This is a genomic window from Methanorbis furvi, assembly GCF_032714615.1.
Lineage (GTDB): Archaea > Halobacteriota > Methanomicrobia > Methanomicrobiales > Methanocorpusculaceae > Methanocorpusculum > Methanocorpusculum furvi.
The window spans coordinates 1-54,563 of sequence record NZ_JAWDKA010000009.1 but is presented as its reverse complement, the minus strand read 5'-3'; the positions used below and the strand labels follow the sequence as shown (position 1 = coordinate 54,563).

The following is a 54,563-nucleotide window of genomic DNA, read 5'->3' as shown; positions in this document are numbered from 1 at the left end:
ATTCCCTGCTTCGGGTGCAGATTGCAGATCTTCTGAAGTCTGATGTCCTGCAACCGCTTGAACTGATTCGCGAGCGGGCAGGCAATGCACTTGAACTGGATATGATGAATGACATTGCAACCGTCATTTCTGCGGCAAAGACCGCGGAGAGCAGGGTCCGCCATGCAGAGCAGGGCTACTCAGGAATCTCTCCTGCATACCGGGTCACAGACGTTGAGCTGAATACGCTCTACGAGTTTGATCTGGCTCTCGTTGAAGGGATCAACGGTCTCGGCGAGCTTTGCAAAACTGCTCTTGCGTCAAGTGATGCCGGAGACTTCGGTCTGGTGAAAGCAGATCTCCGCGATATCCGCTCAGGGCTTTCTGAGTTATCGTCAGTGTTTGAGAAACGGATTACGACAATGGCAGGGCTTGGTGCATTGTAATGGCATTATTTTCGAAAGTTAACAAAAAAATCGGGTCCGGCTCCGATATCGAGGGTGCCGACTCCCGGAAAGGTTTCTACTGGGTTGAGGACCAGAAAGGCGACAATGTAATGTGGCGCCTCCCCAGAAACGTGATGTGGAACGACAACGTTCTTGTCCGTGAGGATGAGTACGGTATCTTCTTCCGCGACGGAAAGGCTCTTGCAGTCTTTGACCGGCCTGACCGGTATGCGCTGACGACCCAGAACATTCCGGTGCTGAAGGATATCGCAGGAACGGTTCTTGGTAATGTGCAGATCGGCGAGTTCTTCTGGGTGCAGAAGCGGGAGTTCCGGGACAAGTTCGGGACGAGTCAGCCGCTGGCATTCCGTGACGTGGACTTCGGTGTTGTGCAGCTGAGAATTTTTGGTCAGTTTTCGTACAAAATTGTCGCACCGCTCCTGCTGATCACCGAGTTTGTCGGAACAAAGGGTCTGACAAAGTCTGAGGAGATTGTGGACTGGTTAAAGGCGCAGATTGTGGTCGTCCTCAATGATACGCTGGGCGAACTGAAGGCAAAGAAGCAGATGGGCGTTCTTGATATGCCTGCATACCTGCAGGAGATTGAGCAGCTCTGCCTCGCAAAGCTTGGTCGCGAGACCGAGATTTACGGTGTAAAGATCATGAAGTTTGCCGGTCTGAACATCAATATGCCTGAGGAGGTTCAGGAGGCGATCAACAAGCGCGGCGCAATGTCGGCTCTTGGCGTGAACTATATCCAGTACCAGTCCGGTAAGGCGATTGAGGGGATTGGTGCAGGTGCTGCGCAGGGCGGCGGCGAAGGCGCAGGTTTTGCGATGATGGGCGCAGGTATGGGGGCCGGTGTTGGTATGGGTAATATGATGGCTCAGGGGATGGCAGGAATGGCGGCAGGTCAGCCTGCTCCGTTCGGTGGTCAGCCGGGCGCATCGCAGATTCAGTGTCCGAAATGCGGGACTGCGGCTCCGGCAGGTACAAAGTTCTGTCCTGAGTGCGGAACAGCTATGGCACCACCCGCAGCAGCAGGCAAATGCGCAAAGTGCGGTGCAGCACTCACCGCAGGTGCAAAGTTCTGCCCGGAGTGCGGAACACCGACCGGGTCACCAAAGTGTCCTGCCTGCGGTGCCGAACTCCCGGCAGGAACAAAATTCTGTTCTGAGTGCGGGCAGAAGATCTGAGAGCAGAGTTCAAAACTTTTTTTTTATTTTTTCAGGCTTTGCCCATAAAATCGTTTATTGCAAACACAGTTTGGGATTGATCGGCTCCGCCCACGGAAAAACGGAACACACGGAAATTTCACTGAAAAAAACATCACGGAGCAGACGTGAACAACACTGAAGGCGAATAATAATTTCAAAAACGATTCATTTCCGTGTTGTTCATGTCTGCTCCGTGATGTTTTTTTCAGTGAAATTTCCGTGTGTTCCGTTTTTCCGTGGGCGGAGCTACAGCGATTACATTAGTTACCAATAAACGAATTTATGATCAAACCCGATTTTTCAATAGGAGTCATCGCATAAATTTTGTCAGAAAAAAATACCCGATGAAATTTTTTCGCGGCACAGAGCCGACAGATCATTCAGGCGACGACTTCTTCATCGCCGCAGACAGCGCGTTCTTTATAATTCCGCGAAGAATCGCATTACCGCTCTGGGATGAAGCAGACAACGCCGCAATTACCTCATCGCCGCCGATCTCGCCTAACGCCGTCGCAGCAGCTGCCTGCACGCCGGGCTTTGGATCAGACAGACATCGAATCAGCGCGGGAACAACATCCGGCCTTTTGGAAAAAGCAAGCCCGGTCACCGCAGCGCGGCGGACGCCCGGCACCTCATCAGAAAGCAGAGGCAGCAGAACATCCTCCATTGCATACTTTCGTTTGCCGACAGCCTCAGCTGCTGCCATCCTGACCGAAGGATCAGCATCGCAGCACAGCTTTCCAAGGATCTCGGGAGACGCAATAACCGCCGCAGTCGTCCGCCGAACAGACGAACTCTCATCATCAGCACAGGATTTTGGAACATGCTTGCCAAGGACTGCGACCGCAGCTGTCCGGATCGCAGGATCAGCATCAGATACACAGACTGACACCTTCTCTGCATCGGCAGGAGAAAGCGGGCGGGTCTTGAGTCCCTCAAGCGCTGCAAGACGAATCTGAGGCTCATCGTCAAGTGCTGCGACAAGCGTTGGAACAACGCATGCATCCGCATACACGCCAAGAGACAGAATCGCAACCTCGCGGATATCAGGATTATCCGAAATTGCCGCATTCATCAGAGGATTAACCGCCTCCGGTGTCCGGAACTGACCAAGTGCCTCGACAGCGGAAAACCGCAGCGCATCATCTGTTGAAGACACGGCATCAACAAGCGCACCGGTTGACGAACTGCCGCCTTCCATGAACAGCAGAAGGGCAGCCTCGCGCACTGCCATGTCAGGATCACGCAGACAGGAAAGCAGGGGTGAGTACTCAATCTGCGAAGAATAATTCCTGAGCGTCCAGAGCATCACCCGACGGACCAGCGGACTGTCATCAGATACATGATGCCAAATCTGCGGCAGCATGGACGGGTCACTCAGACCCGCAATCTGATTTGCCGCATCCTCCTGACCAGCAGCATCACTGCTCTTTATCGCCTCAACGCAGCACAAAAAGGTAGCAGGATCCATTCACAACACCAGAAGATCTTTTAGTTTTTCACATCGGTAACCTTGATCAGATGCCAGCCGAACTGTGTCTTTACCGGACCCACAACCTCGCCGGCCTTTGCCTTAAACGCTGCATCCTCGAACGGTTTTACCATCTGTCCTTTACCAAAGTATCCAAGGTCGCCGCCGGACTTTCCGGAAGGGCACTGCGAGTGAAGCTTTGCGAGTTTTGCAAAATCATCTCCGTCAGAGATCTGTTTCATTAACTGTTTGGCTTCAGACTCGGTCTTCACCAGAATATGCGATGCTTTCACCCTCACCATAGTACAATAGTGTATCGCATTCCGAAGAAATAAATTATGATATGATGACTGTTTGACAGTGGCAAGTCAGATGAAACACATGCGGCGAAATATTTGAAAAAAGAATGTCGTGGTCAGTTGAAATAATAAGACCATCACCACCTGCCAGTGCAAAAGGCAGGACCGGCCGTCAGGCGCGGGTGTGACGAACGGTTCCGATAATTTTTGCGGCAGCGTCGATACCGCCGTCCATATATGCCGCACCGACAAGTGCCTCGAAGCATTCCGCAGAAACACGACCGCTCGTCCAGATCTGCATGCGGATCTCACCCTTGCCCCACCGCATGTAGGAGGGGAGGTCCAGTTCTTCGGCGATTTTTCGGACAACAGTCATGTTGACCGAGTCGATTTTTTTACGGGTGATCTCGCCTTTGTCATACTCACCGTCAGCAATAATTTCTCTAATCACCACAAGATCCAGCACTGCATCCCCAAGTACCGCAAACGAGTCCATCGTTTCACTCATTGGAATCTCATGCTCGCGGGCATACGCTGTCCGTGTCATTGCATGATTGAGATACTCTTCATTTTTGAACGTGTATCCTATTTTATCATATAATTTTGTATACGTCATGTAGAGTTCCCATACTGATTTATCAGCCGGATAAGAGCGGAAAATCCTTCCATCTCCATGGTAAGGACGTCGGTTTCGCTCATACCCATACTTGTCTCCCCGTCGGCAGAGAGCATCTCAGGTCCCCGGACGACGGTCCGGTAAACACCGTCGCTTGAAAGGATCTTCTCAGCCTCCGCATCATGCAGAAATGCGCGGCCGGGAATGATTACCGTACTCTCAACGGCAGACAAGTCAAGCTGTTTGAGATCATCAATGGTTATCAGGCATGCGATTTCTTTTGCTACGCCGACAACCGAAGAAGGATCGCCGCCGCATGCTGATACGACTGACTTGATATAAGGAGTTGCAACCGCTCCGGTTATAAGTGTTGCCTTTTTATGAATTTTTGGGAGATGTTCCAAAAGATCCGGCATATTCCGCAGCGCAAACGGGGAGTCAAACGCAGGGTCATACAACGGGGTTCCTGATATCCGCAGAGAAGGATATGCAGCCGCGCTTTTGCAGACGATTTCTCTGAACTCTTCAACGGTGTGCGTCCGCTGTCCGGGAAGAATTGGTGCGTTCTCAAGAATCAGACCCTGTTCGGGAGTGTTTGCAAACCGCATGAGAATAACGCCCTTAACCCCGATCTCACGCAGCCATGTGAGTGTCTGGGTGAGAACGTCGCCGTCGTTTATGCCAGGCAGAATTACAACCGCTGCATAGACTTCGATTTTTGCTGCAAGGCGGCGGATGATCTCAAGCGAGGATTCGGGTGTTGGATCATGCATCCATTCGCGGCGGAGAGCAGGATCTGCGGCAAACACGGTGAATGACACTTCCCGGAGGTTGTGTGCGATCAGAAACTCTGCAATACCCGGGTCGTCAAATCCTTTGCCGCTGGTGTATCCGATATGCAGCGGTACTTCGAGTGTTCCAAGCAGTTCGATGAGATCGGTGAACTCAGGGTAACAGCTTGGGTCGCCGCCGCCGGAAATGGTGATGCGGGTGACGTCACCGGTTACTGACTGGAGGTCTGCAAGGAATGCAGCGGCGACATCCTGAAGAGGGATGAATCCGGCATACTCTTCTTTTACGCCGCGGGTGCAGTAGTCACAGCCTTTCAGAAACGGGAGACAGTACCGGCAGCCGAATGCAGGTACATCCTTTGCGTGCTTGAAATAACAGTAGGCACAAAATCCCCGGCAGTCAGCTCCGGGACGCCCGCCAATGTCAACTGTGAGATGCACCATATTTGTTACTCATGTATTTGGCGCTGCAGGGTTATGAAGGGTTGAGATGTCAAAAAAGTCACAAAAACAAAAACAAACCAAAAAAATTGGAATGGGGGAATAATACCCGCCATTATTAATGATGAGATTATTGTTAAGACAATATCAGCGCTTTGCCTTTGCCTTTGCGCCCATCATGGACTTCTTGGATCTGCGGATCCGGCGGCGAATGCGCTGGTCGGCGATCTTCGGGCCGCGGCGTCCCTGTTGCTGGGTGTTTGCCATGCGGCTTTCGATCTTAGTAACAATGCTTGATCTCTTAAATCTCTGATTCGGTCCCGGTTTCTTAACCTCTCCCTCTTTCTGGGGAACGAGTCTGATCTGACCGTTAACACCTTTTATCTGGTGCCAGTTAACGCTGCCTGTCTTTCCCATATTGAACTCCTTATCTTGTTCGTGCCTAATTCACTTAAATATATCTCAATGACATTCCCGATTCGCCAAACCCAGAAACATCAGACAATCCGCCCGAGCTCCTCATCCAGCACCTCGGAAACCACCTTTCCATCGATCCTTCCACGTACTTCCTTCATCACAACACCCATCACCGGGCCAAGAGCCGCCTTCCCGCGTGACTTGATGAACTCAGCACGCTCAGTCACAATACCGCGGACAAGCGTCTGCAGCTCCTCGCGGGAAAACGCCGGGGCAACCGTTGAAACTGCCTCATCAAGCGTCATGCCGCGGGCGCATGCAGACAAAATATCTGAAACCGCCTCCTTTGCTGCATGACCCGCCTCAACAGCCTTCATCACCGCAATCACCGAATCATCAGGCACTGCGTCAGCAGTCACACCTGCGCGGGAGAGCTCCTTAAGAGACGCAAGAATTGTACGCGCGGCAAACACCGGACGAATACCCTCAGCAACCGCACGCTCAAACAGCGGCAGCTTCTCAGAGAACGCCATCTGGCGCGCCATACCGGCGTCAAGACCATACTCGGCAACAAACCGTTCCGCCTTGTCGGTCAGAAGCTCAGGTATCGCAATGCTCTCCCAGTATGAGGAAGACACCGGTACTGGAAGGATATCGGTCTCAGGATACATTCGTGCCGCGCCCGGAAGGGGACGCATGTAGGCAGTGGACCCGCCTTCAAGCATCTTGCGCGTCTCCTCAGGAACACCCTCCATCGCCATCTTCGCACGGCGGATAACCATCTGAATCGCGCATCTGCACTTCTGTTCCGTTGCCGCAACAATGACCACAGCATCAGACTCGCCTGCGCCAAGAGTCTCCTTCAGGACAGAAACCTCCTCCTTCGTCACACCGTACGCCGGAAGCTCGTCGGTATGAAACAGTCCGCCGACCCCGCACTTCTTTGCATAATCCGACATCTCAGACCCAAGCCGACGGTTCGGCTGAATCTCCATACCGACAAGACCCGCAAAGCCGTGAAGCACCGTTCCCAAAATCACCTTCGCCTTCTTCAGCACCTGCGACTGCGTGCCGGCAAAGACAGAGGTCACATCATACACCTCGCCGTTCACCAGAGCATTGCGTGCCGCAAGCTCGTCTTTGATTGCAAGAAGCGACAGCTGGCGCTGTACCTCGCGACGGACGACCTCGGCAATCAGATCAAGTTCCTGCACGCCCTTGATCTCAACACGTGCGCCGTCACGGATGGACACATTCACATCCTGACGAATCGTGCCGAGACCGCGCTTCACGCGACCGGTCGAACGAAGCGTCATACCGATGTACTGGGCAACATCATGCACCTGCTCAGGTGTTTTCATGCACGGGGCGGTTGTGATCTCAATTAAGGGAATGCCAAGACGGTCAACCGAAAACACTTCGTCGGTCACGCGCTGACAGGCATCCTCTTCAACAGCGACGGTCTCAATCCGGCAGGTGTTGTCAATCGCACCGTTCAGCGCAACAAGCGCAGTCCGCTGAAAACCGCTTGTGGCAGAGCCGTCCACAATCATCTTGCGCATCGTGTGAATCTGCGGCAGAGGCGTCATGCCAAACATCTTGGCAATCGTCAGCACAAGATCCAGCGCATCAGGATTCATCGGAGCAGGCGGCTGCTCGTCGATCTCTACAAGGCCGGTCGTGTCGTACGTGTAATACGTAAACAACCGCGCCTGCATCATCTCCTCCTTTGCCGCACGGTCCACATCGCCCATCTCTGATGTTGCGACGCGCAGATACCGGCGAACTTCGCCGGTGTGATCCGCTGAGTCGCGGATGAGTGTCGGCGTGTGCGAAAACAGCTTCTCTTTGGTGTTCAGCTGCTGGTGAATCTCAATTCCCGCCTTCAGGCCAAGGGACGCGTAATCGAAGTCGGTCATTTACATCTCCCTCCACAGATCATAATCAAGCTCCCCTTTCAGGTTCGTCTGCATCATCCGAACCGCATCCTCAGGGCGCGAAGTGTTACCAAGGACCCACATCAGCTTCACGAGCGCAACCTCAGGCAGCATACTACCGCCCTCGACAACACCTGCCGCAAGAAGGTCGCGGCCGGTCTCATACACGCGGTCGCATACCTCGCCTGCCTGACACTGGGACGTCATCACAACAAAGGTCCCGGAAGCGCTCAACGCAGCTATCTTTTCGATGCAGTCGGTACCCACATGGCCAAGACCGGTTCCTGAGATCACAAGCCCGCGGCAGCCGGAAAATGCATCAAAGAGATTTGGATTCATTCCCGGATAGTACTGGAGAAGGCCGCAGTTCGGCTCAAGTCGGTCAAACAGCCGCAGCTCGTGCGTGCCGCGAAGCACTGCATCACCATTCAGATTGACATTTCCGTCTGGATAGGAAACCACACCGACCGGCCCTCTGCCAACGCTCTGGAACGCATCGCGGCGGGAGGTGTGATTTTTCCGGACGCGTGTTCCGCGGTGAAGGGCGCACGCAACATCATCTGACGTTGCATGCATGCAGACAACAACCTCGCCGAGATCAGAGATGCCTGCCTTCACCGAACAGATGGCATTCATCGCATTGTCACTGCTCGGTCGGTCGGCAGACCGCTGGGCTCCGACAAAAATTACCGGCACCGGCGTCTCAAGCATGAAGGACAGCGCCGCAGCGCTGTACAGCATCGTGTCGGTTCCATGGGTTACGATGACACCCTTTGCACCTGCTGCAATCTCATCATGGACCGCACGGGCAAGCTCCTGCCACATCGCAGGATTCATGTTCTCCGAAAGAACATTGAACGGCTGGAGTGTGTGGTAGCGGGCAATGTCTGCGAGCTCCGGGATTGAGCGGACGATATCTTCAGCGGTGAACTTGGAAGAGACAGCGCCCGTCCGGTAGTCAACCGTGCTCGCAATCGTTCCACCGGTGGAGACAATTGCAAGCAGCGGCAGTTTTGCATCCTGTTTCAATGGCTCAACCGCAGCTTTTGCGGGAGCGGCGGCCGAACGTTCCGGGGCGGGTGTGCAGACGGACTCAGGCACACAGATGTTGTAGCCGCTCGAAAGTTTCACGACAGCGTTGCCGTTTGCGCCGGAGATGTACATCCCGTGGAGTTCAAGACCTGCAAACGCCACGTTCACAGGATCGCTATTGGAAAATGTCATGCAGTTAACCTCATGTAATCAGATTCTATTTTGTCATCGGCCGCAGACAGCGCGGCACGAAGAGCGGCAGCAGCCGACTCGTCGCGGTCGAGAGCCGCAGCCGCGTGTGCAACAGCAGTTCTCATCATCGCAGGACTTGGAGCGCCGGCACTCTGTTTTGCTTCAACCATTTCAAGTGGAGAGAGTGCACGGTCGATGTGCTCCTTGGTCAGTCCTTTCTCTATCAGTGACCAGCCGCATATCTCTTTTCCGGCAGTCTCAACAATCTCAAGCGACAGACCGCCGAGCTTGACCGCACGGCCGACGATGTTGTGAGCAGTTCTAAACGGCATGCCAAACTCCCGGACCATAAGATCAGCAAGTTCAGTCGCAGTTGAGTTGCCGCGGTCAGACTCTTCTGCCATCCGCGCAGTATTGAACGACGCGGTCTGAATCATATCCGCAAGAATCGGCAGTGAGGACTCTGCCGCATCAAGACTCCGCCACAGATGCGGCGTTAAATCCTGCATGTCGCGGTTGTAGCTCATCGGCAGACCCTTCATCAGCGTGATGCCTGCCATCAGTTCTCCTGACGCAACACCCGATTTGCCGCGCATAATCTCCGCGGTGTCAGGATTTTTCTTCTGCGGCATGATCGAGCTCGTCGAGCAGTAGGCATCATCCAGGTCCACAAACCTGATGAACGCACTGCTCCAGAGCACCAGCTCCTCACACAGGCGGCTGACATTTGTCATCAGAATCGAGAGAGCAGAGAGGACTTCAAGAATAAAGTCCCGGGACGCAACACCGTCCATGGAGTTTGTCATGGGAGCAGAGAATCCAAGATACGCTGCGGTCAGCGCACGATCAATTGCAAAACCGGTTCCCGCAAACGCTGCCGAGCCGAGCGGCGACTCGTTGAGGCGGCGGTATGCATCGGTCAGCCGGCTAAAATCCCGCGCAAACACCGCTTCATACGCAAGCAGATAATGCGCAAGCGTTGTCGGCTGCGCATGCTGGAAGTGCGTGAAGCCGGGCATGATGCTTGTTGCATGATGCGCAGCCTGATCAATCAGAGCGCGGCGAAGGGCTGCAAGGCCCGCAAGAATCTCCAGAATGTCCTCGCGGGTCTGCATGCGAAGGCAGGTCGCAACCTCATCGTTTCTGCTGCGGCCAAGATGCATTCTTCCGCCGGCATCAGCGCCGGCATCAGCGATCAGCTGCGCTTCGATTCCTGCATGAATATCCTCATGGTTTGGATCAAACACCGACTCAGGAAGACCCTCAGTCCGGTACCGGTGAAGATGTGATAAAAGCAGCTGCGCAGATTTTTTGTCGATGAGATTTTCTCGGAGAAGCATCAGAATGTGTGCCATGTCCACACGGATGTCGCAGTACGCCATCCGTCGGTCAGCATCCATCGATGCAAGAAACTCTGCAACAGCAGAACTCCGGTCGCCGCCGAGACGGCCTTTACGGATCTGATCACTGCTCTGCATGACCGCTCTCCCCGCATCCCTCTTCTTTTTCCTCTTCCTCGATCTCTTCCTCTTCGCAGCACTTCAGCCGCTCGGCTATCCACTCCTGATCCACAGCCATGCAGTCAACGGTCGGCACATCCCAGATAGGACCGCCGGTCACAACGCAAGTCTGATACAGCGAGTACGGCAGTTCGAGAACGCCAAGATATTTGTTTTCCTTAAACGCCGCAAGAACAATCTGCCTGCCCTCCTCATTCTCCTGAATTTTCGTGAAAAGCAGATGGTCAGGCACCTGATCAGGGTTATCGGAGCTCAGTTTGGTTAAGGTCAGCATCTTGAAAAGCTCCATCACGCGGTCATCGAGATCTGCTTCGAAGATGAAGATCTTCTCCTTCAGTGCATTCAGATCTGCAACCAGCCGCATCGGTTTTTCGCGGTAAATCACCTGATCAGCAATATCGCCGTCAATGCCGACAACACGGTCTGGGCAGTCTGGTTCAAGATAAATCAGAAACCCGCCTGCTGTTTCTTTGTCCTCGTAGACAAACGGATGTCCGGCAAAACCGGTGCAGCCGCACTCATCACACGTGAAAAGAAAAATCTCGCCGGAGAGAACCTTCTCCCGCAGTTCCGGATCGGTAGTCACATTCACCGAAGGACAGATGGTGATCTGCTGCTCATGACCGCAGTCAGGACAGATGATGGAATCTTCTTCGGTGATCATGATCGCTCCTTCGGTGCTGCGGACTGCACCCAGATGCTGTCAACTACCGAGTAGCCCAAGACCGGACGGTCCCAGATGCCGTGCATCAGCATCTTGATCTTTTCATAGGTATCGAACGGGACCTTGATCGGTTCAAGAAACTCATCGCCCTTTCGCGGAACAAAAATCAGCGACCTGCCGGCGCACTCAAACAGATCCTCTGCATAGTAGAGCTTGTCCGGCAGCATCTCCTCATGCCGCGCAGCCATCTCGCGAAGGATGGAGTCCTTCATGGTTTCAACAATCCGGTCGTCAAGATGATCGCGGAAGATGAATGTTTTTTCACGCAGATCGTCTGAGCTGTGGGTCAGCCGCAGCTGCATCTCAGGCAGCAGATGGGCAGGCAGAACATTCGGGAGTTTTACCTCGCGGTCCTCAGTATCCGGAGCAAAGAACACCGAGTACTTCCGGTCAAGATCATGGTAGAGCATAGGATACTCAACTTTGCCGGAAAAGCCGCACTCATTGCAGGAGAGCATAGTGAGGCTGCCTTCGGTATATTTTTCTGCAAGACCGGGATCAGAGGAGGCGTTGATGCTTGGATACATCGTGAAGTCCTGCTTTGATCCGCATTTTGGGCAGGTAATGGTTTTTACTACTGGTTTCATGACTTTACTCCTTTCTTCCGCTCGGTCCTCTGTGATGGTGGGCAAACTCACTGTCTTTGATGACGTCACCGGTAAAAACCGGGCCGTCGCGGCAGACGCGAAGGCCTTCATGGTCCATGCAGCAGGAGCCGCAGACACCAACTCCGCATTTCATGTACCGGTGCATGGAGAACTGACCGCGTGATTCGATTCCTTTGGCAACAAGCCGGTCGAGAATTCCTTTCATCATCATCTCAGGACCGCAGACGCAGATAGTGTCATACCCGGTGACGTCAAGCTGGTCGAGAATGCCGGTGACAAAACCATGATAGCCGCGGGTTCCATCATCAGTCGCAATCTTCAGGTCGGTAACGCCTGCAAGTTCGTCAGGGAAAACAAGCTCGGCAGCAGTTCGTGCACCAAGGATAAAGGTGTCAACCTCGCCGGTCGCGGCAAGGGTGAAGAGCGGTGTGACCCCGATGCCTCCGCCAATAGCGAGCACGCGGCCGGTCGGATAAAATCCGTTGCCGAACGGTCCCCGGATACCAATCTTGTCGCCTGCTTTGCAGTTGAAGAGGGCAGACGTTGCGTCGCCCACTTTCATCACGGTGATTGCGTTTGCCGCAGAGAACGCCATCGGTATTTCATCAACGCCCGGTATCCAGACCATGCAGAACTGGCCAGGTCTGAAGTTGAAGAGTTCATCGAAGACGAAAGTCTTCACCGTCGGTGTTTCATCGATTATCGCGGTGATGGTGGTTACTGTCGGCATGTGTTCTTCAGTCATGAGCGCACCCCACAATTTCCTCGGCAGGTATTCCGTCTGCCGCGTAAAGATCCTCGGCAATGTCAGAGAAGACATTGACGTTGTCGTAAACCGCGCTGCCGATCTCAACTGCGGACGCTCCTGCCATCATCATCTCAAGCACATTGTCTGCGGTGGAGATGCCGCCGCAGCCGATGATGGGAATGTCGCATGCTTCGTAGAGATCGTAGACGCACCTGACCGCGATCGGAAAGACCGCAGTCCCGGAAAGGCCGCCGAACTTGTTGCCGAGAACCGGACGGCGCATGCCTGTTGAGATGCGCATTGCTTTGACGGTGTTGATGGCAACAATTGCGTCAGCACCTCCTTCTTCAGCGGCACGGCCGATGACACCGATGTCTGCAACGTTCGGCGTGAGTTTGACCCAGACCGGTCTGCCGAATGCCTTCACGGCTTCGGTGCACTCGCGCACGACACGCGGGTTTGCGCCAATCGCAGCGCCGTATCCTTCGGCGTGCGGGCAGGAGAGGTTGAGTTCAAATGCCTGAGCGGTCGGGAGCCACTCGGCAACTTTGGCGAACTCTGCAGGAGTTCCGCCGAAGATGCTGACAACGACCGGTTTTTGTGCGGCAAGCAGGGGGGAGATCTCTTCTGCGAACTCTTTTGACGGGTTGGGGAGACCCATGGCGTTGAGGATGCCGCCGGCGACCGGAATTAAGGAAGGGCCGTGATGACCATCCTTTGGTTCAGGCCCGATGGACTTGGTAACAACTCCGCCTGCTCCGAGGCGAAGCATTCGTGACAGCGATGCGGCGGTGGTCCCGAGAACTCCTGCGGCGAGGAGCATATGATTTGTGAGGGAAACGCCTCCGATCTTTGCTGCCGGTGTCTGCAGTTTGATCATATCTATGAGGTATGTATTGGACGCCGGGGATTATCTTGTCTTCGAAGATGTTGGTGAATAGGGGGATGAGATTTTAAAACGCGAATAACGCGAAGCGGTGAGCAGGCCGAAGGCATGCGATTCGCGTTATTCGCGTTTCAATTTCGCACGAATGCTCTTCTCCACAAAATCGAGAATCGTCTCCGGACTCTGAGCTGCATCCACCAGCAAAAATCGCGAAGGATCCTCAGCAGCACGCGCCAGATAATTTTTCTGTACAGCCTCCAAAAACTCCTGCCGCTCGAAATGCTCCTGCTCAGGCCTGCCGGCAAGTCGCGACATCGCAACAGAAACAGGCACCACAAGAAGAATCGTCATATCAGGCCGGACCGACCATCCCTCATGCACTGCAGTTAGCCATTGCCTTGGATTGGGATGAACGTTCTGAAGCGAAACCTCCTGATATGCAAACCTGCTGTCAGAGTACCGGTCCGAGATAACAACCCTGCCGCTCGAGAGTGCCGGACGGACAACATCAGCAAGATGCACCGCATGATCAGCCACAAACAGCGCAGCCTCAACAAGCGGATCATCATTTTTCGCAATCGCACGCCGCACTGCATCACCCAGATACGGACTTCCCGGCTCCCTGGTAAACAGCGGATCCAGATCAAGAAGTCTGCTCTTCAGTCCGGCATACAGCGTTGACTTTCCGGCACCGTCAATACCCTCAAGCGTAATTAACAAAACGAACCCTCCTGAATAATTTTCAGCGGCACCGTTCCCTTATGAACAGCAGTCGAAACAATCGCCCCGTCAAATCCGGCGTCCGCAAGAGTTGCCAGATCCTCAGTAGACCGCACACCCCCGCCATAAAACAGCGTCTTCTCACAACAGCTGCGAAGATTCTCAGCAACGGCTGGATCAATACCTGAAGACGTCCCGACCGATGAAATATTCAACAGAATACACCCCGCAAAGTTCGTATCATTTGCCAGACGAAGAACATCCTCCGGACAAAAACCTGACGGATCAGAAATCTCTGAAGGAAGAAGCTGGGAAAAATTCTGCCTCGCAACAACGCTTCCGTCTTTTACATCCACGCTCAGAAAACCCCCCATAAACTCATCCATAGGCGCATCAATCGTTTCCGTACCCACAATATTGTGAATGTTGCACCCGTGAAGATACTCCTCAGGAATACTGCACCCGCGATCCACCCACAGACCATCAACAAAATCCGCAAGACGAAGAATCATCTTCGTATGATCCCCGGAAAATCCGATCCGATCAAGGTCTGCCGCATACAGATATCTCGGTCTCATCACCGAAATATATGCAGACGGCTCAGCCGACGGCGACAGACCCCAGTTCAGCGGCAGATAATTTGCGCGGTCGCCGCAGCTGCCGTGCACCACATAACCCCCTTTCAGATCTACTGCGAGTACAACATCCATTCTTCTCACCACATATATGCCATAGGAATCGATAAATTGAATGCCCTTATTAGGGGTAAAGACCATATAATATCCATGAAACTCTTAGTCAGCCCAAGTTCAATAGAAGAGGCAAAGTTCTGCCTCGATGCTGACATTATCGATGTAAAGCGTCCCGCTGAAGGGTCGCTTGGTGCTAATTTTCCGTGGGTCATCCGCGAAATTAAGAAACTTGCCGGAAACAAACCGGTCTCTGCCGCAATCGGAGACTATGGTCCGACCCCGGGCAATGCAGCTCTTGCCGCATACGGTGCTGCATGTGCCGGCGCAGACTTTGTAAAAATCGGACTCATGTTCAACGACAAAACCGCTGCACATGAAGTGATCGAAAGCGTCGTTCGCGCAGTCAAAGAACCGTTCCCGGAAAAAACCGTGGTGATTGCTGCATACTCTGACTACGTCAGACTCGGCAGCATTGCCCCGCACATCATGTCCCCCATCGCAGCAAAATGCGGTGCAGACTTTGCCATGATTGACACCGGTGCAAAAGACGGAAAAAGCACGTTTGAATTTATGAACAAGGAAGCCCTCAAAGCATTCACCGAACAGAACAGATCTCTGGGCCTTGGAACAGCACTTGCAGGCTCCCTCAAGTTTGAAGACATTCCAGTCCTCAAAGAGATCAATCCTGAGATCATCGGTGTCCGCGGCATGGTTTGCGGCGGAGACCGGACAACAATGGTCAAAGCAGAGTTGGTGACAAAAGCAATTCAGATGGTCAGGTAAACAACATGTACAGTGAAAAACTCAATATCCCAACGGCATTAACATTCGACGACGTGCTGATTGAACCGGCTGAGTCATGGACCGAGCCGAACGACGTGAATGTGCAGTCACGATTCTCCAAAAACATTCCGCTCTCAATCCCGCTCGTGAGTTCTGCAATGGACACGGTCACAGAGTCGGCGATGGCAATCGCCATGGCACGCGCCGGCGGTATCGGAGTTTTGCACAGAAACTGTACGCCGGATCATGAGGTTGCCTCTCTCACCCGCGTGAAAAATGCGGAGAAGGTCATTGAACGTGATGTCCGCTACGTCACGCCGGAAACAACAATCGCCTTTGTTGCAAACCTGATGGACATGCACGGCATCGGCGGTGTTCCGGTTGTCGGTCTGAAAGGAAAACTGGTTGGTATTGTCTCCCGCCGCGACGTGCGCGGAGTTATCCACAAAATGGGTTCTGAGACCGTGCAGACGATCATGACCAAGCGGCCGATCACGGTGAAGGACAACATCACTGCAGACGAAGCCATCAACATGATGTATGCAAAAAAGGTCGAGCGGCTGCCGGTCGTGGATGACAAAGGAAAGCTGACCGGTATCATCACCATGCAGGACCTGCTGGAAAAACAACAGTACCCAAATGCAAACCGCGACAAGTCAGGCAACCTCCGTGTTGCAGCAGCGGTCGGGCCGTTTGATATGAACCGCGCTTTGATGCTTGCTGAAGCTGGAGCTGACGCAATTGTTGTGGACTGTGCCCACGGCCACAATATGCATGTGGTCAAAGGCGTAAAAGACATCAAAGGATCTGTCTCCTGTGATGTGGTTGCAGGAAACATTGCAACTGCCGAGGCGGCAAAGGAACTTATTGACTTTGTGGACGGTATCAAAGTCGGTATTGGTCCTGGCTCCATCTGCACAACCCGTATTGTTGCAGGCGTTGGTGTTCCGCAGGTGACGGCAATTGCAAACGTCTGTGATATTGCAGACCCGGCAGGTGTGCCGGTCATTGCGGACGGCGGCGTGAAGTACAGCGGTGATGTGGCAAAGGCAATTGTTGCAGGAGCCTCGTCTGTCATGATGGGCAGCATGTTTGCAGGAACCGATGAGGCGCCCGGTAAGATCATTGTGGTGAAGGGACGCCGCTACAAGCAGTACCGCGGTATGGGCTCTCTTGGCGTGATGACCTCCGGCCAGTCGAGCGACCGGTACTTCCAGAAGAAAGGCATTGGCGCAACAAAGTATGTGCCCGAAGGAGTGGAGGGAGCGACTCCGTACGTCGGCTCGGTGAATGATGTGATTTACCAGACGATCGGAGGCCTGAAATCTGCGATGGGATACACGGGCTGCAAGGATATTGAGACGATGAGAAAAAATGCACGTTTCGTGCGCATCACTGCGGCTGGTCTCAAAGAGAGCCACCCACATGATATTTTAATTACGGACGAGGCCCCGAACTACCGTGCGGGACTCTGATTTTTTCTTTTTTTCAATTATTTTTACCAAACAAACTACCGAAGATCGATTTGAAAAAAGTAAGATTATATCTTATAGTTTGCCGGGATGATCATCACGCGGATGAGTTTGATGTACTCGTCAATCAGATCCAGCGGGTTTGGAATGGTGATGCCGCCGAAGGAGAGCGCAGGCATGCTGAAACCACCTGATGAACCGCCCGAGGAACTTCCGCTGGAAGAGGAGGAGCCGCTGTTATCCTCGGTTACCCCGCTACGGGTGACCTTGATAAATTTCATCGCTGTGTTCTCATTGCCGTAGTTTGCATCAGATGCGACAAGAGCCACCCGGAAATCACCTTCACCACTGAAGGTGTGGGTCGGATTTCGTTCATTGGAGATAGCACCGCCATCGTTGAACGTCCAGAACCAGTTGCCCGGATTGCCGGTTGATTTGTCGGTAAAGTGGATGGTCATCGGGTTGGACGAGTCAACGCTGAACTCAAAGTGAGCGGTTATGGCAGCAGACGCAGGGATTACAAACACTGCTGTCGTAAGCAGGATTGCACAAAGAATTACATATTTTTTCATGTTATATCACCTCATATCTCTAAGTTATACTTCTCCGGATTCATCATTGCCAGAAGAAGGCGGATAAATTCGTCTATGACATCCATGGGGTTGGGGATGAGTTCATCATCAGCGGAAAGAGAAGCCGCCAGTACTGCCGGGGATGTTGTCGCTACGGTTGTTGTCGGGGCAGTTGTTGCTGCGGTTGTTCGAACAGTGGTCGGAGCAGTTGTTGCTTTGGCACTGACAGTAATCGTTTTGTAGGTGGTTACTGATTTTGAACCTTTAATGGCCGCAAGTTCAACCTCATATTTTCCTTCTCGATCAAATGTGTACGTGATATTTTGGCTTATCAGTTCCTTTTGAACGGTCCTGGAACCATCATCAGTCTTGTAGATAGTCCATCTCCAAGAGGTGGGACCACTGGATTTGTCGGTAAATTTCACCTCAAGGGGAGCTGCACCGGATGTTTTAGAGGCATCAAAGGAAGCAACGAGATCAGAAACAGTAATCTTAGTTTCCGCATTATAATGCTCATTATTGGCTGTGACCACAAGCGTTACTGTATATGTCCCATCCTCAGTATACGTCCAAGAGGGGGCTTTGTAGGTCGCATTATTTTTTGAAATCCACGAATTAGAATCCACACCAAATTCCCAATTCACATCTGAGATATCCGTCTCAGGGATAGTAGTATTCAGTTTGAACTTGACCGTAAGAGGCACGGCACCTTTAACCGGCGTTGCATCAATGGCAACCTTATATGTGGATGTATTTCCCTTTACCGTGATGGTCTCTGATTTCTTTACAGAAGTTCCATTCGTGTTGGTTGCGGTGAAGTTTGCAGTATATGTTCCTGGTTTCTCATAAGTATGCGTTGTTTCTGCAGTTGTGGCAGATTTTTCGTCTCCAAATTCCCATCTGACAGAGTCTGAGTTGGTAGCTGTTGCTTTGAAAGTTACTTTTAACGGAGCAGTTCCTGTTTTTGGACTAACTTCATTGATTTTGGTTTCCGGAACAATTTTTGTTTTTTCAGTTGCAGTAATCTCCTTCGTATAAGCATCAGATGTAATTCCATTTTGAGTCACAACAAGTGATACATAATATTTTTTGGCAGTCGTAAAACTATATGTTGGATTTGCTTTATCACTGGTTTTACCGCTTTCGAATGTCCACAAATAAGTCACATCACTCGCAGGACTACCCGTAAAAGTAACATTAAGTGGAGTTTCACCGGACTCTTTAGAGGCTGTAAATGATGCAACAGGTTTGATGGTAATTTCTTTAGAACCCTCAGATGATACATTCGTTCCCGATGCAGTCACCTTAACGGTATATTTCCCGGCAGAATCAAACGTTTTTTCGAAAGAGGCACCATTTTTACCATTAGCACCATCAATTGTCCAGGAATAAGTGACGTTATCACCTTGCGTAACAGAGAAGATCACTTTTTCTCCGACTTTTGCCGTGGTGGGACCGGTAATTGTCAATTCCGCTGCACTCACCACCCCCACAGCCACCAGCCCCAGGACCAGAAGCAGCATGAGAATTTTTCTCATCCCGCTCACCTCAGATCATCCCAATCGCAACAAGAATCGCCGCAACCACAACAAGACCGAGAATCGCGCATCCTGCAGCTGCTCCTCCGCGCATGTCAAGTGCTGCACCAAATCCTTTCATCGTTGCAATCAGTGACCACACTGCGGCAATGATAATACCAAATCCGGGAATCCATCCAACAACAGCATAAGGAAGCGAGCTTCGCATCACAACAGCAATGGTCTCGCCAATGCTTGCATCCTCGCCGAACACTTTTGCAAACACGCCGGACAGCACTCCCTGAATCATCACAAAGACCATCCAGAGAACAAACATCACCAGAATCAGCATCACCATCGCCATCATATTCGACGACAGTGCCCCAAAAATCGGGAACTCTGATGCAGTGACCGGCAAGAATTTCGGCAGCACAAATGCGAGCATCACAACTGAGATGACCGCCCAGACGATACCTGAAATCAGGAACAGACCGATTGCATCCTTTGGACCCTCGCGTCCGTAATACTCAAACGCATCAGCAGGTCGTGTCAGGAAACCAACAATGCTTCCCTCGTACGGCTTTTTGACCTTCGGCTCTTTGGGTGCACGCGCACGTTTTGGCGGGCGCTCGCGTCTGGTGCGCGGCTCATCATACTCGCCCTCATCACGTCTGGATTTTTTCTCGCGCTTGGATGGTTTTTCTTTACGTTTTCTGGACGGCTCATTTCTGCCGCTGCCGTCAAACATGTCCGGAACCGACGGCTCGCTCATTGACACGGCTGCCGCAGCAGCAGCTCCGGTCTCGGCCAGAGGCTTACCGCACATCGCACAGAACCGGTCATCAGGATGATTGCGTGCTCCGCAGACCGTACAGTACTTGACCGGTGCATTACCGCGTGCAGGGGGTGCAACCGTCGTAACCGAGTACTGCGCAGCAGATGCCGCAGCACCGCCGTACATTGGCGGCATCTCTGGCGGAATAACCTCCTCGAACTTCGAGATCCACATCTCCCGCAGATCCATTGACGGGAAAAGCAGATGCATATCCTTCACACCATCGCGGGACGCAATGGTTAACCCGATCCCGGGCTCACCCATCTCGCCGGCAATGCGGATCGCTTTTTTCAGCGTGTTCACTGAAAACTCTCCGGCGATCGCAAGCATACCGTTTGAGTTACCCATCAGCACAAATCGCGTGTTCGTCAGATACGCAGTAAACACATCACGCTTTACCCGGATGCCGGGAGAAGACATGTAGGTTTTTTCTCCGGGTTGTAAGGTAAGCATCTGCGGAACGCTTTGGGGAGCAGCATACCCCATTCCTCCCATAGCGCCGCCCATCGCGGGAGCTGCCATCTGAGGAACATGAGGCATCGCATGAACCGGCAGTTTTGCGGAAAGTTGCACCATCCATGCCTCGCGGGAACCAGGCGACGGAAACGTCAGAATCATCTGCTTGACACCGGTCTGTGAACCAATGGTCAGAGCAATCGACGGTTCGCCGGACTCGCCCTCCATCCGGGACGCGTCCATCAACTCCGCAATGGAAAACTCACGACCGATTTGACCCGAGATGTTCTGAAGAATCAGGCGAAGGTTCGTCATATACAGCGTGTAGTATGTCCGCTTGATCCTGACTCCTGCGGTTTTCAGGATCTCCATCTCGCCGGCAGCATATACCGGTGAAGGAGGCATCGCACCTGCGGGTGCTGCGACAGGGGCTGCGCGCGCAACCGCGGGTTGGGCTCCCGGAACAGCAAACGGCTTTTCACCGACCGCTTTACGGATCTGATTCACCCATGCCTGCTGCTCGCCCGCCTTGAAGATATCACCTACCGGAAACGACCAGACCATTTCTTTCTGGCCGGTCGGGGTGGATAAAACAAGTTTCAGACCAGGCTCGCCACTGGGAAGAGTGATCGGATCCGCAGCGGAAATATTCGTGATTTTAAACTCGCGGGGGGCCGATCCACCATCGATAATCAACCGTTCGCTGGTTAACGTTCCAGTGTACTGCTGATTTTTCACCATGACCGGGGAGGAGTAGTATCGCACTTCACCGGCATGCATCTCTACAGGCGACATAGTATCTTTATTACTCTTGATTTCCTTTTATAAATATTTGTCAAACATGACTTTTTCCCTTGATACAAGGATTTAATAGCATTTGCACTCTACTTTCATGTGTATGACTGAAACCTCAGCCCCAATTGGGGGAGACATCTTCAAGTCTCTTCTCCTGAAGGGTATCCTGATGATAATACTTGGTATTATCATGCTGATCTTTACCTTCGGTTCGATCCTTGCTATTGAACTGTTGTTTGGCATTGTGCTCATCATTCTTGGAATTCAGCTTCTGACCTCAGGATCCACATTCCTTGGAGAGTATAAACGTACATGGTGGGTAATTCTCTTAGGAATTCTCGCAATCATCGCAGGAATTCTTGCATTCGTCTTCCCGGCAATGATGACTCTCTATATCGTGTACCTGATTGCAATTACTGTTCTTATCAGCGGATTTACAGATATTGCAATTGCAATTGCTAACAAGACCGGTGAGGCAAACCGTATTCTTGTCGCAATCTCCGGTGTTCTTGGAGTGATTCTTGGTATCCTGTTCATATTTATGCCGTTCACGGGCGCAATTGTTCTTGTACAGGTAACTGCTATCTTCCTGCTGGTCTTTGGAATTCTCGCAATTGTCGAGGGATTCATGGCAAAGAAACCAGCAAAAACCACCTAATCTTTTTTTTGTCTCTACCTGAACCTTATATAGGTTGGAACGACAAGATTTGAGTATGACAAACATTGTAGTGATTGAGGAGACACTTCTTCCGGGAGCCTGGAAGACGCTGCTCCTGAAAGGCATTGTTCTTCTGGTTCTTGGAATATTCTGTCTTGTATTCCCGTTCGCGGCATTGAATGTGAGTGCATATATTATCGCAATTCTCCTGCTCTTTATCTCAATTGCAGCCCTGTTCTCAGGATTTTCTGCATTCGGTGAGCCAAAAGCCACATGGTGGATGATTCTTCTCGGTATCATTGGTATTGTGATTGCACTGATATCCTTTGTCTCGCCTGACACGATGATCTGGATTGCAACGGTATTCATTGGAATTATTGCGTTGATCTCCGGAGTTACGGATGTGATCTTTGCATTCAGCCGCGGACTTTCCTGGGGACAGAGAATTCTGATGCTGATCCTTGGTATTATTGGTATCATCATCGGTCTGTTCTTCCTGCTGTTCCCGACCGAGGGGGCTCCTGTCCTTGCACTGGTCTTAGGAATTCTTCTTGTTATTGCAGGTATTGTCTCGTTTGTTCAGGCATACCTCTACAAGAAGGAGTATGCAGAACTGACTGCATAACCAAAAATTCATTTTTTCTTTTTTTTGAGATGCAGGATGTTATGCCTGCTCCCTACGGAGTTTTACACATTAAGCGATGAGCCGCCCACGGAAAAACGGAACACACGGAAATATAACAGAAAAAAAACATCACGGAGCAGACGTGAACATCACAGAATTTATTGCATTCAAATAGACATTTCCGTGATGTTCACGTCTGCTCCGTGATGTTTTTCCGTGAAATATCTGTGTGTTCCGTTTTTCCGTGGGTGGCTCATGATCTAACAACCAACATCCCAAACCTTTTATCACTCACCCTCCCAAGAGAAAAGTAGATACTGCTATGACCGAGAGTACACGAAAAATTGCCGACATTGCAGAAGTACTGGGAATTCCTGAAGAAGAGTGCAGACTCATTGCCGATCGATATGAACAGATCCTCCCCTGCAAAAAAATCGGCAGAGTACGGGTGTATGATGAGAACATGGTCGACAGATTCAGAAAAGTCGCAGACCTCCAGAGTCAGGGACTCCCTGAACCAGTGATCATTGCTGCCATCAAAGGAGGAAAATCCTTAGAAGAACGGGCACGCGAGGACATGAAGCGGATGGGAATAGAGTCCGTGCCCGCAACACCAAAGGAGATGCCAAAACCGGTCCCGCGTACCGAAACTGAAGAGGAACTTATCCTTGCCGTCAGATCAGCACAGACTGCCGTTCAGACCATGGATCACCGGATGGCAGCAGTTCGGGAAAAAATGGCTGAGGACAACACCGCAGTACTTGACGCAGTTGCCAAAGTCTCTGAAGAAGTCGCAGCACTCAGAAACGAGGTCCGCACACTCTGGGACCAAATTGCATCACTCGAACAGTACTTCCGCGAACAGGACGCACAAAAAAAGTCAGGATTCTGGAAACGGTAAAATTATTTAACCGTCTTCCAGCGTATCCTGATACCGGAGGAAAACACCTTCATCAGCAGATCTGCTTTTTTCAGGGCAGTCCTCTGCTCAGGAGATCCTCTCCCCAAGCCCTCGCAGGAAATAACAACAGTATTTTGCAAAATCTGTGCAGAAACAGATCGGACAACACTACCATGCGACCGGTCAAGACCGTCTGCAACACGAAGAATACCTGAGAGAAGATCAACGATTTTTTTATCGCGGCGACTGAGATCACCATAGAGAAAGTGGCGTTTCTTCGGAAGAGCCCCGCGATGATACCTGACAGCAAGAGCAACCAGAATTCGTTCGCGGGGAGTGAACGGCATGGTCTGATCATGCAGAACAAACATCATGCCAGTTTTATTATGAGTATCACCGGTAATTCCCCAGCCCACATCATGCAGAAGTGCTGCGGCGGTAAGAAGCCGCCGGGTCTGTTTGCCGTACCGTTTCGCAGAAACGAGATCATCGTAGAGAGCAAGAGCCAGACGGGTCACCTGATCCGCATGGCAAAAATCCTCGTTCAGAATTTTTGCCGAGTCACCCACCAGCATGAGATCTTTTTTCTTCAGACTACCACCAGATGTTTCTCATTTCAATGAACTGCTGCTGCGACCCGATATGTGAAACAGAATGTTTGGGAGGCAGGTACACGCCGTTCGGCTCAAGCACATACCCCTGCACTGTATCACGGATGAAGGTCGGCAGAACTTTGTTGATCAGGGCATTCTTGATTCGCCGGTCGTGAACCGGACAGATGATCTCAACGCGGCGCTTTAAGTTTCTTGACATCATGTCAGGGCTTCCGATGAACACCAGTTCATCGCCGTCATTTCTGAAGTAAAATATTCTGCTGTGTTCAAGGAACCTGCCGACAACCGAAGTCACCCTGATATTTTCCGAAAGACCCGGAACGCCGGGCCTGAGCATACAGATACCGCGAACAATCAGATCAATTTTCACGCCGGCATCCGACGCCTCATACAAAGCATTGATGATAGGACGGTGTGTCAGCGAGTTGGTCTTCAGCACAATGTATCCGCGACTGCCGGATTTGTGATGAGCGGTCTCCTGCCTGATGAGGGAGAGCAGTTCATCCTCCATAAAGTCGGGGCTGACGATCAGCTGCTTGTACTCAGGCTTCTTCTCATCACCTGCAAGGTAGGAGAAAAGCGTAGACAGATCCCGGCAGATTCTCGAATCAGCAGTGAAGAGCGAGATGTCAGAGTAGATCTTTGCGGTCTTTGCATTGTAGTTGCCGGTCGAAACAGTAGCATACCGAACCGGTTTGTCATCTTCAAGACGGGTAACCAGGCAGCACTTGGCATGAACCTTCAGATCAGGGAGTCCGTGAATCACCGAGACTCCGTTGTCTGTAAGCGTGGTTGCCCACTGGAAATTTTCCTCTTCATCAAAACTTGCTTTGAGTTCAATAACAGCGGTCACATCCTTGCCGTTCCTCGCAGCAGCTATCAGAGCATCAACAACCGGAGACTCAGAGCCGAGCCGGTAAAGAGTCATCTGAATTTTCTGAACCGTGGAATCATTTGCCGCAGCATTCAGGAAGTTTGTCAGCCCTTCAAAGCTGTCGTACGGAGTGAACAGCATGATGTCGCGGTCCGCAAGCTGGGAAAAGATCTTCTTTGTGTCAGCCAGACCGGCCGGCAGCGAGGGTTCGTATACCGGAAACTTCAGTTCAGGTCGCGTGACCGGGAACGCTTTCAGGTCTGCAAGACCGATGGGAGACGGAACATCATACACCAGTTCAGGAATGAGTGACAGAGCGTCCACGAGATGGGTGGTGTATCCGAAAGGCAGCCACTGTTCGGTTTCAAGACGCGACGGCAGTTTTTTCGCAAGAGTTTCGGGAGCAGATTTGATTGCTGAGATCAGATCATCTGCGTCATCGCCTTTCAGGTTCAGATCAGAGTCGCGGGTAATGCGGATGGGAACAACAGCACTCGTCGACTCTCCGGGCAGGAAGAGATCAGAGTTTTTGCGCAGAACATCCTCGCGGAAGAGATAGGAGACTTTTCGTTTTCCAACGGTTGCAAACCGCCCGTGTTTGTCTAAAATATCCTGAACCGGAATTACTGCAAGACCTTTGTCAGACTTTGCGAGAAGTCCCATGCCTTTGAGGTAATCGTTCTGCTCAATGTCCTGAAACCGGTCGCCACGAATAATATTAACCGGCGTTTCGGCAAGGATTGCAGAGAGTTCTTTTCTGAGCTGATGCTTTTCTGACTCGCTGCACTTGGCATATTTTTGAAAGACAATTCCCTCTTTTTCCAGCTCAGGCTTCAGCTCCTTTGCCCAGACCCAGGAGGCGATTCTCATCATGAAGATGGTTCGGTCATAGATCATCTCAAGCTGGGTGCGGCTGCCGACCACCTCTTCGTACTCATCACTCTGCCGGGTTGCGCCGCGCTGGTATGCAGGAACACGCACCATGAAGAACTCGTCAAGGTTGCCTGCAACGATACCGAGGAATCCCACCCGTTCGAGCAGAGGGTTACGGATACTGCGGGCTTCTTCAAGGATGCGCTCGTTGAACTTCAGCCAGGACAGCTCGCGGTTAAAGTATCTGCCGCAGTCATCGCAGAGAGCCGTTTTTTCAACGAGGGACTTGGAATTTTTTTCTTCCTTCTGTTTTTTCTTGTGTTTCTTGCCCATGGTGGTTTCCGGCCTGAATAAAGAAACTATGGTATTCTGAGATACTTAGTTATTTAGTTCGCTACAGATTAGTATGCAGAATGGATTCAACGGCTCTGACAGCTGCAGCGCTTGACCGGCTGAGAAATGTCCGGCTGTATGCCGAGACCTACGGCTGTACTTACAATGCCGGCGATACGGAAAAGATCATTGAGATAGCCAAGGCTCAGGGCTGCACGGTTGTGGATACTGCGGAGGACGCGGACGCAGTTTTGATCAACACCTGCATTGTGGTGGATAAAACAGAGAAGCATATGTATGAACGCATGAGTCTGTTTGCCGGAAAAATTCTGATTGTTACCGGATGTCTGCCGGGAATTTCCATTGAACGGGTGCTTGCAGCATGTCCTGATGCAGGAATTATTGATCCAGATCTGATTCATTCCTGTTACCGTGAAGTTGGAACCGTGAGCTCGGGCGATCATGCAGTTCTTCAGATTGCCAGAGGCTGTAACGGCCACTGCACCTACTGTATCACGAGACTTGCACGAGGGAAACTGGTAAGTTTTTCTGAAGAAGATATTGTGGCTCAGGCTGAGCGGTTTGTGGAAGCAGGGGTTGCAGAGATTCAGCTGACCGCTCAGGATGTGAGCTCCTGGGGAATGGATATGACCTCAGGACGACGGCTGCCTGATCTGCTGCGGTCGCTCTGCAACATCCCGGGAGATTTTCATATCAGAGTAGGTATGGCAAATCCTGATACGCTTCTGCTAATTCTGGATGATTTTCTGGATGCATTAACTGACCCAAAGATCTTTTTGTTTCTGCATGTACCGGTGCAGTCAGGGTCTGACGCGATTTTGAAAACGATGGGGCGCCGCTACACGTCAGCTGCGTATGAGGAGATCTGCAGAAGGGCACGGGAGCGGTTCCCCGACATACGCATCTCAACTGATTACATTGCAGGATTTTCCGGAGAGACTGATGCGGACGGCAAGGCGTCGGTGGATCAGATTCTCAGCACAAAACCCGGCAAGGTGAACATTACGCGGTTCTCGGTGAGACCCGGAACGCCGGCGGCAAAGATGAAAAAACTGCCTGAGCCGATAAAAAAGGAGCGGTCACGGGCACTGACGAACGCGGCAAATCAGGTGTATGATGCAAACAACGAGGCCTGGATTGGTAGAACGGTCGAGGCGGTAGTAACTGAAGTTGTGCGGGCGGGAAGTGTTACGGCCCGCGACAGGACGTATCAGAATATTGTGGTGATGCAGGAAATTCCGATTGGAACAAAAATACGGGTGGAGATCACCGGACATCGCCGGCATTATTTGCTTGGAAGGCTCGCATCTGAATAGTGCATGTCCTCCATCTCGTCAAGATAGGGAAGCAGGGCTTTGAGGTACGTCCTCGGGCCGACAGCGGTCTGAATGGAACCGGTGCCGAGTATTTCTGCATGCAGCGGTTCTTCAGCAAACATCTCTTCTATTTTTGCATTGGGTCCTGCGATCTGACGCATCTGTTTCTGCATGACTTTGAACCATTCTTCAATCTCCATTACCGGCCGGAAATCAGGATCAACCAGCCGGTACTTCTGCAGGTCAGCGGCAAGGTCTGAAGTTTTGGCAATCTCTTCATCCATATAGAGATAGACGTTGATGTGTTCTGTCTGCCGCAGATCACGAAGCACAAGGACATCAATGCGTTCTCCGACATTGGGAAGCTGTGTCATCTGCTGTATTAGTATTGAGGCAAATGACTTTATTGTTGCGGGTCAATGAATCACTATGCGAATCAAATTTACAGATATTCACGAGGGCAGCGATACCGGAGCCGGTGTCGAAGGCCGTAAATCCAAAATCAAGTCCGCGAAGGTGGGCGAGACAGAAGAGTCGAAGAAAAAAACCCTCGGTGGCCAGATCAAAGTGATTGAGGGTGAAGGCATTCCGGGCAAAGCTAACCGGAACTAAATTATCGCAATATCTGAAGGATTATCCACAATAATTTCTTTTTTTCCTGAATACGTTTCGGTAATGCCGCGCAGTGTTATATTGTCACCGACAAGCAGGGTGAGCTTTGATCCGCCGCCGGGAACAAACACATCAGTTCCTGATACATTGAGAATCATATGACCGCCGGTCTTCGTAAAAGTGATATCCAGAACAACACCAGTGTGCGTTACCAGCATGCCGTCCGGCATGTCAGCTGAGTACGCTACTGCCCCGCCGTCCGGTACAAGAAGAACTGTTCCAAAATGAAACGCCGAAAGAAGAAGTGCCACTACGGTAAGAAGAAAAATTGCCTGACGTTCCGGCTGAGTCAGCATGTCTATTTTCAATATATGGATGCTGACATACTTGTATGTTGCTGCACTTGACACCATGGATAACTATATATCTGCAGAAGTCGATTGTTCGTTATGACTAAAACAGAACTCCCCAAGTCATCGATCAAAGTACTCACAGTGCTTGATCCGTACAACTCTCTGACACACAAGGAAATAGCCCAATTAACGGGATTATCTCCGAGAACAATCCGCTACGCACTGAAAAAGCTGAAGGATCACGACATGCTCGTCGAGAAGTTCAACTTCCGTGATGCACGGCAGATTCTCTACTCAACCAAGATTCCGGCTGCTCCCACGCAGGCAACGGTATAATCAGCGGATTGAGAGAAAAACACCAGAAATTTTCTTTTTTTCAAAAATTCCAAAATATAAAAATTAACCTGCGCATTCCACTCAGATTCATCATTCACCGCCCTTAGTATCATAAAAGAACAATCAGCGCTGAAATTTTGGCACAATTTTTCATTGTTCGTATTGATACGAACGAAATAGGAAATTTATTTATACTTAGAAGACAATTGTTCTGTATGCAAAGAACAAATTTGCCCCAATCGTGTATCACGATTTACCATCTCCTGGAAAGGACTGGATCCCAGACCCACAAGGATATCGTTGCGGGCACCGGACTTGCTCCGCGTACCGTTCGATATGCTTTAAAGCGCCTGAAGGAACAAGGCCTTATCATCGAGAAGTTCAACTTCCGTGATGCCAGACAGGCAATTTATCAGCCAAAGCTTGCCACCGGCACCATGCCGGCATCAGCATAAGTTGCCTGTGAAAAGATCACAGAATACAAAATCAACTTTTTTTTTCACTTTCGTTTCAGTCGCCAAATAACAAACAGTAACACAATGATAAGGACAACTACGGCGTAACGTAAATCAACACCCCCGGGAGCGTTGATCTGGAATTCACCGGAAACACCACCCCAGTCAAACTCAAAAACATCTGAAAAATATCTGGCTGCATCTTCATTTTCGATGATAATTCCAGATTCCCTGTTATTATTTGGTGAGTTATAGTTCCAGTTAACAGAACTCACCAATACGTATTTCATATCAACTATCATCCCCTTATTGTGAAGCTTGGTGATGGACTTCCCGGGAAACATCAGACGTGCCTCCGCAGAAATCGCATCGTTTTGGGAAAGACGATTGATTTGTGCAACAATCTCATCATTGTCGGACTCTGCGTCCGTATTATAGTACATGCCGTCAAGCATCACCTGCACCACAATGCCGCGACCCCCCGCATCAAGCACCAAATCAAGCCAAATATTGCGCGCGCCATTTGGGTACGGAGAGATATAGGCCTGCTGAAGAACAATTTTTTCCCGGGAATCATGGATAAGATCAGGAATAAGATGGCTGGTATCAGGAGAAATGACCGGTGTCACCAGAACGTTTTCAATGGTGCGCGCAGGAAAATGAACCACAATCTCCTCATCAGACCATGAAGCAGGGAACGGATCAGAGGTTGGAACATACGGATAGATATCATATCCGCCAAGATCCGCAGAAAACACACTGCCAAAATATTTCGCCACATCCGCACTGTAGACAGCAGCGCCCCACCCCCGGTTGCCGCGGGTTCCGGGCAAAGGGATGCCGGTCGGTTTGAAGTTTTCAGAGAGAACAATCGTAACAAAATCATCTGAAACAAAATATTTTGTGTGCAGATACCGGTATCTGGCAGGTTTTGCATCAGTGCTCTCAATCGTGTAGACCGACACCCCGGAGTTCACCAGATAATTCAGCACTCCTTTTTCCTCGGAACTCATCCCTCCAACAGGCCCTCCTTCGACAAGCAGGGTCACATTCACCCCGCGAAAAGCAGCGTCAGCAACAGACTCGGCAAGTTCAGGATGCGTAAACTCGTACATGGAGATGAACATCTCAGACTGCGTGTCTGTTATGACCCCGTTCACCACCTCAAACGAAGAGTCAGGAGACACAAACAGCGTGACCGAGTCGGCAACAAAAGTCCTCGGAAGAACACTGCTTTGACCGATACGCATCACGCGTTCATCCCAGATGCCATTGGAAAAAACATGAATCATTCCGTTTTTGGAAGAGAAATCCCCTGGCCACGCAACAGACTGAACAGGTTTATCCAAAAAGAGCAGAGTAACATCATCCTTGGTGTTTGCCATCTGAAAACGGCCGGTGGAAACAGCGTCAGGAACAAAATCAAACGTGGACAAGACCTCATAGTCAGGATAAGCGCCATGAGTCTCGTAGTATGCGGCAGCCTCGCGTGCCACAATCAGCGGATCGGATGATGACGTTCCGGCAGGAAACCGAACCGACCCTTCACCATCAGTTACCACCCATCCGTCAAGGCCTCCGGTCCCAGACAGAACAAAATACTCATCACCATCACCTTTCGCATATCCGTCAGGACATATTTCGGTGATGAGAAACCCTGCGGAGACGGAAGGGATGACGAGACACAAAAGAACAAGAACTGCTGCCGCCGGCCATGATCCCATACTGGTTTTTGTGTCATGAGACAGATTAATAGTATTGCAGATATGACCGGCGGAGTTGTGATAAAAATCGGCGGCAGTCTCATGGACGTCGCAGGGGACGTTCTGCATGAACTTGCAGAAGCAAAAACGCCCGCACTGATCATCCCGGGCGGAGGAGTGTTTGCCAATGATGTCAGAGATCTCGGTATTGACGGAGACGCAGGCCACTGGATGGCAGTTGCTGCGATGGATCAATACGGCTGGTACTTGTCAGACTTTGGTCTGAAAACAACAGATATTTGTGCCATGCCAAAAGACGGCGCGGAAATTTTTCTTCCCTACACATTTCTTCGTGCATGCGACCCCCTGCCGCACTCCTGGGACATAACATCCGACTCAATCTCTGCATGGATTGCAGGGCAGCTTGGCTGCCGGCTGATTCTTCTCAAGTCAGTGGACGGAGTCGTTGTACATGGAGAGCTTCTGCCAAAATTCCCGCCCGATACAGACACAGATGTCATTGATCCCTGCTGCATACAGATTCTGAAAAAATACCATACAAAGGCAGTAATACTCAACGGACGAAGGCCAGGACGTCTTGGACGGTATCTGTCCGGAGAGGATGTGCCGGGAACACGACTGCCGTGATCAGAGTGGTGAAGGCCACACGTTTATAATTGTAGGGAACTAATAATTTAGAGAGTTTGATCGAATGGCAGCTACGAAATGTACGTCATGTAATGCCCCGCTCGCTGAGCGCGGCGCAACCGAGTTTAAGTGCCCGGACTGTGGAGAAGTAATTTACCGCTGCGCATACTGCCGCAAGCAGAGCGTAAAATACACCTGTCCGAAATGCGGATTCCAGGGACCGTAAGTGAATAATATGGGCGAAGTTGCAGTAATCATCAAAGTCATGCCGGAGTCCCCGGACGTTGACATGGAAAAGCTTCAGGCCGACATTAAGGCAAAGATCACCGGCATTCAGGATATGAGAGTGGAACCGATTGGATTCGGTCTTTCCGCAATCAAGCTCATGGTGATCACTGAGGATGAGGAAGGCTCCGGCGACAAGATCGAAGGTATGTTTGCAGGCATTGCAGGCATCGATCGTGCAGAGATTGAATCTCTGAACCGGCTGCTCTAAATACTTTTTTTTCTTTTCATTGCAAATTTGGCTGCTTATTTGTACTTTCATGTAAGTTTTGCCGACCACGGAACATCTGAACACACGGAGTTTCACGAAAAAAAAACATCACGGAGCAGACGTGAACATCACAGAATTAAAAAACAATTCATTTTCAGGATGCCTTTTCGTGTGTTCCTGCAAAGCAGTAAGCAAACCGAATACATGCACTCCGCTTTTCCGTTGACGAAGCTACGACTAACGTTAGCTGCAGGTAAACGAATTTGTGGGCAAATACCCGTAAAACAGAATAATGAATTGTTATGCATTCCCTGATGACTCAGCATCAAGAGTGGCATAGATTCGCTCGGTCAGTTCCTTAATCACCTTCACCGACTCGCTGAACAGAGTAGTCTCTGTCGGAGACAGGCGGACGGCAATAGGAAAGACGCCACCGCGAGTAATTCTCGTCGGAACACTGATGCAGACGCCGTCATACCCGAAAATTTCGCGCCTGATCTGGGTTGAAACGGTCAGCATGCGGTTCTCATCCTCAACAATCGTTCTGACAAGCGTAGCAATTGCATCACCAGGACCGAAAACAGTCGCACCCTTTGCTTTGATGATGTAGGACCCGCTGTTTTTCACCCGCTCAATCATCTCATCACGCGGTAGTTTAGCAATACCAATCATGTTATCGATCTGGATACCGCCAACAGTCGTTGCCGACCACATGGGAACCATCGTATCACCATGCTCGCCAATAATACGAGTGTGAACCTCGCTCACATGCACATTAAAGAACTCGGCAAGGCAGGCTTTCAGACGCATTGAATCCAGATGCGTACCAAGACCAAATACACGGTGCGGCATCATACCGGAATATTTCAGGGCAACAGATGTCATAATATCCACCGGATTTGTCACCACAAGAAGTATAGCATCAGGAGCCATGCGGCCAACCTGTTCGGCAAAGTGGCGCACAATCTTCGCATTCTCCAGTGCAAGATCCAGTCTCGTCTGATCCGGTTTCCTTGGAACACCCGACGTTAAAACAACAATATCAGAGCCGCGCAGCTCTTTGGGATTTGTTCCAAACGTAACCCTTGTGTTGGTCCCTCGTGCGGCAAACGAATCCATCATATCATGCGCAAGGCCGTCGAGATACTGTTCATTTCCAGGTCTGCCGTACAAGCACATTTCCTGAACATGCGGAAACTGGGATACAGCGTGGGCTGCATATGAACCAACCTGACCGGTTGCACCAATGATAGTCACTTTTGCCGTAAAGAAACACCTCGTAAAAGTAAAGAGATGGGACATGTTATCGGTTGAAAGCGCATATCCAGCCTCTCTGACATACCCCTTCTCCGCCCCGCAACCCTGTGGGCGCCATGCGTTCACAGTAGGTCTGCTCCCTTCCGGGCCTGAACCGGTGCCCACGACGAGATGCCAGCACATCCCTCCGGATGTGCCCGTCATCGCCGCTGACCTCACAGGACGAGGTATCAACGTCAGAATATGTCGCGTCAGTTGGACTGCCACAGCCGTCCTCAAACTTCGTCCCCTGCATATTGGCTGTTTCAGGTTACAGGTGACGCCAAGCCACCCGGACTAGTCCCATATATAATGAGTCGCTCACCGGTTAAAATGATGTGGGATGTGATCTACTGAATCAAAAGTACAACACCGGAAAAAACGTGAAAATACATTCCTTGAAATGGGCCCGGAGGGGTTCGAACCCACGACCACCCGGTTATGAGCCGGGCGCTCCACCACTAAGCTACAGGCCCAATGCTATGGTAGTTAATACAGAAAATGGGAGTGCAGAAGAATCTGCTTCCCGAAAGAAATTTGTTCCCTTGCAGAAGAACATATCATATTTGGCATACGTATACTTAAACCTGTTCGTCGGAAGGGCGTTGCACCTTTATTCAGGTCTGCATCTTTAATCCCTATTTTGCACCTTTAATCACCAATCTGCACCTTTATTCGGCAATGGCAGATTTGCCTACAACAAACAACGAAAAAAGAAAGATCAATAGTCTACTCTTCTTTTGGGATCAAACGTAACAGTGTGTTGATAGTTTTCTGTTGCTCCATCACCAAGTCCTTCAACTCCTGCATGTTCTTTACTCCCAAAGCAACTTCAGTTACATTCTGATCAATGGATGTTATTCTATTCAGATATTCATTGTCAGTCGTCACTTTACCCTCGATGGAAACCCAATACCTCAACGCTCGGAGGATAATCGCGGTTCTATCTACCCCCTCTGCATCTTTTAGAGCATTTATCTTATCCAATAAATCTGTGGGAACACGGATACCGATCATTTCCACTTTTGCCATATATACATATAGCCATGTTACGGAGATTATCTTAGGTCAAACGATGTTTATTTAATGTTTAACAAACAACCATGTTTTGTATATCCATCGTTAGACATAATCCGACAATGATAATGATAGAGAGGCGATCATGCGCAAACTGAATATTTACGATGTTATTACGTGTGTGTTTGCCGTGATGGACTGATTCGTTACTGGAGGAATAAGAAATGATCATATGGTTCACACGACATTATGAGAGAATTCTTAGTGAAGATGTATCCCATCGTAACTGTACACATTGTCATAATAATGTGAATTACAAATTTATACGTCAACGCACTTGGTATTTTATTCTAGTTTTCTTCATAATTCCGATTTTTGTATTTCCCATTTCCACGAAATATAGAATCGATTGCCCCATTTGCCATGCTTACTATGAAGTTGGAAAATCCGATGTTAGACAGTGGTTAAAAGAACAAAAAGAGATTGAAAAAATTCTGAAAAATTGAGGTGCTTTACCATGGAATTATTTAAGAAAAAAGGAGAATTAACGAATGAAGAATTTTCTTACCTTATGGGGTATGAAAATCGTCTTGGACGTATTTGGGGATGTCTTATGACTATTGCTCTCGATGACAATCGCTTTGACTCTGAGTATCTTACGACTGTAGGTCTTGCTTATCTGGGTGGTTTTTACTGGGGTTTGTTATATCCCTGTGAAAAGTCATCACCGAGGGGAAGTGCTCAATGGCAGATGTTGGTCGAACGGTGTAAATCCTCTGCTGACTACATAGCAGGAAACGAATTGGAAATTAGATTACACTATGCTACCCTTCGCCTAAGTTCACCCCATAAAGAATCAGATGCAAATGAAGAACAGAGAATAATTGACAATATGGAGCGTTTAAAGGCTCTAACATCACATCTGAGAGAATCAGATATAGAGGAGAGTAAACAAAATGATAAATGTAATAAATAATATTATAAATTTAATAAATTGGGTAGTTTATTATGATGGGTTTTTTAAAGAAGAAACAAGAATTGACTACTGAAGAATACCTTTCCCTCATGGGGGATGAAATTCTTACTGGGCGAATTTGGACATTTATCATGAATCATGCTGTGCGAGAGAATCGTTTCGATGCTGTATATCTTGCACATATGGGTTTTGGTTATGTACATGGTTTTTGCGATGGTAGAGTATATCCCACCGAGGAGATGTCAACCACAGGATATGCTCAGTATCGCGCATTGAAGCAAAAATGTATAACTGATGCTTATTACATAGCCGGACACGAATCGGAAATTAGGGAACTCTATGATATGGGTTCAGACAAAGAGAAACGTATGGGAATATAAGTTGTGTGGATAATCATTTTTTTCTTATTTATGGGTTTGTGAATTTACGGACAATTTGGCTTAATGTGCAAAGTGATCACATTATGTACAAGGTCGGTGAGGATAGCTCAGGAAATCGAGGATGATCCGAATATGTAAAAAAGGTGTGTGGAAATATTATCAACGAAGAATAATGGATTAATAATAACCCTTTGTAATATGACCTGCTTCGTGCTGGATATTTTTTTTCTTAGCACCCACAATCCACTTATTAATGGTGTCCCTTACCGACATTTCATTATTTTCATCAAAGGGTTGTATTAAAACATATTTTCCAAGACGCTCATTATATTCATAACCACCTTCTGTATATTTTCCAGTTTTTGGATTCTTTTTAATAACCCACTTCATTCTATCATATTTTCGTGTTACTGTATCGTAATATGTCGTTTCAAATCGATGATATTTTGAAAATTCATCTTTTGTTAATTTACGAGTTAATTCTTCTGATGTCATAATTATTCAATACCAAAAACTAATATACATTTAAATATGTCGTGGACACAATAACTCACTTGAGCATATCATGTGTGCAAAACTTAGACAAATAACAGTGACATGGAAAAAACCTAGACCGATTCGTGACGTGATCGATGATCCCAATGCAATCCACATAGGATTATATTGTATTACTTCAAAAAAAGGAGAAAATGAGCGATTAATATATATTGGAAAATCTAGCGGAGGTAGTGGGATAAGAGGTAGATTGAAACGCCATTATGAGGAATGGATAGATGATCGTGGTGGTACTAAATATGTTAGGATGGGTATTGTTGAAACTATTAGTAAATGTGATATGAATGAAATAATTGATATGGCAGAAAGTATGCTAATATATGACAGTCGTCCCTCTAAAAATGAAAAGAAAAAAAACACATACAGTTATGTCAACGATTGCATTTTAGAAAATAGGAGTTATCATGGCAAATTATTTAAGAAAGTCATAGATTCGAGAAATCACAGCGACCCTGATTATCTTGAAAAACTCAAATGCAATAAACCTACTATCTCAAACAAACCTAAATCGCCAACGACGTCAAATAAGCCTAAATCATCAACAAAGACTAAGTCTTCTGATAACAAAACTAATTCAAGAAAATCAACACCAAACGAATCCGAAATGGTATTTTTTAATCCAGATTGGAATCCATTCTAATCTAAATTAGAAACTCGCACATTTTTTCATGTTGGTGTAAAGTCTAAATCATCCTCCTAAACCCATCATCTTCTTCCCCATACACCATTCTTCTCATCCGATCATCTACCACATCATCCCCAGGCTCATCGAGTAGAACTACTGTTACTCTTCTCCCAATCCATGATTTAGGAACATAAACACGCCCTGATGTGTTCGTTCCAGCTTTCACCATTTTTTCCACCATGGCATAACCGCTCAATTTTATTTCCGCTTTCTCTCTATTTGTCATATTTATCCCTACTTCCTTATGCTATTTAATAGCTATTAAATATATCCATCGTGGTTTTTGTCACAATATGATATTATAAATATGAATAGCTACATTATAGTTATTTGAGGGATATAAAATGTCCATTTCAATTACAATTGACCAATCGTATGAACGCTTACTCCGTATGAAGAAGGCCGCGCGCATGAAGGAAAAACTTCACCGTGAACAAATGAGGGAAGCAAACCAAATTGCACGAGAAAAACAGGCACAAGAAGAGAAGGCAAAGCATACCAATCCATCAAGAGAGCATGTGCGGCGTGATTGGGCTAGATACAATGAAGCAGAAGTCAGAGAACACCAACACGTCATCAAGGTTCTTTTACCAGAACTTTGTAAGGTTGGTGCGGAAAGAATGGGTGATTCATCCATTGATGCAGAATACATTCCACAGAAGACCGGAAGAGGAAGACCAAAACTGAAAAACGAAGACATCCTCTACTGTGCAATTCTGAAAGTGTATTCGAATCGTGCATCCAGATATTCCGCAGGTCTGATGGAGATGGTGGAAAATATGAGCATCATTAATCGTGCTCCGCACTTCAATGCCATCTCAAAATTCCTTAATAGGGAGGATGTGACGGTTCATCTGAGGGATATGTTGCGTTTGTCTGCTTTACCACTAAGCCCTCTTGAGACCAAGTTTGCAATCGATTCGTCAGGATTCAGAACGACTGCTTACAACTCATGGATGCCAGAAAAGCATCGTGTAAAGGTAAAAAATGTGTGGTTAAAGGCGCATATCGCAAGTGGTGTTCTGACCAATATCATCACCGATGCAAAAATTACTGATGGAAATGCATCAGATGTACTTGAGTTCAGAGAATTACTTGGAAATACTATGGAAATTTTTGATGCGGCTGAAGTGTATGCAGATAAGGGCTACATCGCACGCTATAATCTACAGTTTGCAGAGGATAGAGATATTGCGGCATTCATTCCATTTAGGAAAAGTGATAGAAGTCTTGCACGTGGTTCTCCGGCATGGTATCATGCCCATCAGAGGTTCACGGAAAATCCAGAGGAATTCTATTCCCACTATCATCTGAGATCAAATGTAGAAACTACATTTTCTTGTATAAAAGAGAAATTAGGGGAAACATTGAAGTCGAAAAATAAATGTGCCCAGATCAATGAGCTTTACTGTAAGCTGATTGCCTACAATCTCACTGTGGTAAACAAGGCTATGCTAATGTATGAGGTTCAACCTGATTTCTTATCGGTAAACTTGAGAGTCGAAAATGATTCAAATGCGGCTGAGGTTTGAACTTCTGTTTCTTTTTTTTTTGATTAGTGGAATAAAGGTGCAAAATTGATTTGCACTTTTATTCAGTATTTTGCACCTTTATTTTGAGGCTTGCACTAATATTCACTGTGAACTCAGATTAAAGGTGCAACGCCCGTCGGAAGATCATTGGACAGTTATTCTCAAATATCCCTCAATCGGCCGTGAAAAACACCGGCAGTACGCTGATCCAGACGCGTATCATTTCCTTTTCAGAAGCGATTCCAAGGGGTGAGTAGTCTTACAGGAATACACATTTTCAGAAAAATATCAGGAAAACACAAAAAAGCGCAAAACCGAAATCGCAATCATAGACAGCCGAAACGAATGCTGGCGCAGTTTCACAAAATGAGTACTGGTCTGCGGCAGAGAAATTTTGTTTTGGAGAAAACATGATTCCAAGTATTTTCAAAATAGTTTTTCGTACAGGTGCGTAATTTCCTTACAAAAAAAATCATAACAAACAAAACAAAAGAAGCGCCGCCAACAGGACTCGAACCTGTGACATGCTGGTTAACAGCCAGCCACTCTACCAACTGAGTTATGGCGGCAATCGAACACGTTTCGAGAGTATTTCTCACGTGTCTTGCCTAAATACATAGGTAACCCATTGTATTAAAGATTATGATTTGGAGATGGTTTTGTCCTGATGAAGAGCAGCAAGCTGCCGGATCAGAACCTCGAGCTCCTCATCAAAATGTTCAAGCATCTCATAGGCCTTCGGCGTTGCAACAGCACCCGAAGGAGTCGCCTTGATGTACTGCATCTGTTCAAGAACCCGCAGAGAATAGCGAATCCGGTGCTGGGGCTGGCTAAGTTCCTCAGTCAGTTTCATAATCCCAATCGGGCCATTTCGTGCAACAACACGCATAACCGACAGATGACGCTCAAGCAGCTCCACTTCTCCTTTGATTTTGCTCAGCATAGTTTAAAGACCCTCTTTATCTTTGTTCTCTTCCTCTCGCATCTCGGCCTCCAGCTCTGCGCGAATACGGGCACGATACTCGTCGTCCTCTTTCTTTGCGAGGGCGAGCCGTTCCTCTTTCGTTGTCCCGTGAACCTGCAGCCATGCCTTGGTTGCCTTGTAGCGGGGAACAAAAATCAGAACAGATGCAGCGCAAATGAGAACAGCAGCGACAACAACCGGCAGTTTGAACCAGTAACTGTCATCAAGTATTGCCCACACGCAGATAGCAACAGCAGCGGAGAAGATGATGATGTTGAGGAGAACAACGAGGATAGTAAATTTCCCCTTAAACACCATCTGTTCCTTATCGTCCATTAGTATGTACATCTGTGTCCGAGCAATAAATACTACATCTCTCTACGACAGAACTGTAGATGAACTATGAGAGATCTGGCAGATGCCCTAACCGAAAAAAACTGTGACGCATACGTTGTCTACGACTCGTCAGCAAATGCAGATATGCGATATTTAGCGGGATTTTTGACATCCGACCCCTACATCTACATTTATCCGAAAGAAGGAGAGGGAACAGTAATTGTTTCATCGATGGAGGAACTGCGTGCGCGCAGAGAGACAACATGCAACGTGGTAACAAGGAGCGCGGCAGGACTCCCGGATCTCATACAGGAGTACCAGAATATAGAGACGGCAACCGCCCACATGATCAAAAATTTTGCCGGAACAAAACTCCTTGTCCCGCAATCCATGCCGGTAGGTTTCGCCCAAACGCTGATGACCGTCGCTGACGTTACAGTTGACCGGGGAACAGTTGCTTTGATGCGTGCCGTGAAGTCTGCGGACGAGATCGCACTGATACGAGAGGTGCAGAAAAGAAACGAGGAAGCCACCCGCTGCGCAGTGGACATGATCAGAAATTCCGAGACCCGCGTGGACGGCGCTTTGATCTTTGAAGATGAACCCGTGACCTCAGAGCGGGTCAGAGACGTTATTGCAGCAGCCCTTCGCCCCTGGAAGTGCGAGGAGCGCGACACCATCATCTCGTGCGGAACCGACACCGCAATGCCGCACTGTCTTGGAACAGGGCAGCTGTATGCAAACCAGCCGATTGTTATGGATGTGTTTCCCCGCAGTCTGGTAAACGGATACTTTGCCGACATGACCAGAACCATCTCAAAAGGCGCGCCGCGCGAAGAGATCATACAGATGTATGCTGCCGTGCACGAGGCAAAGGAACTGGCGGCGGAGATGATTCGTCCCGGTATTTCAGGAGCAGAAGTACACAATGCAGTGGTGGACTTTTTTGCAGAAAATGGGTATGTAACCGCAGGCTCGTCAGGATTCATCCACAGCCTCGGACACGGCGTGGGTCTTGAGATTCATGAAGGCCCGTCGCTGTCGATGTCAGGCGGCATACTGGAACCCGGCAACGTTGTAACCCTTGAACCAGGCCTCTACTACCCAGGAGTAGGAGGCGTCCGGCTTGAGGATATGGGTGTTGTTACGGAAAACGGATTTGACAGGTTTACTAACTTCGAGAAACAATTGATAGTATGAATGATGCCGAGCTGGACAACTATCTGGAAGCAGGGAAAGTTGCAAAGCAGGTGCTGCACAGTTGTGCAGCAGAGATAAAACCCGGGGTTCTGATGGGCGATATTTTTGATATGGTTGTTGAACAAATCGAGTCAGCGGGCGCAATGCTGTCGTTTCCGCCAAATATTTCTTTAAACGAGGTTGCGGCCCATGACTCGCCGTCGCCGGTTGATGAGCGAACCTTCGTGGAAGGCGATCTGGTGAAACTGGATATTGGTACCCACATCGACGGATATATTGCAGATACTGCGGTTACAGTGGATCTCGGCGGCGATTACGGGAAACTGTGCGAGGCTGCGCAGGCAGCGCTTGAGGCGGCCATTGGTGTTGTGAGGCCTGAGGTTGTGGTGAGCGAGATTGGCGCGGCAGTTGAGGCGGCGATTACTTCCTATGGATTCAAGCCGATTCTGAATCTGACCGGTCACGGTGTGGCCAGATATGATCTGCATCACGGCCCCTCAATTCCAAACACCGGCATGTTTGGGTCAGCAGTTCTGCGCGAGGATAATGTTGTGGCAATTGAGCCCTTCGCAACGACCGGGACCGGCATGGTGCATGAGACGCCGCGTGCGGAGATTTATCAGGTTGTAGCAGACGGGCCCGTGCGGTCGCCAACCGCACGAAAGATTATGAAGCGTGCAGAGGTTATGAACGGCCTGCCGTTTTCCCGCAGATGGCTGAATGTGCCAAAGGCGGAGCTTGCACTTCCAACGCTTCTGAGACAGGGGAATATGTATGTGTATCACTGCCTTTCGGATGTGCCTGGGAGTTTTGTTGCTCAGTTTGAGCACACGATTATTGTGTCTGAAGATGGGCCCATTGTGACCACCAGATAACTTTTTTTTGATTTTTCAGTGATGGCTCCTGAGTTCTGCCTCCCACGGAAAATCAGAACACACAGAAATTTCACAGAAAAAAACATCACGGAGCAGACGTGAACATCACAGAATCTTAAAAAAATTCATTTCCGTGATGTTTTTCCGTGCGTATTTCCGTGTGCTCCTGCGAAGCAGTAAGCAGGCCGAAGGCATGCGTTCCGTGTTTTCCGCGGGCTGAAATGCGACCAATCCCAGAAGTTTTTCTTGACTACCAATGTATTCGAAGTTTACCAGAAGGTTTTATAATTTTGCGTCCAATCTTGTGGTAAGTCTATACGAGTCGTGATAACGGTGACAGACGAGAATGTTGTGGTTGTTGAGCAGGGGTCGTCTGAGGCACAAAAGATTGCGAAGGCAATGTCTTCCCCGACTTCGGCAGATCTGTTCAATGCCCTTTCCGATTGCCCTCTGAGCGCAACTGCTTTAGCAGAGCGAAGCGGCCTTCCCCTGACGACCGTGAAGTATCATCTGGAAAATATGCTGGCGGCAGGCCTGATTGAGGTTACGGATACCCGCTGGAGTGCAAAGGGCCGCGAGATGAAGATCTATGCGGTGAAGGACCAGGTGGTGATTCTTGCACCGAAGAAGAAGGTGGATGTCCGCGGAATTGTGGAACGTTATGGTGTTGCCGCAGGAGCACTGGCAATTATCTGTGCCCTGGGACTTGCAATTCCGTCAACACTGCTGGAGTTTCTTCAGCCTACGCCGGACAAAACAATGCCTCTGGCGCTCAAGAGCGGCAATGGTTTCATTGAGGTAGGTCAGCCGACTCTGCTTGCGGCGTCGCCAACAGAGGTGATGACTGATGCGGCTAACTCTGCGATACCGCTCTGGGTGCATGATGCAGTACTGGTATTCTTTGTTGCAGGTGTGGTGATTCTTGCGCTGATGATGGTGTATGAAGTGTATTCAATGAAGCGCGGCGTCTGAGTTTTTTGCGGCAGATGAAGATGCCGCAAATAAAAAAAAAATATTTGTATTTATCTTTTTTAGGAATTTTTTTGCTTTGATGAGAGGAGGTATTGGATGACAATGGTCCTTGGTGAAACGATCTACACGGCAGAACTGCCGCAAAGGTATATCATCGCCAGAATGAATAGAGATTGAGATAGTACCAAAAGCAGATTGGATTTTCAAAGGTTGGCTTCATGAAATTTTTTTGTACTGAAGGGGAAAATAGTCTGGTAAAATTATCTGTGGAAAGAGGATGAATGGAAAAAAATTATTTTTTCGAGCCTGCGGCGTTCACCACAGTCGCAAGACTCTCAGCAATTTCTGTAAGAATTTCCACCGGAAGCCCGACAACCATCTCCTCATCAGCGATGCCCGAGAACTTTCGCGAGCCGTCGCATCCAAGAGAGAAGTTGGGCTTTCCGCTGAGAAGCGGATACGCAGTTGCGTCGGAACAGACCGACTGGATACCGGAGAACTGTGGATAGATTCTGCCGCCAAGTCGGAAAAGTACGGTCTGGGCAAGTTTGAGCATTGCTTTTGGTTTTGCAAAGATCAGCACAACACTTGGAGCAAACTCAGCTTTTTCCAGCGGAGCATAGATGGTTGCATAGGTTTCCTGCGGAAGATTTGGAACACTATCCATGGTTCTGCGGCTCGAAGAGATGGATTCGTACTTGCCGAGTTTGTAGTAATGCTCGCCGGTTCTCAGAGACTCGCTTTTTGCGCGGAATCCAAGCGCCCATGCGCCGCCGCCGCACTGATGCTTGGCATCAGTTGCATAGAACACTTGGCCCTCACGGGCAAGAGAGATCATCCGGCAGTGACGGACGGTTTCCTCAATTTCCTGAATGCCCGCAGGAACCTGATCAGGCGAGGTTGCGACCCTGACCGCGACAGGTGAACCGATAAGATCCAGATTATCCTTGAGAACAGCAGAAATCGCTGCAAAATTCGGGTTTGATTTCATACCTTCCATGCATGAACATATGCGGGACTGTTATATAATCATTCCTCATTTTTCTGTGGTGAGAGAAGTGGAAATATAAAACGCGAATAACGCGAATAAAAATCGCCAATGGCGATTTTTGAAGATTTATTAAAATCATTCATGCCAAAACATACCCATCCGTTCAAAAAAATACAGATAGTTTTTTTTGAAAAATCACCATTGGTGATTTTTTTATTCGTGCCATTCGCGTTTTTTTTCGAGCAAAACCAAGGACAAAAAAAACGAGCGAGCACCCACAATAAACCCCATACGAATTTATGAACACGACCCCAACAAAAAAATCAGAGAAGGCGGAGCTTCTGCTCAACCTTCCCAAAAAAACTCCGCCCAACATTCAGAAACAGCGCTGGCTCAAGAGACTTGCGCACCACAAGCGTCGCCTCCTCACCTAAATCAAACTGCATCTGCCCGTCAAGAACCAGCTGCGCAGGCTTACTACTCACAAGCTGCACAGTAATCTCACTCTGCGAAGAGATCAGATACGGACGCGAAGACAACATATACGGAGCAAGCGGCACCAGCACAAACGCCTCAATCAAAGGATCCACAATAGGGCCGCCCGCACTCATCGCATATGCAGTTGAACCGGTAGGCGTCCCAAGAATCAAACCGTCCGCACGGAACTCCCCAATCTTATTACCATCAACAAACGTCGCAAACTGAAGCATCTTCGCAGGCCGCGACGTCACCACAACAGCCTCATTCAGCGCAGAACCAAGCAGCTTCCCATCCTGCTCAATAGAAAGCCGCATCCGTGGCTCAACAGCAAGCGGCAGCTCAAGCGTTGAAAGAACACCGCACGCATGCTCCCGCTCCAGATCCGTAAGAAAACCAACCCGTCCCTGATTCACCCCAACAACAGGAACCTGCCGGGAAAGCATCCTGACCGCACGAAGCACACTCCCATCACCGCCAAGCACCACAATCAGATCCGCAGAAAAATCAGGCGAAGAAAGAGACACCCCCTCGTACCCAAGTTCTGACGCAACCGAATCCTCATACACCACCTCGTGCCCGTTCTCAAGCAGCATCCACCCAAGCGACTGGGCATTTTCGATAGGCTCCTTCAGATCAACCCTGGAAACAACACAGACCTTCATCATGACCTCAGATACTCAATCACTTTTCGGTGAATCACGCGGTTCGTCGCAACAAGACAGGTTCCTGAAACAACATTATCAGCAAACACCACTGGACTGCCGTCCGGCAGAGAAACACGGCCGCCGGCCTCCTGACAGATCAAAATACCTGCCGCAGCATCAGTCACCCGAAGCGTGTTGCGCATATCCACAAACCCGTCCAGCCTGCCGCAGGCAACATAACACAGCTCAAGAGCAGACGCTCCAAGCAGCCTCCAGCGCCGAATCTTGTGACCAAGCTGCATCATTCTGGTCATATCAAACTTTTTCGCATACACACTCATTGCTGAATGATCCAGCATAATCTCGGTTGAAACCTGAATCGGCTCCCCGTTCAGAAATGCCCCTTCCCCGCGGATTGCCGTAAACCGCTCGCCGTTCGAGAGATTTTTCACATACCCTGCGACCATTTTTTCGCCGTCTGATAAACCGATCGAGAGAGCATAAAACGGGATGCCGGCAACTGCGTTGAAGGTTCCGTCAACCGGATCAAGATATGCAATCCCGGACTCCCCGCCAATATCCACCATCCCCGCCTCCTCGGAAAGAAGCGAGCGGCAGATCTTCTTCTCCCGAAAGTGCGTGAACACAATATCCTCTGCCACCCGATCAATGCGCTCGGTCGGCGTGTTGTCAGCGCCAATGCAGAGTTCTTCACCGCCGTAGGCAGTCCCAATCAACGGAGCAAGCTCTTTTGACATGATTGTTCCCACTTCATCGCATGCGGAGAGAAACTGAAACGGCGTTACCATAGATATATTGGTATTAGTGCGGCATCCTCATGAAATCAGCGGTGGGTGAAACAGGTATCTGAAACGCGAATAGCGCGAATAAAAAATAGCCAAAGGCGATTTTTAGAAAATATTACTCTTTTTAGATACATTTACTCATTCAGAAAGACACTGAATATTTCCTTATCCTTTGAAAAATCGCCATTGGCGATTTTTTTATTCCGCGAAGCTGCGAAGCAGTGAGCACGACGGAACGGCGTGCGAAGCGGTGAGCATGTCGAAGCGACTCCTGAAAGGAGGAGCTAAACACGACGGGACGGCGTGTGGAAGGCATGCGATTCGCGTTATTCGCGTTTCCTCCAGACACGACCAACGAGCATGAGTATCAGCTTTCCAAAAATCACTGTCGGAACACTCATAAGCAATTACTTCACATAATTAGTCAGAGTTAATTATGAAGGAACAGACAGAAGTTGGTAAGCTCAAGGAAGGCCGCTATGTCGTTGTTGACGACGAGCCGTGCAAAATTCAGAGCATCTCTATCTCCAAGCCGGGAAAGCATGGAGCAGCAAAAGCAAGACTTGATGTTGTCGGTCTCTTTGACGGACAGAAACGCTCGGTCGTTTCCCCGACATCTTCGACCGTTTACGCACCAATTGTGGAGCGCAAGACCGGTCAGATTCTGACGATCGCAGGAAATGTTGTTACATTCATGGATATGAAAGACTTCAACAACTTCGAACTTGTTGTTGACGAGGATATTGTCGCAACCTTCCAGCCAGCCCAGGAAGTTCCTTACATCGAATCCCTCGGCAAGCGTAAGCTTGACCTCTAAGACTGCACAATACACCCATGCAGTCTTTTTCCAACACTCTTTTCGCAGATGCAGACAGTACGTATCAGGACGCCCAGTATGTGATATTTGGCGTTCCGTTTGATGCAACTACGACGTTTAAAGCCGGAGCGCGTGATGCACCGGCTGCAATCAGAGCTGCATCATACAATGTTGAGACTTATCTGCCGTTCTATGACATTGAGATGCCGGAGATTTTGTTCCATGATATGGGCGATATGTACTGTGACTGTGTTCCGGATCTTGTCTCCGGGCAGGTTGAGGATGCAGTCTGCGATCTGCTGAAGGATGAGAAGATTCCGGTTATGATCGGCGGCGAGCATTCGATAACTATTGGCGCGGTGCGGGCGGTTGCGCCGAAATGGTATGTTGTCTGCGATGCGCATCTGGATATGCTTGAGGAGTTCCGGGGGTCCCGGTTTAATCATGACTGTGTTACGGCGCGTGTTTCTGAGAGCGTGGAAAACATTGTGATCATTGGTTCGCGCAGCGGAACACGGGATGAGTTTGCCGAGGCACGCGAGAGGTTTCATCTCTACACGACTGACGATGTGCTCGAACGCGGAATGCGGTCGGTTCTGGATGAGGTCGAGCAGATGATCGGCGAGGATTCGGTGTATCTTTCAATTGATGCGGATGCTATCGATTGCTGTATGACGCCCGGCCTTGGAACGCCCGAGCCGTTCGGGCTGACGCCTGCGGATGTGCGGTCAGTGATCAGACGCTTTTCGAAGAATGCGGTTGGTTTTGATTATGTTGAGGTTCTGCCAAACGATTCCGGCCAGACCGCTGTTGTTGCGGCGCACCTGATCCGCGAGTTCATTGCAGGGCATTACTGCGCTCATACCGAGTAATTTTTTTTTATTTTTTTTGTGGGCTTTGCCTGCTTCGACCACGATTCACATGCTCTCGGCCTGCTCACTGCTCCGCCCACGGAAAAACGGAACACACTGAATATCTCAGAAAAACATCACGGAGCAGACGTGAACATCACAGAATCCGAAAAAAATTCATTTCCGTGATGTTCACGCCTCTCTGTGATGTTTTTTTCGGTGAAGTTTCCGTGTGTTCTGTTTTTTCGTGGGCGGAGCTACGATGAATGTTAGCTAGTAATAAACGAATTTATTGGCAACACCTCAGTAACCACAACGTATTTAGGATCTTACTTCCTATTTCTGATCACTACCTTGTATTGCAATGTAGCCTGCAATACATAATAGATGGAAGAGAAATGTTTGACAAAACACAGCTGATGAAAGGAACGCTCGAAGGATGCATTCTGAAGATCATCGGTCAGGAAACCACATACGGCTACGAAATAATGGAGAAACTGATCCATTACGGATTTACTGACGTCAGGGAGGGAACAATTTACCCTCTTCTGGTGCGGCTTGAGAAGAAAAATCTCATCGAGTCCGAGTACCGGACGTCACCGCTTGGCCCGAGCAGAAAATACTATCATCTCACCAAAACCGGCAGTGAAACTGCGGCAGAGTTTGTCCTTGCCTGGCAGGAGATTTCGCATGCAGTTGACCGCATACTTACCGAGGAAAAATAACATGTCAAAATTATCAGAACTCAGAAAAGAGAACAATGCACTGGAAAAAGAACTGACAAAAGAGAACAGCAGTCTGGTCACACGGATGTATTTCTACCTGACCGCGTCTGCCTTAACAGACCTTGAGGTGGAGACCATCCGAAAGGATCTGACCGGCATGGCACTTGAGGCGCAGGAGCGAAATGATTCGTTTGCAGAGGTAATCGGCGAGGATTACACCCAGTTCTGCAATGAACTGATCACAAACGGTAAAAAAAAGACCCCGCTGACCAAGGTTCTGGATGTTGTCGAACTTCTGCTCTACACCGGAATCGCGCTGTTGGCCGCAACAATTCTTCTCAACGGCACGCTGCCCGGAACGGCGATGATAGTAACTCCGGCGTTCTTTGCATCAATTCTCTTTGGTATTGTCTGCGGAACTGCGGTTATGTGGTTTCTTTCCCGTGTTGTCTGGGGACTGCCGGGAGAGCATGTATGGAGAAACCGGATTCTCGGCTACGGCGGGGTGATGGTTGTGCTCGCAGGGTTTCTTCTGCTCTACAGCTTCCTGCCGACAACAGAACTGTTCGCAATCAATCCATATGTTGTTCTGGTGATCATGGTCGTGATTCTGATCGGTGTTATTCTGATCCGAAGACGGCAGAACTGAATTCATACTTTTTTTAACTACAATAGGAGTTACGCGGTGACGAGTTTCATTGTTTGGGATTTTTCTGCCCTTGATCTCGCTTGGAGTAACCACAGAATGCACGGAGCTTCACGGAGCTTCACGGAAATAAAATGCACGGAGAACGCCTGCGGCGCCGGAATGCACGGAAAGATTTCCGAGATAATTTATTTTATTTATTCTCAAAATATGAAAAAAAAGATATTCCGTGCATTCCGGCGCCGCAGGCGTTCTCCGTGCATTTTTCGCGATGAAATTTCATTTTTTCCGTGAAACTCCGTCTGCTCTGTGCATTCCGTGGTTATTCCAAGTAAAACCACATGTCGCAGAATAACACCGCGTAACTCCCATACAAAAAAAGAAAAAATTGGGGGATATGATATTCACACAAACGTCAGCAGAGTATTTCCTGCCGCATCGTTCAGATAGAGTCTGCCGTCAACGACTCTGTAGTCGGCAACTTTGCCGAGGGCTGCGTAGTATGCGGACTCGGCAATCATTGCATCTTCCGGCCCTGCCATAAGGGTGGTGATAACATCGCTGAGGATAAGGCTGTCAGGGGTCTCGGTGTAGCTACCGGAGTAGGAGTTGACCGGAGCGTGACCGCCGAAGAAGCCGTCTGAACTGAAGGTGAGAGTCACAGCGTTGTCGTCAGTGAGGAACCACTCATTAACAAGACCATGCTTCTCCATGCCGGGCAGGGCTTTTGCAGAGATGGGGCCATCGTTGACCGTTCTGACAAAGGTCAGAAGGGTGTTGCCGTCGGCGTCCGTCAGCTCAAGAGTGGATGAACCGTACTTGTAGCCGGTGGCGTTGGCGAGCGCTGCGAAGTATGCAGACTCTGCATTCATCGCAGATTCGGGTCCTGCCATCTTGGTGGAACCGATCGGGCCGAAGCTGATGGTGGTGCCGGTGATGGTTACGTTGCCGAAGTAGGAGTTAACCGGAGCCTTACCGCTGACTTCACCAAATGTGTCGAAATCAATGGTTACGTTTTTGTCGTCAGCAAGGGTCCAGCTGCCGGTGATGGTGATACCAATCTCAACAATGTTTTCCTTGAAGGTCATGATGGTGTTTCCTGAGGCGTCCGTCAGAAGAAGACAGTCGTCAGTGATTTTGTAGCCGGTGACGTTGGCAAGCGCTTTGAAGTACGCAGACTCTGCGTTCATTGCATCCGTCGGTCCTGCCATGAGGGTGGAAATGACGTTGCCGAACTCGATGCCGTTTGTTCCGGTGACATACCATGCGCCTGAGTAGAGGTTAACCGGAGCATGACCGTTGAATATGCCGTCGGTGAACTCAAGGGTGACGTTTTTATCTTCAGCAAGAGTCCAGGAGGTTCCGTCAAGTGTCACGGCAGGCATTACTGCGAAGGTGAGGATTGTTGCGCCGGCGGCGTCTGTCAGGATGAGGTTACCGTCAGTAATTTTGTAGCCGGTGACGTTGGCAAGTGCTGCAAGGTATGCCTGTTCCTGTGCCATCATGTTTTCCGGTCCTGCCATTCTGGTGGAACCGAACGGACCGAAGCTGATCTTTCCGTTGGCTGCATCGATAACGGCAGTGCCGAAGTACTGGTTGACACCGCTGTTGCCGGAGACGTTGGTGCCAGCTATCTGAAGGTCGATGACACCCATCGGGTGGTCTGGGGTCGCGTTGGATCCGAAATCGGTGAGGATCCATTTGCCCTCAGGGGACTGGGGCTGGGATGCAGGGGCTGTTATGCAGCCTGCTGCAAAGACGAGTCCGCCTACGAGGATGAGGGCGAGTAACATAAGTCCTGTGCGTTTCATACTTGTATCGTTGGTCTGTAGAGGTTAAAAGGGTAGTCTTAACTACAATTTTTTTCTCAGTTATATGAGGTTGCTTTTCAAAATAAAATGAAATTTCAGGAAATTTCATGCGGCGTACTGATGAGGGAAAGGAGGGTAATGGGGATGAATAGGATTTCGGAGGAGGGGGAGGGAGGAGGAGTTTGCAGAATTTGGATGCGGTATGGAAACGAGCGGTTCGCGCAAAAAATACGATTGGGATTTTACTCCCGATTTTCATCAGCAGTTGTCCGATGAGTTCTGTCAAGCCATCGGTCGTTCCAGGCGTAAATGGGTCCTGCGAGGATGAGGGCAGCGCCGGTAATGCCTTGGGCAGCAATGCCGATGATGAGGATGGTGGTGATGGTGTCCATGATTGTTTCTCCTTTTAATTGTGTTCTAATGGTGATATCTCAATCAACCGTGAGACCGAGGCCAGATGGGACGACTCCTGAAAGGAGTCGTAAAGCAGGCCGAAGGCATGCGATTACGAGAGCGACCCTGCTTGCAGGGGAGCGGAGCATGACGCGGGAGCGGCATGCGACTGATGCCGAGCCGGTTTAATCCTGTGGGGGTTTACCGCCTGCGGCGGTAAACCCCCCACATTAGGATTGAAGCGGGGCGGTTAGTTGAGATTTTGGATGTTGTCCGCCCATTCATCAACTTTGGCAAGGATGGCATCATCCCCGTAAGAACCGATCTTGAGCTCCTCTCTGTTGAAGGTGAGGTAATAAGTCTCGCCGGTCGGGTCACGGAGTTTGAGTTTGACATACCAGTTATCTTTGGCATTGTTGCGGTCGGCAATGGTGTTCTCACCAAACGCAGAGCAGATGGCGGTGTCTGCAAGGATGTCCGCAATAACGGAGTCATAGATTTCGCGGGTCGGGGCGGTGAGAACAATAGTACCGAGAACTTTTCCAAGCGGGTTGAGGTAGGCGATGGTTGCTTTGTAGTACTCCTCGGTGGTGGTGATACCGTTTGCGGTTGTGCCAAGCGGATTGGTCTCGTCTTTAAGTGCTGCAATGTTTGCATCAAACGCGGTAGCATTGGTGATTGGTACCGTGAAGACACGTTTTGCAGCTTTCTGAATAGAGGTGGTGGTGAAGTTGAGTGGCATTGGTGGTTTTTTTCCTTTGGTTTTTTGTGTGGGATTTCGGGTGTTACAGGAGCGGCCGCTTTGCAACAGAGAAGTATTTGTTTGGATGCATAATCAATGCGGGCTCGCGGGCGATTTTCGACAGTTTTCTGCCCATAACAGAAATAATACTTCAACACTGATCGCCGAAAAACCCTAATACGATTGCTGTACACATCAGCAGATAGCGATAATGTCAGAATACGTAAGCATCAAAGCAGATGTTCGGGAGAGAGATCGATTTTGTCTCAATAAAATGGTTAAGTCCGCGCCTTCGTCCCCTAATAGAACCGGATATGATACTAATACACTCTCAAGATGGCGCAGTTGTATGAAAAAACGACGGCTTTTCTGTGAGCTGCTATCAGCTCTCTGATGCGAATAAATTCCAAAAATCAAAGATGCATGACTCGGGAACTGGGAAGTTTTAACCGGTATCGGCAGATAATTCCGTGGTGTGTGCTGTGATTTTATGTGGGGTATGTGTGTGTGCCCACTCCAGAGAGGAATTATATGAAAGTATCTGGATCATCATTTCTCGCGGAATTATCTACGGCCGCCGGTGCAACTATTAATTAGTTTGAACAGACGACGTTCGGCTGGTTGGTGACGAATTGGTTTTCACCCAGAGAAAACCGAACGTAATACTAATGTAATACCCCTTCGATGCTTAAATAATTTTGTAAGATGGGAAAGAGAGGTTGTTCTCTCTCACTCGCATGCCTATGGCTTGCTCTGCGTGACAGGGGGCATCGTTGTTGCTTCTGCGGACATGTTCTTCATTGGCTCAACACCCGCGGCCACAGCTGATTCCGGGGAGCTCTACGAGTTCCTTGCATCCGGTATGACGAAGCAGCAGATTGCTGAGCGTGTCGGGTGCAGCGAGGGAGCAGTGAGGTCTGCGATCCGCAATCACGGTCTTGTCCGGCCTTTTGTGAGAGATAAGAAGAGTAAGGATGATTGATCATCCTCTTTTTTTACCCGTTCATCAGATAGTAGGTTCCTCTGTTCCAAGTGAGAAACTGTTCTGATCCGAACTTTGCGATGAGTGTGTCGGCTTCATCCTGCGTGACCATCACAGTATAGTCTCCGGAACTGATTCCTTCGATTCCTGCTTTCATGGGAGGATGAATGCCCCAGATCATGCTGCGAAGCGCAGGGTGTTCGCTGAAAATCTCGTCGGTCAGAGGGATGGGATGTTCACCGACGAAATCAATCGGAAACACCTGAACTAATCTGAGTTCGCCTGATGGAATTTTCGTCAGATAGTATGGTTCAGCAGGAAGGATGTCAAGTGATGAGTAGACAAGATATGGCGGGTTAGTGGTGGTGCTGAGGTATTCGCTGGTCTGGAGAGGAGTAATGACGATTGTTTCTCCAGGGGCTGCAACTGAGCCGGAGATAAGGGTGCCGTTTCGGAAGGAGAGACCGAATGCTGTTGTGGAGTCTGTGTTCAGGCGTCCGCCGATATCCATATTTCCTCCCGGGTATTCGGTGAGATATATTTTTGAGCCTGCGCCTGAGAGCTGACCGAGGTAGGAGTGAATGGGGGTGGAGGCTCCGGCGTCTTCGGGTTCTGTTCTCTGCATTGTTATGGTGTAGGGGTTGCCGTGAATGGTGATGGGAATTTCCAGAGTTTCGCTTCCGAGCGGCGGGATTGGGTCGTGGAAGAATACGATGTCATATTTTGTGATGGGGGAGGGGATGTGCACGGGTCCGTAGGTGTCTGAGAATGCGGTTGAGTTTACGATTTCCGGGGCTATGAGTGTTGTGTGGCCGACGACGGTGAATATGGCTGCTGAGTTGTTTGTTGCAGGAATTGGCGGGAGTTTTGGATAGGTGTCCTGATAGATGATGTGCAAGGGCAGGCCGCCGTTTGCCGAGAGGTGAAGGGGTTCGATGTGGATGCGGTGATTTTTGTAGGCGAAGGATCCGCGAATTTCGTTGTTTTGTGCGATGGTGAGGACGATGCCTGTCTGGTAGTCGGAGGGATCAAGTTGGCCTGAGTATGAGTCGATGCCGTCGTCGATCATATCCCAGTTGGCGCGGGTAAGGATAACTGTGTAGGGGTCGCCGTAAACGGTGAAGGAGATCGGGTAGGTCTGCGGCCGTTCGGTGAAGAGGTCGCCAAATGTCTGAATGGTGTAGCCGCCGGTGTCAGGGAGAAGAATGGGTGCTCCGTAGGTGCTGATTGCTTCTTCGCTTTGCAGGTCGGCTGGGTCGATGAGTTTGGTTTTTTCTGCGATGTAAAATGCTGATCTGCTCTGGTCGTCTGATGACGGGGTCAGGATGCAGCCTGAAATTGCGGCGAAGAGGGTTAGTAGTGTGAGAACAAGGAGGAGATGGTGGGTTCGATCTGGCATATGATATTATTGCGGAGTTTCTGTGATATAGATGTATTGACCAAGTTCTCATTTTGTTGTTTGAAGGAAACGCGAATAGCGCGAATAGCGCGAATAAAAAATCGCCAATGGCGATTTTTCAAAAGATAAAGAAGTACCAGTACTCCCCTGAACGAATAGATTCGTCCAAAGAACGTAACCAGAATAATATCCTGAAAATCGCCATTGGCGATTTTTTATTCCGCGAAGCTGCGAAGCAGTGAGCACGACGGAACGGCGTGCGAAGCGGCGAGCAGGCCACAGGCGTGCGATTCGCGTTATTCGCGTTTTATTCCAAGCGAAACCACAGACAAAACTGAAAAGCTCCTCGCTCTTCATAAAAAAACATTACAAAACAATCAATCAAAAGGAAGGGGGTGCAGCGTTGAATAGTTCCCGAGAACTCGCGTATCTCAGTACAGTATCCGACGTAAGAGAGCTTAACTGCCGGGTTCGGAATGGGTCCGGGTGGAACCTCTCTGCTAT

The 54,563-nt window shown here is 49.5% G+C and carries 63 protein-coding genes, 2 tRNA genes, 1 rRNA gene and 1 other RNA gene (1 of these 67 running past the window's edge); 27 read left to right on the top strand and 40 right to left on the bottom strand.

Annotation, left to right across the window (positions count from 1 at the left end; all coding sequences use genetic code 11):
- On the top strand, window positions 1–425 hold the 3' portion of the coding sequence (locus tag McpAg1_RS08165; RefSeq protein WP_338094821.1) for a hypothetical protein. Its footprint begins 112 nt before the window's first position; only the last 425 of its 537 coding nucleotides appear in the window; the start codon falls outside the window, past its left edge; it ends in the stop codon at window positions 423–425.
- On the top strand, window positions 425–1,621 hold the full coding sequence (locus McpAg1_RS08160) for an SPFH domain-containing protein (RefSeq protein ID WP_338094820.1): 1,197 nt from the start codon (window positions 425–427) through the stop codon (window positions 1,619–1,621). Before McpAg1_RS08165 ends, McpAg1_RS08160 begins: the two co-directional genes overlap by 1 nt.
- 397 nt (window positions 1,622–2,018) lie before the next feature.
- Here the strand turns inward: McpAg1_RS08160 and McpAg1_RS08155 are convergent, their stop codons facing one another.
- The 14 genes from McpAg1_RS08155 to McpAg1_RS08090 all read right to left on the bottom strand — a co-directional run bounded on the left by McpAg1_RS08155 (window position 2,019) and on the right by McpAg1_RS08090 (window position 14,754).
- Window positions 2,019–3,113 carry a HEAT repeat domain-containing protein gene (locus McpAg1_RS08155; protein ID WP_338094819.1) on the bottom strand — a complete coding sequence of 365 codons (1,095 nt, stop codon included), beginning with the start codon at window positions 3,111–3,113 and terminating at the stop codon, window positions 2,019–2,021.
- 20 nt (window positions 3,114–3,133) lie between these two features.
- A complete protein-coding gene (locus McpAg1_RS08150; protein WP_420847108.1) occupies window positions 3,134–3,430 on the bottom strand; it encodes a peptidylprolyl isomerase in 297 nt (98 codons plus the stop codon).
- Window positions 3,431–3,584: 154 nt separating this feature from the next.
- Window positions 3,585–4,028, bottom strand: coding sequence for a ribonuclease III domain-containing protein (locus McpAg1_RS08145; RefSeq protein ID WP_338094817.1), 444 nt, complete (start codon window positions 4,026–4,028; stop codon window positions 3,585–3,587).
- Window positions 4,025–5,263, bottom strand: coding sequence for a methyl coenzyme M reductase-arginine methyltransferase Mmp10 (mmp10, locus tag McpAg1_RS08140; RefSeq protein WP_338094816.1), 1,239 nt, complete (start codon window positions 5,261–5,263; stop codon window positions 4,025–4,027). Before mmp10 ends, McpAg1_RS08145 begins: the two co-directional genes overlap by 4 nt.
- 144 nt (window positions 5,264–5,407) lie before the next feature.
- A complete protein-coding gene (locus McpAg1_RS08135; RefSeq protein ID WP_338094815.1) occupies window positions 5,408–5,677 on the bottom strand; it encodes a DUF5350 domain-containing protein in 270 nt (89 codons plus the stop codon).
- Window positions 5,678–5,757: 80 nt separating this feature from the next.
- A complete protein-coding gene (gene gatE / locus McpAg1_RS08130) occupies window positions 5,758–7,596 on the bottom strand; it encodes a Glu-tRNA(Gln) amidotransferase subunit GatE (RefSeq protein WP_338094814.1) in 1,839 nt (612 codons plus the stop codon).
- The gene (gene gatD / locus McpAg1_RS08125; RefSeq protein WP_338094813.1) at window positions 7,597–8,838 is read right to left on the bottom strand and encodes a Glu-tRNA(Gln) amidotransferase subunit GatD; all 1,242 of its coding nucleotides are present in this window, start codon (window positions 8,836–8,838) and stop codon (window positions 7,597–7,599) included.
- On the bottom strand, window positions 8,835–10,316 hold the full coding sequence (gene argH / locus McpAg1_RS08120) for an argininosuccinate lyase (RefSeq protein WP_338094812.1): 1,482 nt from the start codon (window positions 10,314–10,316) through the stop codon (window positions 8,835–8,837). Before argH ends, gatD begins: the two co-directional genes overlap by 4 nt.
- Window positions 10,303–11,022: a CpXC domain-containing protein gene (locus McpAg1_RS08115; protein WP_338094811.1), complete on the bottom strand. Its 720-nt coding sequence runs from the start codon at window positions 11,020–11,022 to the stop codon at window positions 10,303–10,305. The genes argH and McpAg1_RS08115 overlap by 14 nt, the downstream gene beginning before the upstream one ends.
- A complete protein-coding gene (locus McpAg1_RS08110; protein WP_338094810.1) occupies window positions 11,019–11,669 on the bottom strand; it encodes a CpXC domain-containing protein in 651 nt (216 codons plus the stop codon). The genes McpAg1_RS08115 and McpAg1_RS08110 overlap by 4 nt, the downstream gene beginning before the upstream one ends.
- A 4-nt stretch (window positions 11,670–11,673) precedes the next feature.
- On the bottom strand, window positions 11,674–12,435 hold the full coding sequence (locus McpAg1_RS08105; RefSeq protein WP_338094809.1) for a dihydroorotate dehydrogenase electron transfer subunit: 762 nt from the start codon (window positions 12,433–12,435) through the stop codon (window positions 11,674–11,676).
- Entirely contained in the window at window positions 12,428–13,318 is an 891-nt protein-coding gene (locus tag McpAg1_RS08100; protein WP_338094808.1) for a dihydroorotate dehydrogenase, read from the bottom strand. Before McpAg1_RS08100 ends, McpAg1_RS08105 begins: the two co-directional genes overlap by 8 nt.
- A gap of 126 nt (window positions 13,319–13,444) precedes the next feature.
- Window positions 13,445–14,044 carry a dTMP kinase gene (gene tmk, locus McpAg1_RS08095; RefSeq protein ID WP_338094807.1) on the bottom strand — a complete coding sequence of 200 codons (600 nt, stop codon included), beginning with the start codon at window positions 14,042–14,044 and terminating at the stop codon, window positions 13,445–13,447.
- Window positions 14,038–14,754, bottom strand: coding sequence for a HisA/HisF-related TIM barrel protein (locus McpAg1_RS08090; protein ID WP_338094806.1), 717 nt, complete (start codon window positions 14,752–14,754; stop codon window positions 14,038–14,040). The genes tmk and McpAg1_RS08090 overlap by 7 nt, the downstream gene beginning before the upstream one ends.
- A gap of 75 nt (window positions 14,755–14,829) precedes the next feature.
- On the opposite strand from McpAg1_RS08090, the gene McpAg1_RS08085 reads away from it, so the two are divergent.
- Both McpAg1_RS08085 and guaB read left to right on the top strand, forming a co-directional pair.
- On the top strand, window positions 14,830–15,519 hold the full coding sequence (locus McpAg1_RS08085) for a (5-formylfuran-3-yl)methyl phosphate synthase (RefSeq protein ID WP_338094805.1): 690 nt from the start codon (window positions 14,830–14,832) through the stop codon (window positions 15,517–15,519).
- Window positions 15,520–15,524: 5 nt separating this feature from the next.
- Entirely contained in the window at window positions 15,525–16,994 is a 1,470-nt protein-coding gene (gene guaB, locus McpAg1_RS08080) for an IMP dehydrogenase (protein WP_338094804.1), read from the top strand.
- Window positions 16,995–17,059: 65 nt separating this feature from the next.
- Here guaB and McpAg1_RS08075 read toward each other — a convergent pair whose 3' ends face one another.
- The 3 genes from McpAg1_RS08075 to McpAg1_RS08065 are packed head-to-tail and all read right to left on the bottom strand — an operon-like array spanning window position 17,060 to window position 21,166.
- Window positions 17,060–17,563 (bottom strand): PKD domain-containing protein, encoded by a 504-nt coding sequence (locus McpAg1_RS08075; protein ID WP_338094803.1) that lies wholly within the window; start codon window positions 17,561–17,563, stop codon window positions 17,060–17,062.
- Window positions 17,564–17,574: 11 nt separating this feature from the next.
- The gene (locus McpAg1_RS08070) at window positions 17,575–19,086 is read right to left on the bottom strand and encodes a PKD domain-containing protein (RefSeq protein ID WP_338094802.1); all 1,512 of its coding nucleotides are present in this window, start codon (window positions 19,084–19,086) and stop codon (window positions 17,575–17,577) included.
- Between the two features lie 25 nt (window positions 19,087–19,111).
- Window positions 19,112–21,166, bottom strand: a complete 2,055-nt coding sequence (locus McpAg1_RS08065; protein ID WP_338094801.1) for a YIP1 family protein — start codon at window positions 21,164–21,166, stop codon at window positions 19,112–19,114.
- Window positions 21,167–21,269: 103 nt separating this feature from the next.
- On the opposite strand from McpAg1_RS08065, the gene McpAg1_RS08060 reads away from it, so the two are divergent.
- The 3 genes from McpAg1_RS08060 (at window position 21,270) to McpAg1_RS08050 (ending at window position 23,350) form a co-directional block, all read left to right on the top strand.
- Complete coding sequence (locus McpAg1_RS08060; RefSeq protein ID WP_338094800.1) at window positions 21,270–21,824, top strand: HdeD family acid-resistance protein; 555 nt, start codon at window positions 21,270–21,272, stop codon at window positions 21,822–21,824.
- A 55-nt stretch (window positions 21,825–21,879) separates the two neighbouring features.
- The gene (locus McpAg1_RS08055; RefSeq protein WP_338094799.1) at window positions 21,880–22,449 is read left to right on the top strand and encodes an HdeD family acid-resistance protein; all 570 of its coding nucleotides are present in this window, start codon (window positions 21,880–21,882) and stop codon (window positions 22,447–22,449) included.
- A gap of 322 nt (window positions 22,450–22,771) precedes the next feature.
- Window positions 22,772–23,350, top strand: a complete 579-nt coding sequence (locus McpAg1_RS08050) for a MerR family transcriptional regulator (protein ID WP_338094798.1) — start codon at window positions 22,772–22,774, stop codon at window positions 23,348–23,350.
- Window positions 23,351–23,352: 2 nt separating this feature from the next.
- Here the strand turns inward: McpAg1_RS08050 and McpAg1_RS08045 are convergent, their stop codons facing one another.
- Together McpAg1_RS08045 and ppk1 are read right to left on the bottom strand one after the other, a co-directional pair.
- The gene (locus McpAg1_RS08045; RefSeq protein WP_338094797.1) at window positions 23,353–23,925 is read right to left on the bottom strand and encodes an HD domain-containing protein; all 573 of its coding nucleotides are present in this window, start codon (window positions 23,923–23,925) and stop codon (window positions 23,353–23,355) included.
- A gap of 19 nt (window positions 23,926–23,944) precedes the next feature.
- Entirely contained in the window at window positions 23,945–26,044 is a 2,100-nt protein-coding gene (ppk1, locus tag McpAg1_RS08040) for a polyphosphate kinase 1 (RefSeq protein ID WP_338094796.1), read from the bottom strand.
- An 80-nt stretch (window positions 26,045–26,124) separates the two neighbouring features.
- Here ppk1 and McpAg1_RS08035 point away from each other — a divergent pair, with 80 nt between their 5' ends.
- Complete coding sequence (locus McpAg1_RS08035) at window positions 26,125–27,381, top strand: tRNA (N(6)-L-threonylcarbamoyladenosine(37)-C(2))-methylthiotransferase (RefSeq protein WP_338094795.1); 1,257 nt, start codon at window positions 26,125–26,127, stop codon at window positions 27,379–27,381.
- Here McpAg1_RS08035 and McpAg1_RS08030 read toward each other — a convergent pair.
- Window positions 27,351–27,755, bottom strand: a complete 405-nt coding sequence (locus tag McpAg1_RS08030) for a hypothetical protein (RefSeq protein WP_338094794.1) — start codon at window positions 27,753–27,755, stop codon at window positions 27,351–27,353. The two genes, McpAg1_RS08035 and McpAg1_RS08030, sit on opposite strands and share 31 nt — an antisense overlap.
- 55 nt (window positions 27,756–27,810) lie before the next feature.
- Between McpAg1_RS08030 and McpAg1_RS08025 the strand changes: the two genes are divergently transcribed.
- Complete coding sequence (locus McpAg1_RS08025) at window positions 27,811–27,993, top strand: hypothetical protein (protein WP_338094793.1); 183 nt, start codon at window positions 27,811–27,813, stop codon at window positions 27,991–27,993.
- On the opposite strand, the gene McpAg1_RS08020 is transcribed toward McpAg1_RS08025, so the two are convergent.
- Entirely contained in the window at window positions 27,990–28,406 is a 417-nt protein-coding gene (locus McpAg1_RS08020) for a hypothetical protein (protein ID WP_338094792.1), read from the bottom strand. The two genes, McpAg1_RS08025 and McpAg1_RS08020, sit on opposite strands and share 4 nt — an antisense overlap.
- Window positions 28,407–28,442: 36 nt before the next feature.
- On the opposite strand from McpAg1_RS08020, the gene McpAg1_RS08015 reads away from it, so the two are divergent.
- Together McpAg1_RS08015 and McpAg1_RS08010 are read left to right on the top strand one after the other, a co-directional pair.
- Window positions 28,443–28,682, top strand: a complete 240-nt coding sequence (locus tag McpAg1_RS08015) for a winged helix-turn-helix transcriptional regulator (protein ID WP_338094791.1) — start codon at window positions 28,443–28,445, stop codon at window positions 28,680–28,682.
- Between the two features lie 215 nt (window positions 28,683–28,897).
- The gene (locus McpAg1_RS08010) at window positions 28,898–29,137 is read left to right on the top strand and encodes a winged helix-turn-helix transcriptional regulator (protein WP_338094790.1); all 240 of its coding nucleotides are present in this window, start codon (window positions 28,898–28,900) and stop codon (window positions 29,135–29,137) included.
- A 44-nt stretch (window positions 29,138–29,181) separates the two neighbouring features.
- Here the strand turns inward: McpAg1_RS08010 and McpAg1_RS08005 are convergent, their stop codons facing one another.
- Window positions 29,182–30,861 carry a phospholipase D-like domain-containing protein gene (locus McpAg1_RS08005; protein WP_338094789.1) on the bottom strand — a complete coding sequence of 560 codons (1,680 nt, stop codon included), beginning with the start codon at window positions 30,859–30,861 and terminating at the stop codon, window positions 29,182–29,184.
- Window positions 30,862–30,876: 15 nt separating this feature from the next.
- On the opposite strand from McpAg1_RS08005, the gene McpAg1_RS08000 reads away from it, so the two are divergent.
- The 3 genes from McpAg1_RS08000 (at window position 30,877) to McpAg1_RS07990 (ending at window position 31,984) form a co-directional block, all read left to right on the top strand.
- Window positions 30,877–31,488, top strand: a complete 612-nt coding sequence (locus tag McpAg1_RS08000) for an amino acid kinase family protein (RefSeq protein WP_338094788.1) — start codon at window positions 30,877–30,879, stop codon at window positions 31,486–31,488.
- Between the two features lie 64 nt (window positions 31,489–31,552).
- Window positions 31,553–31,714, top strand: a complete 162-nt coding sequence (locus McpAg1_RS07995) for an HVO_2753 family zinc finger protein (RefSeq protein WP_338094787.1) — start codon at window positions 31,553–31,555, stop codon at window positions 31,712–31,714.
- 9 nt (window positions 31,715–31,723) lie between these two features.
- Window positions 31,724–31,984, top strand: coding sequence for an elongation factor 1-beta (locus McpAg1_RS07990; protein WP_338094786.1), 261 nt, complete (start codon window positions 31,724–31,726; stop codon window positions 31,982–31,984).
- A 300-nt stretch (window positions 31,985–32,284) separates the two neighbouring features.
- On the opposite strand, the gene McpAg1_RS07985 is transcribed toward McpAg1_RS07990, so the two are convergent.
- The 4 genes from McpAg1_RS07985 to McpAg1_RS07970 form a co-directional block, all read right to left on the bottom strand.
- Window positions 32,285–33,286 (bottom strand): malate dehydrogenase, encoded by a 1,002-nt coding sequence (locus McpAg1_RS07985; protein WP_338094785.1) that lies wholly within the window; start codon window positions 33,284–33,286, stop codon window positions 32,285–32,287.
- An RNA gene (ffs, locus tag McpAg1_RS07980) (signal recognition particle sRNA) lies at window positions 33,277–33,588 on the bottom strand. Before ffs ends, McpAg1_RS07985 begins: the two co-directional genes overlap by 10 nt.
- Before the next feature lie 96 nt (window positions 33,589–33,684).
- Window positions 33,685–33,756 (bottom strand) — tRNA-Ile (locus McpAg1_RS07975).
- A gap of 253 nt (window positions 33,757–34,009) precedes the next feature.
- Window positions 34,010–34,312: a ribbon-helix-helix domain-containing protein gene (locus McpAg1_RS07970; protein ID WP_338094784.1), complete on the bottom strand. Its 303-nt coding sequence runs from the start codon at window positions 34,310–34,312 to the stop codon at window positions 34,010–34,012.
- Window positions 34,313–34,814: 502 nt separating this feature from the next.
- On the opposite strand from McpAg1_RS07970, the gene McpAg1_RS07965 reads away from it, so the two are divergent.
- A complete protein-coding gene (locus McpAg1_RS07965; protein WP_338094783.1) occupies window positions 34,815–35,273 on the top strand; it encodes a hypothetical protein in 459 nt (152 codons plus the stop codon).
- 32 nt (window positions 35,274–35,305) lie between these two features.
- On the top strand, window positions 35,306–35,653 hold the full coding sequence (locus McpAg1_RS07960) for a hypothetical protein (RefSeq protein WP_338094782.1): 348 nt from the start codon (window positions 35,306–35,308) through the stop codon (window positions 35,651–35,653).
- A 177-nt stretch (window positions 35,654–35,830) separates the two neighbouring features.
- Here the strand turns inward: McpAg1_RS07960 and McpAg1_RS07955 are convergent, their stop codons facing one another.
- Entirely contained in the window at window positions 35,831–36,148 is a 318-nt protein-coding gene (locus tag McpAg1_RS07955) for a hypothetical protein (protein WP_338094781.1), read from the bottom strand.
- Window positions 36,149–36,218: 70 nt separating this feature from the next.
- Between McpAg1_RS07955 and McpAg1_RS07950 the strand changes: the two genes are divergently transcribed.
- Window positions 36,219–36,848 carry a hypothetical protein gene (locus McpAg1_RS07950; RefSeq protein ID WP_338094780.1) on the top strand — a complete coding sequence of 210 codons (630 nt, stop codon included), beginning with the start codon at window positions 36,219–36,221 and terminating at the stop codon, window positions 36,846–36,848.
- Between the two features lie 43 nt (window positions 36,849–36,891).
- On the opposite strand, the gene McpAg1_RS07945 is transcribed toward McpAg1_RS07950, so the two are convergent.
- Window positions 36,892–37,119, bottom strand: a complete 228-nt coding sequence (locus McpAg1_RS07945) for a DUF2080 family transposase-associated protein (protein ID WP_338094779.1) — start codon at window positions 37,117–37,119, stop codon at window positions 36,892–36,894.
- A gap of 184 nt (window positions 37,120–37,303) precedes the next feature.
- On the opposite strand from McpAg1_RS07945, the gene McpAg1_RS07940 reads away from it, so the two are divergent.
- Entirely contained in the window at window positions 37,304–38,425 is a 1,122-nt protein-coding gene (locus tag McpAg1_RS07940; protein WP_338094778.1) for a transposase, read from the top strand.
- A gap of 496 nt (window positions 38,426–38,921) precedes the next feature.
- Here McpAg1_RS07940 and McpAg1_RS07935 read toward each other — a convergent pair.
- The 3 genes from McpAg1_RS07935 to McpAg1_RS07925 all read right to left on the bottom strand — a co-directional run bounded on the left by McpAg1_RS07935 (window position 38,922) and on the right by McpAg1_RS07925 (window position 39,725).
- Window positions 38,922–38,994, bottom strand: a tRNA-Asn gene (locus tag McpAg1_RS07935).
- Window positions 38,995–39,065: 71 nt separating this feature from the next.
- Complete coding sequence (locus tag McpAg1_RS07930; protein ID WP_338094777.1) at window positions 39,066–39,368, bottom strand: hypothetical protein; 303 nt, start codon at window positions 39,366–39,368, stop codon at window positions 39,066–39,068.
- 3 nt (window positions 39,369–39,371) lie between these two features.
- Window positions 39,372–39,725: a hypothetical protein gene (locus McpAg1_RS07925; protein ID WP_338094776.1), complete on the bottom strand. Its 354-nt coding sequence runs from the start codon at window positions 39,723–39,725 to the stop codon at window positions 39,372–39,374.
- Between the two features lie 66 nt (window positions 39,726–39,791).
- On the opposite strand from McpAg1_RS07925, the gene McpAg1_RS07920 reads away from it, so the two are divergent.
- The 3 genes from McpAg1_RS07920 (at window position 39,792) to McpAg1_RS07910 (ending at window position 42,772) form a co-directional block, all read left to right on the top strand.
- Window positions 39,792–40,925, top strand: coding sequence for a M24 family metallopeptidase (locus McpAg1_RS07920; RefSeq protein ID WP_338094774.1), 1,134 nt, complete (start codon window positions 39,792–39,794; stop codon window positions 40,923–40,925).
- The gene (gene map / locus McpAg1_RS07915) at window positions 40,922–41,800 is read left to right on the top strand and encodes a type II methionyl aminopeptidase (protein ID WP_338094773.1); all 879 of its coding nucleotides are present in this window, start codon (window positions 40,922–40,924) and stop codon (window positions 41,798–41,800) included. The genes McpAg1_RS07920 and map overlap by 4 nt, the downstream gene beginning before the upstream one ends.
- 333 nt (window positions 41,801–42,133) lie before the next feature.
- Window positions 42,134–42,772 (top strand): ArsR/SmtB family transcription factor, encoded by a 639-nt coding sequence (locus McpAg1_RS07910; protein ID WP_338094772.1) that lies wholly within the window; start codon window positions 42,134–42,136, stop codon window positions 42,770–42,772.
- A gap of 292 nt (window positions 42,773–43,064) precedes the next feature.
- On the opposite strand, the gene McpAg1_RS07905 is transcribed toward McpAg1_RS07910, so the two are convergent.
- The 3 genes from McpAg1_RS07905 to McpAg1_RS07895 form a co-directional block, all read right to left on the bottom strand.
- Window positions 43,065–43,772, bottom strand: coding sequence for a DUF169 domain-containing protein (locus tag McpAg1_RS07905; RefSeq protein WP_338094771.1), 708 nt, complete (start codon window positions 43,770–43,772; stop codon window positions 43,065–43,067).
- A 314-nt stretch (window positions 43,773–44,086) separates the two neighbouring features.
- On the bottom strand, window positions 44,087–44,905 hold the full coding sequence (locus McpAg1_RS07900) for an NAD(+)/NADH kinase (RefSeq protein WP_338094855.1): 819 nt from the start codon (window positions 44,903–44,905) through the stop codon (window positions 44,087–44,089).
- Window positions 44,905–45,696: a bifunctional fructose-bisphosphatase/inositol-phosphate phosphatase gene (locus McpAg1_RS07895; protein ID WP_338094770.1), complete on the bottom strand. Its 792-nt coding sequence runs from the start codon at window positions 45,694–45,696 to the stop codon at window positions 44,905–44,907. Before McpAg1_RS07895 ends, McpAg1_RS07900 begins: the two co-directional genes overlap by 1 nt.
- 433 nt (window positions 45,697–46,129) lie before the next feature.
- On the opposite strand from McpAg1_RS07895, the gene McpAg1_RS07890 reads away from it, so the two are divergent.
- The 4 genes from McpAg1_RS07890 (at window position 46,130) to McpAg1_RS07875 (ending at window position 48,735) form a co-directional block, all read left to right on the top strand.
- Entirely contained in the window at window positions 46,130–46,510 is a 381-nt protein-coding gene (locus McpAg1_RS07890) for a translation initiation factor IF-5A (protein ID WP_338094769.1), read from the top strand.
- 17 nt (window positions 46,511–46,527) lie between these two features.
- Complete coding sequence (gene speB, locus McpAg1_RS07885; RefSeq protein WP_338094768.1) at window positions 46,528–47,382, top strand: agmatinase; 855 nt, start codon at window positions 46,528–46,530, stop codon at window positions 47,380–47,382.
- A 377-nt stretch (window positions 47,383–47,759) separates the two neighbouring features.
- Window positions 47,760–48,086 (top strand): PadR family transcriptional regulator, encoded by a 327-nt coding sequence (locus McpAg1_RS07880; RefSeq protein ID WP_338094767.1) that lies wholly within the window; start codon window positions 47,760–47,762, stop codon window positions 48,084–48,086.
- Window position 48,087: 1 nt separating this feature from the next.
- The gene (locus McpAg1_RS07875) at window positions 48,088–48,735 is read left to right on the top strand and encodes a DUF1129 family protein (protein ID WP_338094766.1); all 648 of its coding nucleotides are present in this window, start codon (window positions 48,088–48,090) and stop codon (window positions 48,733–48,735) included.
- Window positions 48,736–49,136: 401 nt separating this feature from the next.
- On the opposite strand, the gene McpAg1_RS07870 is transcribed toward McpAg1_RS07875, so the two are convergent.
- Together McpAg1_RS07870 and McpAg1_RS07865 are read right to left on the bottom strand one after the other, a co-directional pair.
- Window positions 49,137–50,543: an META domain-containing protein gene (locus tag McpAg1_RS07870; protein ID WP_338094765.1), complete on the bottom strand. Its 1,407-nt coding sequence runs from the start codon at window positions 50,541–50,543 to the stop codon at window positions 49,137–49,139.
- Between the two features lie 242 nt (window positions 50,544–50,785).
- Window positions 50,786–50,935 carry a hypothetical protein gene (locus McpAg1_RS07865; RefSeq protein WP_338094764.1) on the bottom strand — a complete coding sequence of 50 codons (150 nt, stop codon included), beginning with the start codon at window positions 50,933–50,935 and terminating at the stop codon, window positions 50,786–50,788.
- 49 nt (window positions 50,936–50,984) lie between these two features.
- On the opposite strand from McpAg1_RS07865, the gene McpAg1_RS07860 reads away from it, so the two are divergent.
- Complete coding sequence (locus tag McpAg1_RS07860) at window positions 50,985–51,125, top strand: hypothetical protein (protein ID WP_338094763.1); 141 nt, start codon at window positions 50,985–50,987, stop codon at window positions 51,123–51,125.
- Between the two features lie 61 nt (window positions 51,126–51,186).
- On the opposite strand, the gene McpAg1_RS07855 is transcribed toward McpAg1_RS07860, so the two are convergent.
- Complete coding sequence (locus McpAg1_RS07855; RefSeq protein WP_338094762.1) at window positions 51,187–51,678, bottom strand: hypothetical protein; 492 nt, start codon at window positions 51,676–51,678, stop codon at window positions 51,187–51,189.
- 757 nt (window positions 51,679–52,435) lie between these two features.
- Between McpAg1_RS07855 and McpAg1_RS07850 the strand changes: the two genes are divergently transcribed.
- Window positions 52,436–52,660, top strand: a complete 225-nt coding sequence (locus McpAg1_RS07850) for a hypothetical protein (protein ID WP_338094761.1) — start codon at window positions 52,436–52,438, stop codon at window positions 52,658–52,660.
- A 13-nt stretch (window positions 52,661–52,673) separates the two neighbouring features.
- On the opposite strand, the gene McpAg1_RS07845 is transcribed toward McpAg1_RS07850, so the two are convergent.
- The 3 genes from McpAg1_RS07845 to rrf form a co-directional block, all read right to left on the bottom strand.
- Window positions 52,674–54,059, bottom strand: coding sequence for a hypothetical protein (locus McpAg1_RS07845; protein WP_338094760.1), 1,386 nt, complete (start codon window positions 54,057–54,059; stop codon window positions 52,674–52,676).
- 48 nt (window positions 54,060–54,107) lie between these two features.
- Complete coding sequence (locus McpAg1_RS07840) at window positions 54,108–54,416, bottom strand: hypothetical protein (RefSeq protein ID WP_338094759.1); 309 nt, start codon at window positions 54,414–54,416, stop codon at window positions 54,108–54,110.
- A gap of 35 nt (window positions 54,417–54,451) precedes the next feature.
- Window positions 54,452–54,563: ribosomal RNA gene (gene rrf / locus McpAg1_RS07835) — 5S ribosomal RNA — on the bottom strand; the annotation flags it as partial.

Coding starts and splice junctions, on each gene's coding strand:
- McpAg1_RS08160 (WP_338094820.1), top strand. CDS start 425: ATGGCATTATTTTCGAAAGTTAACAAAAAAATCGGGTCCGGCTCCGAT.
- McpAg1_RS08155 (WP_338094819.1), bottom strand. CDS start 3,113: ATGGATCCTGCTACCTTTTTGTGCTGCGTTGAGGCGATAAAGAGCAGT.
- McpAg1_RS08145 (WP_338094817.1), bottom strand. CDS start 4,028: ATGACGTATACAAAATTATATGATAAAATAGGATACACGTTCAAAAAT.
- mmp10 (WP_338094816.1), bottom strand. CDS start 5,263: ATGGTGCATCTCACAGTTGACATTGGCGGGCGTCCCGGAGCTGACTGC.
- McpAg1_RS08135 (WP_338094815.1), bottom strand. CDS start 5,677: ATGGGAAAGACAGGCAGCGTTAACTGGCACCAGATAAAAGGTGTTAAC.
- gatE (WP_338094814.1), bottom strand. CDS start 7,596: ATGACCGACTTCGATTACGCGTCCCTTGGCCTGAAGGCGGGAATTGAG.
- gatD (WP_338094813.1), bottom strand. CDS start 8,838: ATGACATTTTCCAATAGCGATCCTGTGAACGTGGCGTTTGCAGGTCTT.
- argH (WP_338094812.1), bottom strand. CDS start 10,316: ATGCAGAGCAGTGATCAGATCCGTAAAGGCCGTCTCGGCGGCGACCGG.
- McpAg1_RS08115 (WP_338094811.1), bottom strand. CDS start 11,022: ATGATCACCGAAGAAGATTCCATCATCTGTCCTGACTGCGGTCATGAG.
- McpAg1_RS08110 (WP_338094810.1), bottom strand. CDS start 11,669: ATGAAACCAGTAGTAAAAACCATTACCTGCCCAAAATGCGGATCAAAG.
- McpAg1_RS08105 (WP_338094809.1), bottom strand. CDS start 12,435: ATGACTGAAGAACACATGCCGACAGTAACCACCATCACCGCGATAATC.
- McpAg1_RS08100 (WP_338094808.1), bottom strand. CDS start 13,318: ATGATCAAACTGCAGACACCGGCAGCAAAGATCGGAGGCGTTTCCCTC.
- McpAg1_RS08090 (WP_338094806.1), bottom strand. CDS start 14,754: ATGGATGTTGTACTCGCAGTAGATCTGAAAGGGGGTTATGTGGTGCAC.
- McpAg1_RS08085 (WP_338094805.1), top strand. CDS start 14,830: ATGAAACTCTTAGTCAGCCCAAGTTCAATAGAAGAGGCAAAGTTCTGC.
- guaB (WP_338094804.1), top strand. CDS start 15,525: ATGTACAGTGAAAAACTCAATATCCCAACGGCATTAACATTCGACGAC.
- McpAg1_RS08075 (WP_338094803.1), bottom strand. CDS start 17,563: ATGAAAAAATATGTAATTCTTTGTGCAATCCTGCTTACGACAGCAGTG.
- McpAg1_RS08070 (WP_338094802.1), bottom strand. CDS start 19,086: ATGCTGCTTCTGGTCCTGGGGCTGGTGGCTGTGGGGGTGGTGAGTGCA.
- McpAg1_RS08065 (WP_338094801.1), bottom strand. CDS start 21,166: ATGTCGCCTGTAGAGATGCATGCCGGTGAAGTGCGATACTACTCCTCC.
- McpAg1_RS08060 (WP_338094800.1), top strand. CDS start 21,270: ATGACTGAAACCTCAGCCCCAATTGGGGGAGACATCTTCAAGTCTCTT.
- McpAg1_RS08055 (WP_338094799.1), top strand. CDS start 21,880: ATGACAAACATTGTAGTGATTGAGGAGACACTTCTTCCGGGAGCCTGG.
- McpAg1_RS08050 (WP_338094798.1), top strand. CDS start 22,772: ATGACCGAGAGTACACGAAAAATTGCCGACATTGCAGAAGTACTGGGA.
- McpAg1_RS08045 (WP_338094797.1), bottom strand. CDS start 23,925: ATGCTGGTGGGTGACTCGGCAAAAATTCTGAACGAGGATTTTTGCCAT.
- ppk1 (WP_338094796.1), bottom strand. CDS start 26,044: ATGGGCAAGAAACACAAGAAAAAACAGAAGGAAGAAAAAAATTCCAAG.
- McpAg1_RS08035 (WP_338094795.1), top strand. CDS start 26,125: ATGGATTCAACGGCTCTGACAGCTGCAGCGCTTGACCGGCTGAGAAAT.
- McpAg1_RS08030 (WP_338094794.1), bottom strand. CDS start 27,755: ATGACACAGCTTCCCAATGTCGGAGAACGCATTGATGTCCTTGTGCTT.
- McpAg1_RS08025 (WP_338094793.1), top strand. CDS start 27,811: ATGCGAATCAAATTTACAGATATTCACGAGGGCAGCGATACCGGAGCC.
- McpAg1_RS08020 (WP_338094792.1), bottom strand. CDS start 28,406: ATGGTGTCAAGTGCAGCAACATACAAGTATGTCAGCATCCATATATTG.
- McpAg1_RS08015 (WP_338094791.1), top strand. CDS start 28,443: ATGACTAAAACAGAACTCCCCAAGTCATCGATCAAAGTACTCACAGTG.
- McpAg1_RS08010 (WP_338094790.1), top strand. CDS start 28,898: ATGCAAAGAACAAATTTGCCCCAATCGTGTATCACGATTTACCATCTC.
- McpAg1_RS08005 (WP_338094789.1), bottom strand. CDS start 30,861: ATGGGATCATGGCCGGCGGCAGCAGTTCTTGTTCTTTTGTGTCTCGTC.
- McpAg1_RS08000 (WP_338094788.1), top strand. CDS start 30,877: ATGAGACAGATTAATAGTATTGCAGATATGACCGGCGGAGTTGTGATA.
- McpAg1_RS07995 (WP_338094787.1), top strand. CDS start 31,553: ATGGCAGCTACGAAATGTACGTCATGTAATGCCCCGCTCGCTGAGCGC.
- McpAg1_RS07990 (WP_338094786.1), top strand. CDS start 31,724: ATGGGCGAAGTTGCAGTAATCATCAAAGTCATGCCGGAGTCCCCGGAC.
- McpAg1_RS07985 (WP_338094785.1), bottom strand. CDS start 33,286: ATGTCCCATCTCTTTACTTTTACGAGGTGTTTCTTTACGGCAAAAGTG.
- McpAg1_RS07970 (WP_338094784.1), bottom strand. CDS start 34,312: ATGGCAAAAGTGGAAATGATCGGTATCCGTGTTCCCACAGATTTATTG.
- McpAg1_RS07965 (WP_338094783.1), top strand. CDS start 34,815: ATGGAATTATTTAAGAAAAAAGGAGAATTAACGAATGAAGAATTTTCT.
- McpAg1_RS07960 (WP_338094782.1), top strand. CDS start 35,306: ATGATGGGTTTTTTAAAGAAGAAACAAGAATTGACTACTGAAGAATAC.
- McpAg1_RS07955 (WP_338094781.1), bottom strand. CDS start 36,148: ATGACATCAGAAGAATTAACTCGTAAATTAACAAAAGATGAATTTTCA.
- McpAg1_RS07950 (WP_338094780.1), top strand. CDS start 36,219: ATGTGTGCAAAACTTAGACAAATAACAGTGACATGGAAAAAACCTAGA.
- McpAg1_RS07945 (WP_338094779.1), bottom strand. CDS start 37,119: ATGACAAATAGAGAGAAAGCGGAAATAAAATTGAGCGGTTATGCCATG.
- McpAg1_RS07940 (WP_338094778.1), top strand. CDS start 37,304: ATGAAGGAAAAACTTCACCGTGAACAAATGAGGGAAGCAAACCAAATT.
- McpAg1_RS07930 (WP_338094777.1), bottom strand. CDS start 39,368: ATGCTGAGCAAAATCAAAGGAGAAGTGGAGCTGCTTGAGCGTCATCTG.
- McpAg1_RS07925 (WP_338094776.1), bottom strand. CDS start 39,725: ATGGACGATAAGGAACAGATGGTGTTTAAGGGGAAATTTACTATCCTC.
- McpAg1_RS07920 (WP_338094774.1), top strand. CDS start 39,792: ATGAGAGATCTGGCAGATGCCCTAACCGAAAAAAACTGTGACGCATAC.
- map (WP_338094773.1), top strand. CDS start 40,922: ATGAATGATGCCGAGCTGGACAACTATCTGGAAGCAGGGAAAGTTGCA.
- McpAg1_RS07905 (WP_338094771.1), bottom strand. CDS start 43,772: ATGGAAGGTATGAAATCAAACCCGAATTTTGCAGCGATTTCTGCTGTT.
- McpAg1_RS07900 (WP_338094855.1), bottom strand. CDS start 44,905: ATGAAGGTCTGTGTTGTTTCCAGGGTTGATCTGAAGGAGCCTATCGAA.
- McpAg1_RS07895 (WP_338094770.1), bottom strand. CDS start 45,696: ATGGTAACGCCGTTTCAGTTTCTCTCCGCATGCGATGAAGTGGGAACA.
- McpAg1_RS07890 (WP_338094769.1), top strand. CDS start 46,130: ATGAAGGAACAGACAGAAGTTGGTAAGCTCAAGGAAGGCCGCTATGTC.
- speB (WP_338094768.1), top strand. CDS start 46,528: ATGCAGTCTTTTTCCAACACTCTTTTCGCAGATGCAGACAGTACGTAT.
- McpAg1_RS07880 (WP_338094767.1), top strand. CDS start 47,760: ATGTTTGACAAAACACAGCTGATGAAAGGAACGCTCGAAGGATGCATT.
- McpAg1_RS07875 (WP_338094766.1), top strand. CDS start 48,088: ATGTCAAAATTATCAGAACTCAGAAAAGAGAACAATGCACTGGAAAAA.
- McpAg1_RS07870 (WP_338094765.1), bottom strand. CDS start 50,543: ATGAAACGCACAGGACTTATGTTACTCGCCCTCATCCTCGTAGGCGGA.
- McpAg1_RS07865 (WP_338094764.1), bottom strand. CDS start 50,935: ATGGACACCATCACCACCATCCTCATCATCGGCATTGCTGCCCAAGGC.
- McpAg1_RS07855 (WP_338094762.1), bottom strand. CDS start 51,678: ATGCCACTCAACTTCACCACCACCTCTATTCAGAAAGCTGCAAAACGT.
- McpAg1_RS07845 (WP_338094760.1), bottom strand. CDS start 54,059: ATGCCAGATCGAACCCACCATCTCCTCCTTGTTCTCACACTACTAACC.
- McpAg1_RS07840 (WP_338094759.1), bottom strand. CDS start 54,416: ATGAAGAGCGAGGAGCTTTTCAGTTTTGTCTGTGGTTTCGCTTGGAAT.